The sequence below is a fragment of the Mesorhizobium sp. WSM4809 genome, from assembly GCF_055811655.1.
Map to the genome: position 1 here is coordinate 118,413 of NZ_JBVVQW010000003.1, position 54,209 is coordinate 172,621.

Annotated in this window: 61 protein-coding genes and 1 tRNA gene (1 of these 62 only partly in view); 29 read left to right on the forward strand and 33 right to left on the reverse strand. The window is 61.4% G+C overall.

Annotated features, from left to right (window positions below; genetic code table 11):
• Positions 1-124 precede the first annotated feature (124 nt).
• Positions 125-835: a DUF1236 domain-containing protein gene (locus tag AC0L24_RS08620; RefSeq protein ID WP_128288707.1), complete on the reverse strand. Its 711-nt coding sequence runs from the start codon at positions 833-835 to the stop codon at positions 125-127.
• A 195-nt stretch (positions 836-1,030) separates the two neighbouring features.
• Here AC0L24_RS08620 and AC0L24_RS08625 point away from each other — a divergent pair, with 195 nt between their 5' ends.
• Both AC0L24_RS08625 and AC0L24_RS08630 read left to right on the forward strand, forming a co-directional pair.
• Entirely contained in the window at positions 1,031-1,360 is a 330-nt protein-coding gene (locus tag AC0L24_RS08625) for a hypothetical protein (RefSeq protein WP_245486639.1), read from the forward strand.
• 207 nt (positions 1,361-1,567) lie between these two features.
• A complete protein-coding gene (locus tag AC0L24_RS08630; protein ID WP_127810350.1) occupies positions 1,568-1,804 on the forward strand; it encodes a DUF6894 family protein in 237 nt (78 codons plus the stop codon).
• Positions 1,805-1,814: 10 nt separating this feature from the next.
• Here the strand turns inward: AC0L24_RS08630 and AC0L24_RS08635 are convergent, their stop codons facing one another.
• Complete coding sequence (locus AC0L24_RS08635) at positions 1,815-2,072, reverse strand: hypothetical protein (protein ID WP_127267547.1); 258 nt, start codon at positions 2,070-2,072, stop codon at positions 1,815-1,817.
• A gap of 303 nt (positions 2,073-2,375) precedes the next feature.
• Here AC0L24_RS08635 and AC0L24_RS08640 point away from each other — a divergent pair, with 303 nt between their 5' ends.
• From AC0L24_RS08640 to AC0L24_RS08655, 4 genes are all read left to right on the forward strand, one after another.
• Positions 2,376-2,570: a DUF2934 domain-containing protein gene (locus tag AC0L24_RS08640; protein ID WP_473563648.1), complete on the forward strand. Its 195-nt coding sequence runs from the start codon at positions 2,376-2,378 to the stop codon at positions 2,568-2,570.
• An 89-nt stretch (positions 2,571-2,659) separates the two neighbouring features.
• On the forward strand, positions 2,660-2,845 hold the full coding sequence (locus tag AC0L24_RS08645) for a hypothetical protein (protein ID WP_127398196.1): 186 nt from the start codon (positions 2,660-2,662) through the stop codon (positions 2,843-2,845).
• A complete protein-coding gene (locus AC0L24_RS08650; protein ID WP_473563649.1) occupies positions 2,842-3,726 on the forward strand; it encodes an alpha/beta fold hydrolase in 885 nt (294 codons plus the stop codon). Before AC0L24_RS08645 ends, AC0L24_RS08650 begins: the two co-directional genes overlap by 4 nt.
• 124 nt (positions 3,727-3,850) lie before the next feature.
• Positions 3,851-4,261, forward strand: a complete 411-nt coding sequence (locus AC0L24_RS08655) for a DUF427 domain-containing protein (protein WP_127810351.1) — start codon at positions 3,851-3,853, stop codon at positions 4,259-4,261.
• A 30-nt stretch (positions 4,262-4,291) separates the two neighbouring features.
• Here the strand turns inward: AC0L24_RS08655 and AC0L24_RS08660 are convergent, their stop codons facing one another.
• Positions 4,292-4,723, reverse strand: a complete 432-nt coding sequence (locus AC0L24_RS08660) for an HD domain-containing protein (RefSeq protein WP_127810352.1) — start codon at positions 4,721-4,723, stop codon at positions 4,292-4,294.
• Positions 4,724-4,747: 24 nt separating this feature from the next.
• Positions 4,748-5,143, reverse strand: a complete 396-nt coding sequence (locus AC0L24_RS08665; RefSeq protein WP_127380382.1) for a GFA family protein — start codon at positions 5,141-5,143, stop codon at positions 4,748-4,750.
• Between the two features lie 201 nt (positions 5,144-5,344).
• Between AC0L24_RS08665 and AC0L24_RS08670 the strand changes: the two genes are divergently transcribed.
• The gene (locus AC0L24_RS08670; protein ID WP_127811395.1) at positions 5,345-5,953 is read left to right on the forward strand and encodes a cysteine hydrolase family protein; all 609 of its coding nucleotides are present in this window, start codon (positions 5,345-5,347) and stop codon (positions 5,951-5,953) included.
• Between the two features lie 100 nt (positions 5,954-6,053).
• Positions 6,054-7,328: a DUF763 domain-containing protein gene (locus AC0L24_RS08675; RefSeq protein WP_128288703.1), complete on the forward strand. Its 1,275-nt coding sequence runs from the start codon at positions 6,054-6,056 to the stop codon at positions 7,326-7,328.
• 113 nt (positions 7,329-7,441) lie between these two features.
• On the opposite strand, the gene AC0L24_RS08680 is transcribed toward AC0L24_RS08675, so the two are convergent.
• From AC0L24_RS08680 to AC0L24_RS08690, 3 genes are all read right to left on the reverse strand, one after another.
• Positions 7,442-7,885: a PPC domain-containing DNA-binding protein gene (locus tag AC0L24_RS08680; protein ID WP_127810353.1), complete on the reverse strand. Its 444-nt coding sequence runs from the start codon at positions 7,883-7,885 to the stop codon at positions 7,442-7,444.
• A gap of 36 nt (positions 7,886-7,921) precedes the next feature.
• A complete protein-coding gene (locus AC0L24_RS08685; RefSeq protein WP_127329054.1) occupies positions 7,922-8,239 on the reverse strand; it encodes a plasmid stabilization protein in 318 nt (105 codons plus the stop codon).
• Between the two features lie 170 nt (positions 8,240-8,409).
• Positions 8,410-8,580 (reverse strand): hypothetical protein, encoded by a 171-nt coding sequence (locus AC0L24_RS08690; RefSeq protein ID WP_127810354.1) that lies wholly within the window; start codon positions 8,578-8,580, stop codon positions 8,410-8,412.
• A gap of 165 nt (positions 8,581-8,745) precedes the next feature.
• On the opposite strand from AC0L24_RS08690, the gene AC0L24_RS08695 reads away from it, so the two are divergent.
• The 3 genes from AC0L24_RS08695 to AC0L24_RS08705 are packed head-to-tail and all read left to right on the forward strand — an operon-like array spanning position 8,746 to position 12,670.
• Positions 8,746-9,363, forward strand: a complete 618-nt coding sequence (locus AC0L24_RS08695; protein ID WP_127810355.1) for a (2Fe-2S)-binding protein — start codon at positions 8,746-8,748, stop codon at positions 9,361-9,363.
• A 1-nt stretch (position 9,364) separates the two neighbouring features.
• Positions 9,365-10,387: an FAD binding domain-containing protein gene (locus AC0L24_RS08700; protein ID WP_473563650.1), complete on the forward strand. Its 1,023-nt coding sequence runs from the start codon at positions 9,365-9,367 to the stop codon at positions 10,385-10,387.
• Between the two features lie 3 nt (positions 10,388-10,390).
• On the forward strand, positions 10,391-12,670 hold the full coding sequence (locus AC0L24_RS08705) for a xanthine dehydrogenase family protein molybdopterin-binding subunit (protein ID WP_473563651.1): 2,280 nt from the start codon (positions 10,391-10,393) through the stop codon (positions 12,668-12,670).
• A gap of 131 nt (positions 12,671-12,801) precedes the next feature.
• Here the strand turns inward: AC0L24_RS08705 and AC0L24_RS08710 are convergent, their stop codons facing one another.
• Positions 12,802-14,511: an HAD family hydrolase gene (locus AC0L24_RS08710; protein WP_128288702.1), complete on the reverse strand. Its 1,710-nt coding sequence runs from the start codon at positions 14,509-14,511 to the stop codon at positions 12,802-12,804.
• A gap of 228 nt (positions 14,512-14,739) precedes the next feature.
• Between AC0L24_RS08710 and AC0L24_RS08715 the strand changes: the two genes are divergently transcribed.
• Entirely contained in the window at positions 14,740-15,246 is a 507-nt protein-coding gene (locus tag AC0L24_RS08715) for a YciE/YciF ferroxidase family protein (protein ID WP_128288701.1), read from the forward strand.
• A 60-nt stretch (positions 15,247-15,306) separates the two neighbouring features.
• Here the strand turns inward: AC0L24_RS08715 and AC0L24_RS08720 are convergent, their stop codons facing one another.
• The 4 genes from AC0L24_RS08720 to AC0L24_RS08735 all read right to left on the reverse strand — a co-directional run bounded on the left by AC0L24_RS08720 (position 15,307) and on the right by AC0L24_RS08735 (position 17,458).
• On the reverse strand, positions 15,307-15,456 hold the full coding sequence (locus AC0L24_RS08720) for a hypothetical protein (protein WP_127397577.1): 150 nt from the start codon (positions 15,454-15,456) through the stop codon (positions 15,307-15,309).
• A gap of 40 nt (positions 15,457-15,496) precedes the next feature.
• Positions 15,497-16,468 (reverse strand): SDR family oxidoreductase, encoded by a 972-nt coding sequence (locus AC0L24_RS08725; protein WP_127810360.1) that lies wholly within the window; start codon positions 16,466-16,468, stop codon positions 15,497-15,499.
• Complete coding sequence (locus tag AC0L24_RS08730) at positions 16,440-16,640, reverse strand: hypothetical protein (RefSeq protein WP_127268843.1); 201 nt, start codon at positions 16,638-16,640, stop codon at positions 16,440-16,442. The genes AC0L24_RS08725 and AC0L24_RS08730 overlap by 29 nt, the downstream gene beginning before the upstream one ends.
• 131 nt (positions 16,641-16,771) lie before the next feature.
• Positions 16,772-17,458, reverse strand: coding sequence for a TetR/AcrR family transcriptional regulator (locus tag AC0L24_RS08735; protein ID WP_127810361.1), 687 nt, complete (start codon positions 17,456-17,458; stop codon positions 16,772-16,774).
• A 188-nt stretch (positions 17,459-17,646) separates the two neighbouring features.
• Here AC0L24_RS08735 and AC0L24_RS08740 point away from each other — a divergent pair, with 188 nt between their 5' ends.
• Positions 17,647-18,135 carry a RidA family protein gene (locus tag AC0L24_RS08740; protein WP_189367287.1) on the forward strand — a complete coding sequence of 163 codons (489 nt, stop codon included), beginning with the start codon at positions 17,647-17,649 and terminating at the stop codon, positions 18,133-18,135.
• A gap of 114 nt (positions 18,136-18,249) precedes the next feature.
• On the opposite strand, the gene AC0L24_RS08745 is transcribed toward AC0L24_RS08740, so the two are convergent.
• Entirely contained in the window at positions 18,250-18,936 is a 687-nt protein-coding gene (locus tag AC0L24_RS08745) for a TrmH family RNA methyltransferase (RefSeq protein ID WP_127320803.1), read from the reverse strand.
• A 195-nt stretch (positions 18,937-19,131) separates the two neighbouring features.
• On the opposite strand from AC0L24_RS08745, the gene AC0L24_RS08750 reads away from it, so the two are divergent.
• Positions 19,132-19,896, forward strand: a complete 765-nt coding sequence (locus AC0L24_RS08750; protein WP_473563652.1) for a GNAT family N-acetyltransferase — start codon at positions 19,132-19,134, stop codon at positions 19,894-19,896.
• Between the two features lie 67 nt (positions 19,897-19,963).
• On the opposite strand, the gene AC0L24_RS08755 is transcribed toward AC0L24_RS08750, so the two are convergent.
• Positions 19,964-20,176, reverse strand: a complete 213-nt coding sequence (locus AC0L24_RS08755; protein ID WP_174800325.1) for a Rossmann-fold NAD(P)-binding domain-containing protein — start codon at positions 20,174-20,176, stop codon at positions 19,964-19,966.
• A 388-nt stretch (positions 20,177-20,564) separates the two neighbouring features.
• Here AC0L24_RS08755 and AC0L24_RS08760 point away from each other — a divergent pair, with 388 nt between their 5' ends.
• A complete protein-coding gene (locus tag AC0L24_RS08760; RefSeq protein ID WP_292695776.1) occupies positions 20,565-21,500 on the forward strand; it encodes a LysR family transcriptional regulator in 936 nt (311 codons plus the stop codon).
• An 80-nt stretch (positions 21,501-21,580) separates the two neighbouring features.
• Here AC0L24_RS08760 and AC0L24_RS08765 read toward each other — a convergent pair whose 3' ends face one another.
• The 7 genes from AC0L24_RS08765 to AC0L24_RS08795 form a co-directional block, all read right to left on the reverse strand.
• The gene (locus AC0L24_RS08765; RefSeq protein ID WP_127328993.1) at positions 21,581-22,399 is read right to left on the reverse strand and encodes an MBL fold metallo-hydrolase; all 819 of its coding nucleotides are present in this window, start codon (positions 22,397-22,399) and stop codon (positions 21,581-21,583) included.
• Positions 22,400-22,402: 3 nt separating this feature from the next.
• On the reverse strand, positions 22,403-23,197 hold the full coding sequence (locus AC0L24_RS08770) for a TatD family hydrolase (RefSeq protein ID WP_127397803.1): 795 nt from the start codon (positions 23,195-23,197) through the stop codon (positions 22,403-22,405).
• Complete coding sequence (gene metG, locus AC0L24_RS08775) at positions 23,197-24,747, reverse strand: methionine--tRNA ligase (RefSeq protein WP_127397802.1); 1,551 nt, start codon at positions 24,745-24,747, stop codon at positions 23,197-23,199. The genes AC0L24_RS08770 and metG overlap by 1 nt, the downstream gene beginning before the upstream one ends.
• Positions 24,748-24,888: 141 nt before the next feature.
• Positions 24,889-25,944, reverse strand: a complete 1,056-nt coding sequence (locus AC0L24_RS08780; RefSeq protein WP_127810364.1) for a DNA polymerase III subunit delta' — start codon at positions 25,942-25,944, stop codon at positions 24,889-24,891.
• Complete coding sequence (gene tmk / locus AC0L24_RS08785; protein WP_164873845.1) at positions 25,941-26,615, reverse strand: dTMP kinase; 675 nt, start codon at positions 26,613-26,615, stop codon at positions 25,941-25,943. Before tmk ends, AC0L24_RS08780 begins: the two co-directional genes overlap by 4 nt.
• Before the next feature lie 139 nt (positions 26,616-26,754).
• Positions 26,755-27,918 (reverse strand): D-alanyl-D-alanine carboxypeptidase family protein, encoded by a 1,164-nt coding sequence (locus AC0L24_RS08790; RefSeq protein WP_174800326.1) that lies wholly within the window; start codon positions 27,916-27,918, stop codon positions 26,755-26,757.
• Positions 27,919-28,021: 103 nt separating this feature from the next.
• Positions 28,022-29,254, reverse strand: coding sequence for a septal ring lytic transglycosylase RlpA family protein (locus tag AC0L24_RS08795; protein WP_127399039.1), 1,233 nt, complete (start codon positions 29,252-29,254; stop codon positions 28,022-28,024).
• Positions 29,255-29,630: 376 nt separating this feature from the next.
• Here AC0L24_RS08795 and AC0L24_RS08800 point away from each other — a divergent pair, with 376 nt between their 5' ends.
• On the forward strand, positions 29,631-29,966 hold the full coding sequence (locus AC0L24_RS08800; RefSeq protein WP_127409082.1) for a hypothetical protein: 336 nt from the start codon (positions 29,631-29,633) through the stop codon (positions 29,964-29,966).
• 465 nt (positions 29,967-30,431) lie between these two features.
• Positions 30,432-30,521: transfer RNA gene (locus AC0L24_RS08805), tRNA-Ser, on the forward strand.
• Between the two features lie 417 nt (positions 30,522-30,938).
• Here AC0L24_RS08805 and AC0L24_RS08810 read toward each other — a convergent pair.
• Positions 30,939-31,592, reverse strand: coding sequence for a hydrolase (locus AC0L24_RS08810; protein ID WP_127395985.1), 654 nt, complete (start codon positions 31,590-31,592; stop codon positions 30,939-30,941).
• A gap of 150 nt (positions 31,593-31,742) precedes the next feature.
• Here AC0L24_RS08810 and AC0L24_RS08815 point away from each other — a divergent pair, with 150 nt between their 5' ends.
• The 7 genes from AC0L24_RS08815 (at position 31,743) to AC0L24_RS08845 (ending at position 38,351) form a co-directional block, all read left to right on the forward strand.
• Positions 31,743-32,636 (forward strand): LysR family transcriptional regulator, encoded by an 894-nt coding sequence (locus AC0L24_RS08815; protein ID WP_127810368.1) that lies wholly within the window; start codon positions 31,743-31,745, stop codon positions 32,634-32,636.
• Positions 32,637-32,817: 181 nt separating this feature from the next.
• Entirely contained in the window at positions 32,818-33,615 is a 798-nt protein-coding gene (locus AC0L24_RS08820; protein WP_127380380.1) for a sterol desaturase family protein, read from the forward strand.
• Between the two features lie 97 nt (positions 33,616-33,712).
• Positions 33,713-34,411 carry a DUF2161 domain-containing phosphodiesterase gene (locus AC0L24_RS08825; protein ID WP_127810369.1) on the forward strand — a complete coding sequence of 233 codons (699 nt, stop codon included), beginning with the start codon at positions 33,713-33,715 and terminating at the stop codon, positions 34,409-34,411.
• A gap of 56 nt (positions 34,412-34,467) precedes the next feature.
• Positions 34,468-34,875 carry a DUF930 domain-containing protein gene (locus AC0L24_RS08830; RefSeq protein WP_164873846.1) on the forward strand — a complete coding sequence of 136 codons (408 nt, stop codon included), beginning with the start codon at positions 34,468-34,470 and terminating at the stop codon, positions 34,873-34,875.
• 158 nt (positions 34,876-35,033) lie between these two features.
• Positions 35,034-35,696: a TerC family protein gene (locus AC0L24_RS08835; protein ID WP_127271063.1), complete on the forward strand. Its 663-nt coding sequence runs from the start codon at positions 35,034-35,036 to the stop codon at positions 35,694-35,696.
• A 136-nt stretch (positions 35,697-35,832) separates the two neighbouring features.
• Positions 35,833-37,146 carry a 30S ribosomal protein S12 methylthiotransferase RimO gene (gene rimO, locus AC0L24_RS08840; RefSeq protein WP_127380321.1) on the forward strand — a complete coding sequence of 438 codons (1,314 nt, stop codon included), beginning with the start codon at positions 35,833-35,835 and terminating at the stop codon, positions 37,144-37,146.
• 98 nt (positions 37,147-37,244) lie between these two features.
• Entirely contained in the window at positions 37,245-38,351 is a 1,107-nt protein-coding gene (locus AC0L24_RS08845; RefSeq protein WP_127810371.1) for an acyltransferase family protein, read from the forward strand.
• A 45-nt stretch (positions 38,352-38,396) separates the two neighbouring features.
• Here the strand turns inward: AC0L24_RS08845 and AC0L24_RS08850 are convergent, their stop codons facing one another.
• The 8 genes from AC0L24_RS08850 to AC0L24_RS08885 all read right to left on the reverse strand — a co-directional run bounded on the left by AC0L24_RS08850 (position 38,397) and on the right by AC0L24_RS08885 (position 46,676).
• The gene (locus AC0L24_RS08850) at positions 38,397-39,464 is read right to left on the reverse strand and encodes a BMP family ABC transporter substrate-binding protein (RefSeq protein ID WP_127323146.1); all 1,068 of its coding nucleotides are present in this window, start codon (positions 39,462-39,464) and stop codon (positions 38,397-38,399) included.
• 50 nt (positions 39,465-39,514) lie between these two features.
• The gene (locus tag AC0L24_RS08855; protein ID WP_127268999.1) at positions 39,515-40,435 is read right to left on the reverse strand and encodes an ABC transporter permease; all 921 of its coding nucleotides are present in this window, start codon (positions 40,433-40,435) and stop codon (positions 39,515-39,517) included.
• Positions 40,435-41,565 (reverse strand): ABC transporter permease, encoded by a 1,131-nt coding sequence (locus AC0L24_RS08860; protein WP_127269000.1) that lies wholly within the window; start codon positions 41,563-41,565, stop codon positions 40,435-40,437. The genes AC0L24_RS08855 and AC0L24_RS08860 overlap by 1 nt, the downstream gene beginning before the upstream one ends.
• Entirely contained in the window at positions 41,562-43,139 is a 1,578-nt protein-coding gene (locus tag AC0L24_RS08865; protein WP_164873847.1) for an ABC transporter ATP-binding protein, read from the reverse strand. Before AC0L24_RS08865 ends, AC0L24_RS08860 begins: the two co-directional genes overlap by 4 nt.
• A gap of 133 nt (positions 43,140-43,272) precedes the next feature.
• On the reverse strand, positions 43,273-44,250 hold the full coding sequence (locus AC0L24_RS08870; protein WP_127810373.1) for a quinone oxidoreductase family protein: 978 nt from the start codon (positions 44,248-44,250) through the stop codon (positions 43,273-43,275).
• A gap of 43 nt (positions 44,251-44,293) precedes the next feature.
• A complete protein-coding gene (pcsA, locus tag AC0L24_RS08875) occupies positions 44,294-45,112 on the reverse strand; it encodes a phosphatidylcholine synthase (RefSeq protein WP_023811884.1) in 819 nt (272 codons plus the stop codon).
• Positions 45,109-45,723 carry a DUF1326 domain-containing protein gene (locus tag AC0L24_RS08880; RefSeq protein WP_127810374.1) on the reverse strand — a complete coding sequence of 205 codons (615 nt, stop codon included), beginning with the start codon at positions 45,721-45,723 and terminating at the stop codon, positions 45,109-45,111. Before AC0L24_RS08880 ends, pcsA begins: the two co-directional genes overlap by 4 nt.
• 14 nt (positions 45,724-45,737) lie before the next feature.
• On the reverse strand, positions 45,738-46,676 hold the full coding sequence (locus AC0L24_RS08885; protein ID WP_127810375.1) for a DUF2182 domain-containing protein: 939 nt from the start codon (positions 46,674-46,676) through the stop codon (positions 45,738-45,740).
• Positions 46,677-46,747: 71 nt separating this feature from the next.
• Here AC0L24_RS08885 and AC0L24_RS08890 point away from each other — a divergent pair, with 71 nt between their 5' ends.
• A complete protein-coding gene (locus AC0L24_RS08890) occupies positions 46,748-47,959 on the forward strand; it encodes a UbiH/UbiF family hydroxylase (RefSeq protein WP_127810376.1) in 1,212 nt (403 codons plus the stop codon).
• On the opposite strand, the gene AC0L24_RS08895 is transcribed toward AC0L24_RS08890, so the two are convergent.
• Complete coding sequence (locus AC0L24_RS08895; RefSeq protein ID WP_127810377.1) at positions 47,936-48,898, reverse strand: AEC family transporter; 963 nt, start codon at positions 48,896-48,898, stop codon at positions 47,936-47,938. The two genes, AC0L24_RS08890 and AC0L24_RS08895, sit on opposite strands and share 24 nt — an antisense overlap.
• A 125-nt stretch (positions 48,899-49,023) precedes the next feature.
• Here AC0L24_RS08895 and hspQ point away from each other — a divergent pair, with 125 nt between their 5' ends.
• Positions 49,024-49,347 carry a heat shock protein HspQ gene (gene hspQ, locus AC0L24_RS08900; protein ID WP_164762658.1) on the forward strand — a complete coding sequence of 108 codons (324 nt, stop codon included), beginning with the start codon at positions 49,024-49,026 and terminating at the stop codon, positions 49,345-49,347.
• Between the two features lie 71 nt (positions 49,348-49,418).
• On the opposite strand, the gene AC0L24_RS08905 is transcribed toward hspQ, so the two are convergent.
• Positions 49,419-50,048 (reverse strand): invasion associated locus B family protein, encoded by a 630-nt coding sequence (locus tag AC0L24_RS08905; protein WP_127270670.1) that lies wholly within the window; start codon positions 50,046-50,048, stop codon positions 49,419-49,421.
• A 232-nt stretch (positions 50,049-50,280) separates the two neighbouring features.
• Here AC0L24_RS08905 and AC0L24_RS08910 point away from each other — a divergent pair, with 232 nt between their 5' ends.
• Together AC0L24_RS08910 and AC0L24_RS08915 are read left to right on the forward strand one after the other, a co-directional pair.
• Complete coding sequence (locus AC0L24_RS08910; RefSeq protein WP_127810378.1) at positions 50,281-52,101, forward strand: extracellular solute-binding protein; 1,821 nt, start codon at positions 50,281-50,283, stop codon at positions 52,099-52,101.
• A gap of 17 nt (positions 52,102-52,118) precedes the next feature.
• On the forward strand, positions 52,119-52,799 hold the full coding sequence (locus AC0L24_RS08915) for a DsbA family oxidoreductase (RefSeq protein ID WP_127810379.1): 681 nt from the start codon (positions 52,119-52,121) through the stop codon (positions 52,797-52,799).
• A gap of 37 nt (positions 52,800-52,836) precedes the next feature.
• Here AC0L24_RS08915 and AC0L24_RS08920 read toward each other — a convergent pair whose 3' ends face one another.
• Positions 52,837-53,274, reverse strand: coding sequence for a hypothetical protein (locus AC0L24_RS08920; RefSeq protein ID WP_292133237.1), 438 nt, complete (start codon positions 53,272-53,274; stop codon positions 52,837-52,839).
• A 602-nt stretch (positions 53,275-53,876) separates the two neighbouring features.
• Here AC0L24_RS08920 and AC0L24_RS08925 point away from each other — a divergent pair.
• Positions 53,877-54,209, forward strand: the 5' end (the start) of a protein-coding gene (locus tag AC0L24_RS08925; RefSeq protein WP_164873848.1) for an ABC transporter ATP-binding protein/permease. The gene runs 1,572 nt beyond the window's last position; only the first 333 of its 1,905 coding nucleotides appear in the window; its start codon is at positions 53,877-53,879; the stop codon falls past the right edge of the window.

Consider the following 54,209-nt stretch of genomic DNA (forward strand, 5'->3'; position numbering starts at 1 on the left):
GGGGGGGGGGGGGGGGGGGGGGCCCCCCGGGGGCGGGGCGGGGCTTGTGGGGTGTGTCTTTTAAAACATCGCACCCCTGCTTGGGGGCCCCGCCGGGTGGGGGGCGCACCACTGCTCGGACATATCAGGTCAAAATCAGGACGATCTTGAACGTATCCGGATCAACGATCACGATCCGGCCGTCCGCAAGCACGAAATACTCGTAGCTTTCGTAAGCGGGAACGATCTTGACGATACGAGCCGGCAAACGATGCAGCCTGACCTTTTGCCGCGGAACTTCGACGCCGACGGTGATGTCAAAATCGACGTTGGACACAGGCTCGACCTTCGTCTCCCGGATGATCTGGGTGACTTCGGTTTTCTGCTCCACCGTCACGTTGTTGATGGAACCGGTCGACGTCGTATCCTGCGTCGAGGCCTTGCCCTGGGCCTGCTCGTCGGTTTGCGTCTTGGCCTTGTCCTGAGCCTGCTGGTCGGTGGTGGTGCCGGCCTTGCCTTGAGCCTGCTCGTCGGTTTGCATCTTGGCCTTGTCCTGAGCCTGCTGGTCGGTGGTGGTGCCGGCCTTGCCCTGAGCCTGCTCGTCGGTCTTCAGCTTGGTCTTGTCCTGGGCCTGCTGATTGGTTGTGCCGGCCTTGCCCTGAGCCTGCTCGTCGGTCTTCAGCTTGGTCTTGTCCTGAGCCTGCTCGCCCATCTTGGAACCATTCTGGCAGCCAGCTTGCCCGGAAGCGCAATTGGCGTCTGCGCCAGACTGGCTTTCGGGCTGTTGTGTCTGAGCCATCGCCGTTCCACAGCCGAGCCCGATCGCCAGCATGCTGGTAATGAGAACATGTTTCATGGGGAAATCTCCCTGGGTAAGGTTCGTCCCTTCAGTGCGTAGAACCAGCACCCAAAAAAAATGTTCCGAGATAGTTGAGTGAGGGCTAAAAAACGACCTCGCTTGAGATCATACGATCGCGGGCGAAAGCCGCCGCTAAAACGACCTTTTCAACTCTGCCGATTGCCCTAGCTCTCTCCTGAGAGGAGACCGGATATGGCAATTTATAGTCTGAGAGTGGTCAGCTTCATTTTCGTTGTATTGGCTTTCGTTCCGGCCGCCGCGCATTTCTTCACGATGTTCAACAAAATGAAGCTCGACGGGCCGAACTATCTGGCTGCGCAACGCGCCTATGATGGATGGAGCCTGTTCGCCATCGTAGTGCTGGGAGCATTGCTCTCTACGGCCGCCCTGGCGATCCTGCTCTACCGAGCGAGTGCATCTTTCGGCTTGGTTGTTGTCGCCTTTCTCAGCATCGGCGCCACACAATTGGACGCTGACCTATCCAATCAATCAGGCGACCCGGAACTGGACTGTCCTGCCTGAAAACTGGGAGCTGCTGCGGCGCCAATGGGAGTATTCGCATGCCATCGCCGCCGGCCTCAACGCCTTGGCGTTGTGCTTTTCCTATCGGCGCTTCGCGCTGCGGTGCGTTGAACGACCACGTCTTCACCAGCACGGCCGCCGAGCGGGCAGGAACCACCAATAAAGCGAAAACATTGACCCGCCAGATGTTTCCAGCGTGGCCCGAAAATGAAGCGGTACTATTTCGATCTTCAAAACGGTGACGGCGCGATACCCGATGATAACGGGCAGCTGTTCGAATCCCGGGAACAAGCCAGAGCGGAAGCAATTCGTATTTTCCAGGATGTTGCCCAAGACGAAATGCCCGACTGCGATTTCGTCAAGGTAACCGTCAAAGTACGCGATGAGATCGGTGCGCAGATGTTTGAGGCATCGCTTGTCCTGACCTCCGGATGGAGCGTGTGATGCCGCGGTGCTAGCGGCTATACCGCACCGGGATTTGCACGACATTCTCCGATCCAGGCAGATCGAAGGCCATGGCCAGCTGACGTACGGAGGCCATCTCCACGATCAGTTCCTCGATCGAAAGATCCGGCAGGCCGGTCTTCACCCTCTGCCTCACCCTGGCCGCAAGTTCATGGACCCGCACCGGGACGAAAAGCGGGCTGTCGTCCAGCAGCTTGCTGATTTCGATGACCACATCGGCGTCGATGTCTTTCGGCAATTCCCGCATGGGCGTCACCTCCAATCGAAGCAACAGCCCGCCATATCGGTGCGGCGGGCGATCAGGCATTGAGCGCCGGGCAGTGGGATCGGAGAGGGACGTGCTCGGCGCTGGCCGATAGCCAGATTCATAAAGCTGCGGGCATCGGTGTGTCACGAAAAAATATCAGTACGAAAATTACCAAGCGGTTTCGTCCCACGCAATCCACAAGCGCCTTCCCCGAAATCGCGGCTCCGGCAGCGGCTGTTCCCGACAGAGGAGGAACAAAAAATATGGCCCGGAATTGAGACTGACGAATTGGAGGATCTGGTCATGGACAGCAGGGAAGAAAAGATCAAACGGCGAGCCCATGAAATCTGGGAACAAGAGGACCGGCCGGCTGGCCGCGAGCAGGAGCACTGGGACCAGGCCGTGCAGGAGATCGAGGCTGAGGGTTCGGAGACTGAACGTGGCCCGGTTTTGCCTGATCCGACAGTTGCAGCCGATTCCAATAGCTTGAAGCGTTGATCGTCAGATGCCGTGGCGTCTTGAGAGGACGATCAGGCAACCAAATTGGTGGAACCTCGTTTGCCGGACAGCAACCAGAGGAGGTTTCGATGAAGAGGTTCTTTTCACTCCTGGTCCTGGCCGCTGGCCTTACGCTCGGCGCCTGCGACAACAATATCGAGCCGATGAAAGCCAACACCGGCCCCATCAACAAGAACCCACAAGTTGACCAGGCCGCCAGGCCAGAGTCCGCGACTGGTGATGATAAGCCAGCTATTGCGCCTCAGAGCCAATGAACTCCGTCTCACATTGCGACACACCTCTGCTGCGCGTCGCCTATCTCGATGGTGGACCGCAGGACGGCGCCCCGGTTATCCTGCTGCATGGCTGGCCCGACGACGCGACGACATACGCTCGGATTTCACCGGTCCTTCATGAAGCTGGCTTCCGGACGTTTTCGCCTTGGTTGCGAGGCTTCGGGCCGACATCGTTCCTGTCAAAAGAAATCATGCGCTCGGGCGAGATTGCCGCGATGGCGCAGGATGTGCTGGATTTTGCCGATGCGCTTGGCCTCAGCCGCTTTGCGGTCGTCGGACACGATTGGGGTGCCCGGATATCCTATCTGCTCGCGTCGGTTTTCCCGGACCGCATCAAGTGCTGTGCTGCGCTGTCGCTCGGCTGGCAACCAGGCAAACCAGCAACGCCGGCGCCCGGACAAGCGAAAGCATTTTGGTATCAATGGTTCATGGCAACGGCACGGGGCGCCGAGTTCGTACGAAACAACGGCAAGGAATTCGCCAGATACCAGTGGGACAGCTGGGGTCCATCAGGCTGGTTCGACGACGCTATTTTCGATGGTGTCGCGAGTTCGTTCGAAAATCCTGACTGGGCGGATGTGACGTTGCATTCCTATCGGGTCCGATGGGAAGAGGCCGAGCCCGATCCCCGCTATGCCGAACTCGCCCGCCGGCAAGCAGCGGTCAAGATCATCACGGTGCCGATCCTGACGCTTCATGGTGGCGCGGACCGCGTTGTGTTTGCCCAGTCCTCAGAGGGGCTCGAAGAGCATTTCACCGCGTTCTACAGGCGGGTGGTGCTGGATGGCATCGGACACTTCCCGACGCGTGAGGCTTCTGATCAGGTTTCGCGATTGTTGGACAGCCATGGCAAACGCTGAAGTGGGGTCGTCATCCGACCTCATAGTAGAGGCGGGAACCTGACGCATCGCCGCGCATTTCGTCTCCATGCAAGACGAACCGAAATGCGGTCTCGCAATCAATCGGCAGCCAGGGAGAATTTGAATGCAAGCTTCAGACGCAATGTCAGCACACCATACTGGCCAGCTGGCCATAGAACCGTTTGTCGGCACGGTGACGGTACGATTTTCCGACGCCATAGTCGCTGCTACGGAACGGGCGAAAGTGCTGCAGGAAGAAGGACATGAGCCCGTGTTCTACATCCCTTTCGAAGACATCTATTTCGACCTTTTCGAAAAGACGAACACCACCAGCCGCTCCCCTTCGAAAGGCACCGCGAGCTACTGGCGCGTCCATGCGGTGGGCAGCTCGGCTGACGATTTCATGTGGGCATACGAGACGCCTGAAACCGCGGCGCGGCCCATTGCACGTCATGGTGCATTCGATCCGGAAAAGGCGCGCATCGATGCTGAGCCCGCGGAGGACAGACGGCACACGCCCCACGTCCCGGAGTAGATTGCCCGTTCGCAGCGGGGCGATCTGAATTCAAGGCTGGTGCTGACGGCGCGGAGACTCGTCATCAAGGATGCGTAGTGCCTCCTCATATTTTACAGTCGATGCCCCAACCTGTCGGGCCTGCCAGATATTGTCCGCCAGATCCGCGCGCTTCACCGGCAGCGCCAATGGATTCGATGCCGCTCGTCGCACGAACGCGAAGTAGTCCTCGCCATCCCTGCGCGACATGGCGTCGACGGCCGAAGCGATCGTCGGGCCAAAACCGGCCTCGTCCAACCTGGTCCGGTTCCAGCCTTCGCCCTTTTCCACGACGTCATGGAGATAGGCGACGACCTTCTCGTCCCTGGTTTCGACCGCGTCGACGACCCGGCGGCAGTGCTCGATATACGGTCGCCCGGTCTTGTCGCGCTGTGCTGCGTGTACCTCTTCGGCAATCTTGGCCGCCCGGTAAAAGATGCTCATCTGGCTTGCCCTTCAGACATGGTTTTACCATCGCTCCTCGGTATCGTGGTGCGGCAGGTCTATTCCGCAGCAAACCCAGCCAAGTCGCTGCCTCGATCCATAATTGTAGCGCGGCTCCAGGCGAGCCGGATCGTCGAACGTTCCGACATGTAGCGCGATCTCTCCGGGCGATGCGTCATAGGCAAGGCTGAGCGGCGATCCGCAGGCGGAGCAGAAGCCCCTCCGGGCAATCGGTGAAGATCTGCGATAGGTCGGCGTCGCATTGGTCCAGGTCACGCTTTGGGAAGGCACCCAGGCCAGAACCGCGAACGCACTGCCGGTCGTTCGCCGGCACATATCACAATGGCAATAATGCACTCTCGGTTCGCTTCCAACGCGGAAGCGGATCGTGCCGCAGAGACATCCTCCGCTCAGTTCCATTTTGGCGCCCCGGCTGACTTGCGGCTCCAACGTCCATCGCGCGGTCTCATGCGAGCACCTCCATTCATCTCAGCGGAAACGCCAGCCATTTGCGTCGGTTCCTGTGGCTATCTCAGGAACCAGTGCTTGCGCGCGGCGTTGCGTGTCTTTGCCGACAATGGGAGGAAACAGGGAAATGCATCGTCGGTCGGAGAAGCGCTGATGTCGATGCCGGGGCTGGCATACGGACCTCTCGGCGATCGATGCATGCATGTCTGCGTGGATATGCAGCGGCTGTTTGCCGAGCCGTCTCAATGGGCAACGCCCTGGATCACCCGGGTTCTCCCGCAGATCGAGAGACTGGTCGAAAGACGCGCGCCACAGACGGTCTTTACACGCTTCATGCCAGCCGAAAAGCCGGGGCAGGGCGTCGGCACATGGAAGCGCTATTATGAGCGCTGGGCTTCCCTGACGATCGAGACGATCGGGCCCGAAATGACCGAACTGTTGCCGTCTTTAGCCGGCTGCTGCCCGCCAGCAACGATCATCGACAAGCACATCTATTCGCCCTGGTTCGAAGGGCGCCTCAGAGCCCTTCTGGTGGAGCGCGGCATCGATACGCTGGTCATTACCGGTGGCGAAACAGATGTTTGTGTTCTCGCCACCGTGCTCGGGGCCATCGATTTCGGCTATCGCGTGGTTCTCGTCACGGACGCGCTGTGCAGTTCTTCCGACGCAACCCATGATGCACTGCTGACGGTTTATCACCAACGTTTCGCGCAGCAGGTCGAGACGGTTGAGATGGAAACGGTTCTCTCGAACTGGACTTGACGTCCGCTAACCCGGCCCGAGTGGAAGTGTCCATGCTTCCTTGCGCGGTTGGGCTGCCTATCTGTTAAGAGAATGACGGACACCAGAACAGGTAGCAGACGTGACGCAACGATCGGGAAGTGCTGATCTTCCACTCCATGGCGGGCGCGTGCCAAAATGGCTCGGCGACCGCATGACGCGTCTTGGCGCCGTGATGTGCGAGGCGATTATTCATCACTATGGTCGAGACGAGCTGCTGCGGCGGCTGGCGCATCCATTCTGGTTCCAGTCCTTTGGTGCTGTCATGGGCATGGATTGGCACTCGTCGGGGATCACGACCAGCGTCGTGGGCGCTTTGAAGCGTGGCCTTACGCCGCTTTCCGGCGAGCTCGGCATTCATGTCTGCGGTGGTCGCGGCGTGCATTCGCGCAAAACCCCGCATGAGCTGGAGGCCATCGGCCAACGCGTCGGCTTCGACGGAGCGGGCCTGGCCACCGTCAGCCGGCTTGTCGCCAAGGTCGACAGCGCCGCTGTCCAGGACGGTTTCGATCTCTATCTGCATGGTTTCATCGTCACCGATGACGGTCGCTGGGTCGTGGTGCAGCAAGGCATGAACGGTGACAGCAAGGTGGCGCGCCGCTACCATTGGCTCTCCGAGGGCCTCAAGAGTTTTGTCGAGCAGCCGCATGCCGCCATCGAGGGCGTCCATCAAGGTGAGATCGTCAACCTGACCGACAGGCGCGCCGACGCGTCGCGCCAAGGGCAACTGAACCTTTTGCAAGACCTCGGACCCGATCGCATCCTGGGCGAGCTTGCAGCATTGGAGCGTTGCGCGGAGCCGACGCGCCGGCAAGAACCGGAGCAGCCGCTGCTGCCGCATTTGGTCATGCCGGCCCACCATGATGTTCGCGAAAGCGATGTCGTCATGCATCGTCTTCACGGCAATATCGCAGCCGCCGCGGACCGCGGTCCCACCGATTTCGCCGAGCTCCTTCTGGTCCCCGGCGTCGGCGCGCGTACGGTGCGCGCGCTGGCCCTCGTTGCCGAGGTGGTGCATGGCGCGCCTTGCCGGTTTTCCGATCCCGGCCGCTTCTCGCTGGCGCATGGCGGCAAGGACAGGCATCCATTTCCGGTACCGCTGAAGGTCTATGACGAGACGATCGGGGTTCTGAAGTCGGCCGTGCAGAAGGCAAAGCTCGGTCGCGATGAAGAAATCGGTGCCTTGAGGCGGCTCGACGATCAGTCGCGGCAAGTCGAACGATACGTGACCGGCCCCAGCCTGAAGGAAATTGTCGCGGGAGAATTCGACCAGTCGCATCAGCTCGGCGGGCGCAGCGTGTTTGGCTGGGAAGCGCCGCCGGACACTGCATCAGCTGAGCGGAGCAAGAAAACGTGAGAACGAGCCAGCAGTTCACCGTTTCATGGAAACGGCGACCCACTCTAACTCTTTGTTTCCCAGACGGAAAACCGTATCACACTTTTCCTGGAATTGCTCTAGAGGGCTGTAGATCAATCGTCCAGATCGATCAGCGCGACACCGAGCTCCGGACGCTTGCTGCGACGCAGATGACCGGGTGCTTCCACCAGGGTGATTTCGAGCGTTGGCCGAACGATGCCGTCAAGCAGATGTCCACCCCGAGTGGTGCCGTCGCTCAATCCAAGCACCGCATGGACGTGCAGGCTGGGCTTATCGTCGTCGCCCAGTGCGACATCGCCGATCGCGCTTAGAACCTCGCACTGTTCGTCGACAGGGATCTTGCGGTAGGTCTTCGAGGCCGGATCAAACCAGCCCACCGTGGCTTTCTCGAAAGCCCCTATGGCGGTCAAGGACGCGCTGCCGATCTTCTGGTCGACCGCGAAGGCGGTCAGTGCCGCGAACGCTTCTTCGCCTGGGTCGAGCACCACGACGAATGTCCGTTGTCCGCCGATCTCATTGACGAGCTGCGATTTCATCCCTGTGCTCCCGCCGCATTCAGTGCCGGCCTCATATCAATGTGCGCGGTGTTCCGCATTGCGCTTGCGGGTCGCCGCAGCTTTCCTTGCCGATTCCGATCGGCTTGCGGCAGACCGTGATGCCGATGCCTTGCCGCCGCTTTTGCCGCCTTTGTGCGCTGCAGGATGGCCCGTGTGTTTGCCGCGGCCGGAACCGCCTTCCTTCTTGCCGCCGCCATCGTCCTTGTTGACGGTAGCCCATGCGCGCCGCTCTGCCTCTTTGTCGGAAACCCCGCGCTTCTCATAGCCTTCGGCAATGTGGTCGGCTTTGCGCTCCTGCTTGTCAGTGTATTTCGATTTCTCGCCTCGTGGCATGGCCTGTTCCTCCTGTTGAATAAGGGCTGAACGTCGACTCGACGCGCTGGTTCCAACAGAAGTCGCGTAGCCAATGGCGCATCGCGATGCATGGCCAAACACCGCCGCGCCGCCCAAGCTAGCGCCTTTCGGGCCGGGGAGAGTGCAGCAGCAAGGCGAGGGGGATTGGTTCAGCCGATTGCCAACCTGACGACGAGGGCCAGGATCACGACGCCGACCAAGCCGGCTATGAAGACGACCCGACGCGTGCGCGTTCGCAGGATGATCTCGCCTTGTTTCGCCTGCTCCGCAGAGAATACGGGTCCATTGTCACCGTCCTTGCCATGCCGACCATCGCTCATGATCGCCTCCTTCCGGCTGTTGGCACACAACCAGCGCTTGACCGGGGAGGTTCCGATTGCGTCGATCCCGCCGACAGAAAAAAGGATCACAGGCTCGTGAGGAGGGAACTTTGCCCTCCGCGAGTGGTTTGGGCCGCTTGAGACCCAGCCAGCCCGGAGCCAGCCATGTCCGATGCCAAGATTTCCAGTGGCCTGAGCAGACGCATGTTCATGACGGCCTCTGTTTCGGCGGCGGCGGTGATGCCGCTTGTAAATTCCCCAACGAGAGCTGCCCAGCCCGCGCCCGCAAAACCGGCCGAACCGCGCGATTTGTCGGCGGTTTCGATGCGTATCAACAAGCAAACCTACAACCTCGCGCTCGACAACCGAACCAGCCTGCTTGACGCGCTGCGCGACCATGTCGGCCTGACCGGCACCAAGAAAGGTTGCGATCACGGTCAGTGTGGTGCCTGCACGGTGCTGATCGACGGAAAGCGGGTACTGTCCTGCTTGAGCTTTGCCGTCATGAACCAGGGCCGAGAGATCACAACGGTGGAAGGCCTGGCTTCGGCGGAAGGGGAATTGCATCCGGTCCAGCAGGCCTTCGTCGACCACGATGCCTTTCAATGCGGCTATTGCACACCGGGTCAGATCATGTCCGCCATCGGTTGCATCAACGAAGGCCATGCTGGGTCGGAAGACGATATTCGCGAATATATGAGCGGCAATCTATGTCGCTGCGCGGCCTATCCCAACATCGTTGCGGCGATCGTCCAGGCACGCGACGAGACCAGGAGGGCTTAGGATGCGCGCATTCGTATATGAAAGACCAACCAGCGTCTCCGCGGCAATCGCCATGGCGTCCCGTCCCGATACTGTGCATGTTCCGCCAACCGGTGCCGACACGCAGTTCATCGCCGGCGGCACCAATCTAGCCGACTACATGAAGCTCGGTGTCGCGCGGCCGGAGCGACTGCTCGACCTCAACACTCTTGCCGAGCCGGCCTTGCGGCAGATCAGGATAGACGATGATAAGATCCGGTTTGGTGCGCTGGTCCGTATGGGTGAAGCAGCAGACAACAATGATGTCAGGCGCCGTTGCCCGGTCCTCGCCGACAGCCTGAAATTCGCTGCCAGCGGTCAGCTTCGCAACATGGCGAGCCTGGGCGGCAATGTGCTGCAACGTACGCGCTGCGAGTATTTTCGAGAGATATCTTGGCCGTGCAACAAGCGCGAACCGGGCTCCGGCTGCGCTGCGATGGAAGGGTCCAATCGCCAGCATGCCGTGCTGGGTACGAGCGCTGCCTGCATTGCCACGTATCATGGTGATTTCGCGCAGGCGCTGGTTGCGCTGGACGCCACCGTCGATGTCGAAGGTTCGCGGGGAAGGCGCACGCTCACTTTTGCCAAGCTGCATAGACGGCCGGGCGAGACGCCCGACATCGAGACGGATCTGGCCGCCGACGAGCTCATTACCGCCATCGAAGTGCCGCTCGCACGATGGGCCAGCCGGTCGCGCTATCTGAAGATACGCGATCGCGAATCCTACGCGTTTGCGCTGGCGTCCGCGGCTGTCGCGCTCGACATGGATGGCGAGACGGTAAGGAGTGCGCGCATTGCGCTCGGCGGAGTGGCGACGGTGCCGTGGCGTGCGCGCGAAGCAGAGGACGCGCTACAGGGCAAAGTGCTTGACGAAGCCACGGCGCAGGAGGCCGCAGAGGCTGCTTTCGCCGATGCCACACCGCGCGAGCATAACGCATTCAAGATACCGCTCGGCAAGCGCACGCTGGTGCGGGCGCTGCTCGAAACCCGGGATATGAAGGGCTGAGCCATGAACCAAGCTGCACCCGCTCCAAGGGAAAACCAGGGCGATCCCGTTGTTCGCATTGACGCCCTGCTAAAAGTTACCGGACAGGCCGGCTATCCCGCCGACATCGTCACGGCCAACGTCGCCCACGGTGCCCTTGCCACCAGCAGCATTGCCCGGGGCAAGGTTTCCGAACTTCACACGAAAGACGCCAGGGCCGTACCCGGTGTGCTGGACATCGTCACCTATGGCGATCTGGACAAGACCGACATGCCGAAATTCGGCAACACCGGCGCAAGTTCGATTGGGCCTTTGCACGACAAGACGGTTTTTCACGATGGTCAGATCATCGCTCTGGTGGTCGCCGAAACCTTCGAGGCGGCGGAGGAGGCAGCGATGTTGATCCGCGCCGACTACGAGGACGAACGGCCCAGCGCCAGCTTTGATTCCAAGGGCGTGAAGATGGAACCGGCTGCCGGCAAAAGCCCGATGTTCAAGGAGGATGCGAAGGCCGGTGACTTCGACGCCGCTTGGGCGGATGCGACGGTGAAGATCGACGAAAAATATTCGACGCCGACCCAACATCATAATCCGATCGAGCTGTTTTCGACCACGGCCATATGGCAGGGCGACCAGTTGACGATCCACGAGCCCAGCCAGAATGTTACGGGCTGGAAGGTGGAACTGGCACGCCAACTGAAGCTCGATCCGGCCAATGTGCGGATCGTCAGTCCCTATATCGGCGGCGCCTTCGGCTCCAAGGGGCCGATGACGGCACGCACTGCGATCGTTGCCGTCGCGGCGCGGCGCATCGGCCGGCCGGTTCGCTGCGTCGTCAATCGCATGCAAGCCTTCGGTACGCAGACCTATCGAGCCGAAACGCGGCATCGGATCCGCATGGGCGCCGGCAAGGACGGCCGCATCACGGCGTTCGGACATGAGGCCTGGGAGGTGACGTCACGCCCTGACCCTTATGTCGTCGGCGGCACGTCCGCCACCGCGCGCATGTACAATTACGGCTCCGTTCTGACGCATGTTTCGCTGGTTCATGCCGACCGCAACACGCCTGGCTACATGCGATCGCCGCCGGAGACGCCTTATGTCTACGCGCTGGAAAACGCCATGGACGAAATGGCCGTGGCCCTCGGCATGGATCCTGTCGAGTTTCGTCGCATCAATGAACCGGAGAAGGAGCCGATCGGAGGTAAGCCATTTTCCAGCCGCTCACTCATCAAGTGCTATGACCAGGCGTCGGAGGGCTTTGGCTGGTCGAAACGCGATCCCACGGTCGGCTCGATGCGCGACGGCGATTGGCTGGTCGGGATGGGCTGTGCGACGGCAATCTATCCGACAGCCGTCGCGCCTTGCGCGGCCCGGGTTCGTCTCACCGCCGATGGCGAGGTTCGGGTCCAGTGCGGCTCGCATGAAATCGGCACCGGCGTTCGCACCATCGCCGGCCAGATGGCGGCCGAAAGGCTGGGGGTTGGCATGGACAAGATCAGCGTCGAGATGGGCGACAGTGCCTTGCCGCCGGCTCCCGTGTCAGGCGGATCGATCTCGACCGCCAGCGTCTGCTCCGCAGTCATGAAAGCCTGCGACGCGATACGCGAAAAACTGTTTGCCGCCGCTGCGGGCAAGGGGGCTCCGCTGGCAGGTTCGGGCAATGCGAAGCTGGATTTGAAGGACGAAGAGGTCGTCACCGAGACCGGCAAGTCCGCCAAGCTGGCCGATGTCTTCAAGGTCATGCAGGTCGGCGCCATCGAAGAATATGCCGAGTTTGCGCCGAAGGGTTCTTCGCCCGAAGCCCTCAGCAAACTCTATGCCGGACAATCGGAGTTTCATGGTGGAGAGAACGACGAAGATTCGGTCAAATATGCCTTTGGCGCCGAGTTCGTCGAAGTGCGCATCAACAGCTATACACGCGAAATCCGGGTGCCGCGCATTGTCGGAGCCTTCGCTGCCGGGCGCATCATGAACACGCGCACCGCGCGCAGCCAGTTGATGGGTGGCATGATCTGGGGCATCGGCCAGGCGTTGCACGAGGCCACGGAAATCGATCAGCGACACGCGCGCTACGTCAATCGCGACCTGCAGGACTATCTCGTGCCGGTCAACGCCGACATCAAACAGGTCGACGTTATCCTGGTCCCCGAAATCGACCACCAGGTCAATCCTGCCGGCGTCAAGGGCTTGGGCGAACTCGGCAATGTCGGAACGGCTGCTGCCGTGGGGAGTGCCGTCTATCATGCCACCGGCAAGCGCATTCGCGATCTGCCGATCAGAATAGATGATTTGATAGGCTGAGGGTCAAGAGCTCTGAGAGGAGGGGCTTCACAAGCCGACATCGTCATCGAAATTGTCGCGGTGGGGCGGCGTTGTCCGACTGAAAAAGTTTTCGCATGCAGCGATAGCTTAATCGCCTTGGCTCTCGAGTGTCACTCCGGGGCTGTGGCCGGAGCCGTGTAACGGCGGCGTACAGCGTCAAGCACCCGCTTGCGGCTATCCTGCGCCGACAGGGTCTTGTCCTCTTCCGCCTCGGCGGTTTCGCGCGCCAGGTCCTTGTCCCTGATCTGATGTCGGAACCATTTGGAATAGTCGCCGGTGCGCAAATGAAACTCCCAGGTCTTGTCGTCTATCCCCTCGGCGATCTGAGCGAAGATCATCAGATTGTGAGCCCTGAGGTTCATCGCATTGTCAGGGCCATGGAAATAGAAGCTGCCGGCTTCGTCGAGCTGGCCTTCGGCATATTTCCGGCTGTGCCGCTTGAGTGACTGACGTGGTTCGACCACCTTGACCGTCTTGACTTTCTTGCCCGACTGCGGCCGCCAGAACAGCACGCGCGCGCCTTTGGGCGTTGGAATGTCCTTTGGCGGCTCAATGCCAGTTTCCTTGCAGAAGACCTTCACCACGTCCTTCGCCTTGGGGCCAAGGGCAATGATGGCTGTGACAAGGCGCAAGGCGTCTGTCGAGATCGCCTCGGGGTGAACGGTGATCAGGATTGTGCCCGGCAATTCCAATGACAGGACCGCCCGCGTATCGTCGCGCCGCTTGGGCAGAAGATGGTGCGCTTCATCGATGACGAGCCAGTGCGGTCTCGCGGTGCGCCGGCGGAAACTGCTCAGGCCAGGCAGCAGGTCGGCAAAGAAATCCGGCCTCTCGTCGACGCGCAGGGCCAATCCATTGACGACAATGTTGCTGTCGGCCTTGGCGATCAGATCCAGCACCTGCGCCTTTGTCGGCGCGCTTGAGCCGTCTCCCAGGCGGACGGCGCCTTCGAGCCCGTCATAGTCGCCTTCGGGATCGAAGACGCAGAACTGAAAACCACTTTCGACGAAGCGTTCCGTCAGCGCGGTTGCCAAGGTGGATTTACCAATGCCGGAACTCCCGGCAATGAGGATCGTGTCGCTCGGCGACAGGTAGACATCATCGCCGCCAGACGATCCAAGAACGATGCCGTCATGGCGCTTCGGCACTATCGCGTGATCACGCTTTATCAGTTTTGCGATCAATTGCTCCACGCCTTTGCCGCGGGCGCCACGCATGACCAGATTGGCTGTATCCTTGACCGCCGGAATTGCATTATCGACGGCGGCGCTGCAGCCACAGGCCTGCAGGAACGCGTGGTCGTTCTCGGCATCGCCGACGCCGACGACGTTGTGCGGCGAAAGTCGAAGGTCCTGAAGGGCCGCAGCGAGCCCGGTGGCTTTGTTGATGCCGCTCGGCAGGATCATCACCGCGCCCTTGTTGAAGATGATTTCCAGTTCGAGACCCATCTTCTTGATGATATCGAGCACGGTCGCCTGATGGGGTTCCCAGGTCGCGACGATCGATCGCCCGACCGAAAGCGGCTTGACGCCCTGCCGCTTCAATCTGGCGACGAATTTGGGCTCGGGCGATGGGGCGATCACCCGTTCTTCCTCGCTTGCCGGCGTGTAGATCATCGCGCCATTCTCAGCGACGACCTTGTCGAAGAGGCTAAGCTCGGGAAAGACGCGCTTGAGATCGGGCAGTTCACGCCCGGTGACGAGAACCAGCTTGCGGCCGCTTTTCTTGAACCGCTCAAGCGCGGCGAGCGTCTTCTTGGCGACGATCCCATCATGAGCCAGCGTGCCGTCATAGTCTGCCGCCAATGCAATGAAATACATTCCGCCGACCCTTCTCGTTCCGGTTACCCGGCTAGAACGTGCGATCGAGACAAAGGCTCCCCACCGACCGGATCGCAGGTCTGGAGAAGGGCGGTTCGCCCTCGGAAATCAGGAACTCCTTCAGTGCCGGTACGTTGACCAGACAAGCCGGGAACCGTCCCGGTCTTTGCTGGCGGCGCGCAAACCGCGTCGCCGAAATCCACACCAAGCGCAATGAAAGGTAAGGCCATGGGCTTCTTTTCGAAGGACATCAAGACACTCGACGATCTCTTCGTGCACACGCTGCGCGACATCTACTACGCCGAAAAGCAGATCGAGAAGGCGCTGCCGAAGATGATCGACAAGGCAACCGACCCGCAATTGAAAGCCGGATTTGAAAAACACCTCGATCAGACGAGAGGCCATATCGAGCGCGTCGAACAGGTGTTTGAGTTGCATGGCGTCAAGGCCAAGGAGGTCAACTGTCCGGCAATTGACGGCATTCTCGAGGAGGCCGACGATGTGAGCGGTGACGTCGATGACAAGGAGGTTCTCGATGCGGCGCTGATTGCTTCGGCGCAGGCCGTCGAACACTATGAGATGACACGCTACGGCACGCTCATCGCCTGGGCCAAGCAACTCGGCCGCACGGACTGCGCCAATGTGCTGACCAAGAACCTCAGGGAAGAACAGGCGACCGATCGCAAGCTCACCGAAATGGCGGAAAGCAAGATCAACCTGCAGGCAGCCGAATAAGGCTGCAATCCGGCCGGCTGATAACTCGGCCGGCCGGATTGCCGGCAGGTTTCCACTCCGTCAGCGAGACGGGTCGACGCCCAGGGCCGCTGATTGCTTGCGCAGCGCCTCATCGTCATCCTGCGGCACATGCCGAGCAGATCCTGCTGTTTCCGTGTAGATGCGGTACGCTACGCAAGCGAGCGCCACCATGAAAAGCAGACGGCCCATCCATCCTACTCCTTGGTTACGGATTTCGTTTCGGCCATCCTCAGTAACCTCCGACGACCGGCAAGATCTCGCCGGTGATGTAGCTCGAGCAGTGCGGCGAAGCGAGGAACACATAGGCCGGCGCGAGTTCTTCCGGTTGCGCGGGTCGTTTCATTGGCGTGTCCGCGCCGAATTTCGAGACGTCGTCGGCTTCCTTGTCCGACGGATTGAGCGGCGTCCACACCGGACCCGGTGCGACCGCATTCACCCTTATGCCCTTGCCGATGAGATTGCCCGACAAGGCCCGCGTGAAGGCATGTATGCCGCCCTTGGTCATCGAATAGTCGACCAGTTGTTTTGAACCGTCGATACCGGTTACCGAACCGGTGTTGATGATCGCCGAACCGGGCTTCATGTGCGGCACCGCTTCCTGCGCCATATGAAAATAGCCGTAAAGATTGGTCTTCAGCGTCGTGTCGAAATGTTCTTCGGTCAGCTCGCCGAAATCGCTGGAATGGATCTGGAACGCGGCGTTGTTGACCAGCACGTCGATGCGGCCGAATTTTTCAACGGTCTCCATGACCGCCTTGTGGCAGTGGCTGCGTTCGCTGACATCGGCCTTGACCAGGATGCAGCGTCGTCCCTCCTTTTCCACCGCTGATTTGGTCTCTTCAGCATCCTTGTCCTCGGCCAGATAGACGATCGCGACGTCGGCGCCCTCGCGGGCGAACAACACCGCCACCGAGCGGCCGATGCCGGAATCGCCGCCCGTGATGAGTGCTACCTTTTGGTCGAGTTTTTTCGATCCGAGATAGTACGGCGCATCATACAAAGGCTCCGGCTCTAGTGCCCATTCGTGCCCCGGTTTGGGCTGATGTTGCTCGGGGAAGGGGGGCTCGGGATATTCACGGGCGCCAGCCTGCATGGCGCCTTGCTGCTTCCCATCGCCTTTCGATTTGTCCTTGGCATCGACGCCACGTTGGATATGGCGCTGCTTTGCCACTTCACCGGCTATTTCCGACTTCATCTGCATGATCGTCTCCTTGGCTTGGAGAGGAAACAACGCATGTCAGGCAAAAAGGTTTGCGCAAAAGATCGAGAGATTCCGGCCAGCGTTTGGCAATGCGTAACAACGACATCGCCAGTTGCACCAATTCAGCTGCAATGCAGCCGCGCCAGCCACCGCCGCCGATGGGGTCGAGCACCCGGGCTTGCCCGTTGCCTGTGCCGCCTTGGCAGCGAGCCAAATGTGATGATGTGGATTGGGAGCTATTGCGTCAAACTGGCGTGCGCAAAGCAGCGCCATCCGGTCTGCTCCGGGCGTAGCCGCCGGAATCTATCTTGGCGAGAGGCCATCGAGCAGGAAGTCCAGGCCTTTTCGGAAAGTGCCGTCCCAATCGTTGTCCAACAGCAGACGAGAGCGTTCGATTGTCGGATAGTGTTCGCTGAGACGTGTAAGACGCTGCTGCGCGGCTGCTCTGTCTTCTTCCGAGAGGTCGAAGCTTGCCCGGGTGAGGGTGGCGCCCATCACATAGTTCCAGAGCGACCAAATCGCAGCGTTGAGATCCGCGTCCGCAACACCGGCTCTGGACAAGGTCTTGCTCAGCATTTCCAGGCGACTGAGGATGTTCGGGCCAAGCGCCCGTCGCGGCAACAGCGATGCCGACCAAGGATGGCGCAACATTCTGGCGCGCCAGTTTTCGAGCATATGAACGACGTCTCCGCGCCAGTCCGGAGACTCACCTGTTTTAGGCGATGCGCGATATTGGAGCACCGAATCGAGTGCCAGATCAAAGACATCCTCCTTGTTGTCGACGTGCCAGTACAGGCTCATCACACCCGAGCCAAGGCGATCCGCCAGCCGACGCATTGTCAATCCGTCTATGCCCTGGGCGTCCAGCAGTTCCACCGCGATCGCCACGATACGCTCTCGAGACAGCGGCGGCTCGCTGCTCGCTTCCTGCATGGGTGGAAGCTTCGTCCGTTGCGATCGTTTGCTGGCACTGCGGGGTTTGGCTGCCATCTGTCTTCCTTGCTGGCCGAACGTCGATTTTGGCAGGCACCGTCAGGAATGTCGACGCTGAGCGCTTGACTAGTACGACGTACCATACGATGACTCGTACATCGCACGATTCATCGTATGAGCGATCTGGTTAAAGTCCATGCCGGCCGCGAGTGCGTTATTCGCAGTCAGCAGAGCCAGGAGAAATCATGTCACGCGCAATCAAGCATCTGCTTACCGGAGGGCTAATCATCATGACCATGGCAGTTTCCGCTGCGGCTACAGCGACTGGGAACGACCTCAAGCTGACCATCGTCAATCCACAGACGCTCTACGACCCGTCGCCGAATGGCTACAGCACCGCCGTGATCGCACCGCGCGGAGCTCGGATTGCCTACATCTCCGGGCAGGGCGGCCAAGACAGCACAGGAGCCTTGTCACCCGATTTCGCTGTCCAGGTTAAGCAGGCCTACGCAAATTTGCATGCGGCGCTCGAGGGCATCGGCGCCAGGCCGGATCAGGTGGCGAAGCTCACGGTCTTCGTGGTCGACCACGACATGTCCAAGCTCGATGTGTTGACCAGGAACGTCAAGGACATGTTCGGCGAGGCGCTGCCGGCGCAGACACTGGTTCCCGTTCCCAAGCTTGCAATCGACCCCATGCTTTTCGAGGTGGAAGCCGTGGTCATGCTGGAGTAGGGGCGAGATCGCCCCACAAACTGAAACGGGTCGAGCGCGCCGCCGACAGCCGCACATCCGGAGCCATTATACGGAAGTAGAGCCGGCCAACGGTCGGTTGAGCTTCGCGTCAGCTCAGGTCTGTCCTTCGGTTTCGCTCGAAGCAAAGCCGCCAATTTCGCGACGCATTACAGTAGGTAGTGGCTCAGCGCGTTTTCCCTTCCGGCTACCGCGGCGGTATTTGCTCTGATACTCGCGTCGCTGTTTCGCGATTTCGTAGAGTACGATACCCGAACTGGTTCCGAGGTTTAGGCTCTCGATCATCCCGAACATTGGAATTGCTACGCACATCTCGCTGCGCTCGACCGCGAGGGTGCTGATGCCCCGTTTCTCATTGCCGAACCAGACAGCGAGTTTGGTGTGCTGGGTATAATCGCCCTCGTGCAGGAAAACGCTGGTCTTTCCCTTTATATGCGGCGACGTGACGACGGACACAAAGCCATGTTTTTCCAGATGGCTGAGGCAGGCGTCAGTGCTGTCGAATCGTTTCACAAACGTCCATTTGACGGCTGATACAGACGTTTCCGAAAGCGATTTCCGTTGGCGCATTTGCTGCCAGTCATCAGGAAGTGCTTTGCGTGGATCGACGATATAGACTCTTTCAACGCCGAGGGCATTTGCGTTTCGAATTACCGTTCCGATGTTCCTGATATCATTCGGATCTTCGACAACGGCTACCAAGTTCTTGCAGCGAAACGATTTGACCGCAGCCGCACGCTTGCGAACCGATACTCTGGGTTTCTGAGCCTCAAGGGTTTCCATGAGAGAGGTTCTTACCAGAGGCGCATCTGAATCCAAGGCCCGTGGCGACTCTATCGCCGCCACATCAGGAAGTCGCATAAGATAGATTATGGAACTAACACATGGGCCAGGAACTGTAAATTGCCGCTGATTCTCATAGGCTTGAGCGTTCGTGGCGTCTTGCCTTGGGCGAATAGCCAACGCTAGGCTGTCTAGATGAAGATGGCAAACAGCGAGATCGAAGCGGCGATTGAAGTGTTCGTGCAAGGCTTCAGCGCCGACAGAAGCCGCACCTTTCCTTACGTGGCCAGCCGTGTTGGGCCGTTGTGGCTGATGCGCGACGCCGAGCGCAAGAATCCTCGCGACTACCGCGGCGAAGAATGGGTCGTCCATGACGTCGCCGCTCAAGAGGCCGATGCCATCGTGCGGCAGCATGCACGGCCGGGCTTTGCCATTTCCGTTGTGATCGCCCACGAGGATCCGGACGGGCCGACACACGAACCGCACTACAAAGCTCTCGGCTACCGGCTGCTTCGGACCGAAGGCTTTTTTGTCCACCGATTGCGCCGGATTCCCAGCCCGCCGGCGGTTGCTTCGATCGAACGCGTGCAGACAGCCGAACGGGCGGCGCAGTTGGGAAAGATCATCCGCAGGCAGCCGATCCCAGACGATTTGCTCGGCGACAGCGCGCCATTCCGTCAGTATGTGGCAGTCGATGGCGCCGATATCGTTGGGCGCGTACGCAGCCTTGATGCCCTGGGAGCCACATGGTGTTCGAGCATGTATGTCGAGCCGTCGCACCGGCGTCGCGGCATTGGCCAGGCTTTGATGTCGAGAATGTTGCACGACGATCGGGCGCGTGGGTCGAGGTACTCGGCGCTGGCTGCAACCCACGCCGGGGCGCTGCTTTATCCCCGGATGGGCTACGAGCGGATCGGAACGCTGCTGATATTTGCGTCAAGGAGCCGGAAGACCGTATGAGGGTTTATTCGCATCATGCTGATTTATAGTGGATTTCAGCTTGATCGGTGGTCAGAGCCCCTCTCTTTTACAACAGCTGGCCGGTCGTGTTGTTGCTGACGCTGCCCTGTCCAGACGACATCACGCCAATCAACCCAAACGCCTCGACAAGATCATCGAGGCTCTCGATCACGCGTAATGGGCTCAGCGCGTTCGTGAGCATGACCCGGATGAATTCGTCCGTCGTAACCTGCCCGACCGTATCCGTTTCGTTGTTCGTCGTTCCTGCGTTAACGAACACATCCTGCCGGTCAGGCGCTGGCGCAGGCCCGCAATCTGGTCGGGCTCGCAGATGTCCAGGGTCTCTATCTCGACCCGGCCAGCATGCTCGTCTGCCAGATCGTGCAGCAAGGTCCGGGTTCCGCCGCCGCGAACTGTGCCGACGACATTCCATCCCTTTTTCAGGAACTCGGCCGGCATGGCATGGCCGAGGCCCCGCGATGCGCCAATGAGGAGGATTGTGCGAGCTGGGTCGCTCGGAATGTGTTTGGGCATGAGAGTTGGTAGCTTTCGATGTTGGTCCGACAGCCGATATAAGCGGCCGTGCGCAGGGCGCCAGACGCATCAAAGTCAAAGTATGGTTGCATCAAACGCTATGTCTGGCGACGCGGCTGGGATAGGCTCAGGTCATGACCAATGTTGATGTGGACCTGAACCTTCTCGTCGCACTGGATGTGCTGCTCGCCGAGGGCAGCGTGACAGGGGCAGCCCGTCGCCTCGGCTTGAGCGCATCGGCCATGAGCCGGACGCTCACGCGACTTCGGGCAGCAACAGGCGACCCGCTGCTCGTTCGCGCCGGGCGAGGCCTGGTGCCGACACCGCGCGCTGCCGAACTGCGCGAGCGCGTCCATGAGCTTGCGCGGGACGTGCAAGCAGTGCTCCGGCCGCAGATCACGCATATGGACGTCGCGTCGCTCGAACTGGCATTTACCGTCCGAGTGAGCGAGGCATTTCTGGAATTTCTGTCTGGCCCCGTCGTGGCCGCGGTCACTCGGGCAGCCCCACGGATCTGCCTTCGCTTTGTCCCCAAACCTGACAAGGACGCGCGGCCGCTAAGGGAGGGGCTCATTGATCTGGAGATCGGCCTGCTTGGAACGTCCGCGCCGGAGATACGCACCCAGTTCCTGTTCCATGACAAGCTTGTTGGCGTTGCCCGAATTGGACATCCTCTTCTCGAGCGCGCGGCGGTGACCGCAGAAAGATATGCCGCCTGCGACCATGTCTTGGCGTCCAAGGATGGGGAGAGAATCGAGCCCGTCGATGCCGCCCTGGAGAAGCTGGGGCTTAAACGGGCGATAAGGGTCGTCGTGCCTGGATATCCGGATGCAATGCGGATCGCACGCCAATCGGATCTGGTCGCGCTGGTGCCGCATTCATGCCTGGGCAACAGCTTGACGGGCGATCTCGCTGTCACGTCGGGTCTTGCGACCTTCGAAGTCCCGGTCCCCACGCCGGAGTTCAAGATATCGGCGATGTGGCATCCGCGAATGGACGCCGACCCGGCCCATCGCTGGCTTCGCGATACTGTGATGGCCGTGTGCCGGGCAGCGTATCCGAGACGGTGAGGTCACGTCGTCATGCATACCGGCATCGGCAGCGCTTTGGGTACGCGAGCCCTGGAGCCGGTCATGAAGTTCTGTTTCTTTCACGCTGATTCGTAAGGGATTTCAATCATCATCCCATCATAGGCTGGTTCGACATTGGCTGGTGTCTCGGCCACCACCGTTGCGTAGTCGAGCGGCACGTGCATATGCGTCAGCACCGCATGTATCGGCGCCAGCCGCTCGATCCAATCAAGCGCTTCGCCAAGGGACAAATGACTAGGATGCGTCCGGTATTGCAGCGCGTCGATGATCAGCACGTCGAGGGCGCGCAGCCGTTCGGCGGTGGGCTCCGGAAAGTCGCTGATGTCGGGGCAATAGGCGAGGCCGCCGATGCGGAAACCGAGCGATACGATGTCGCCGTGGATCTGCGGCAGCGGCTCGAGGGTGAGGGTACCCCCCTCTCCTTCGATGACCACCGGCTTGGTGTGGTCGATGAGATGCGGCCTGACAATCGGCGGATAGGAACTGCCTTGCGGCGTCTCGAAACAGTATCCGAACGCTTCCCGCAAGCGAAGCATCGTCGCCCTGTCGGCATGGACGTCGATGAGCTGGCGCTGATCGAGAACGAAACCGCGCAGATCGTCGATGCCATGGATATGGTCGGCATGCGGGTGGGTATAGACGACCGAATCGATACGTTTAACGCCGGCCAGCAGCATCTGCTGCCGAAAATCCGGCCCCGTGTCGATGACCACAGTCGTGCGGCCGCCATTCGACGCGATCCGCTCGACGAGTGCGGCGGCACGCGTGCGCCGGTTCTTCGGGTTGTCGGGGTCGCAATTGCCCCAGTCGCCGGTGATGCGCGGCGTACCTGGCGACGAGCCGCAGCCGAGAATGGTGAGGCGCAGCCGGTCGGTCATCGTTCAGGCGCTTTGCTCTACAGGCCGCGACATCTTGCCGAACAGCCGGAAGAAATTATCCGTCGTCAGATCGGCGATTTCAGCTTCGCTGACGCCGATGGTTTCGGCCAGCACCTTGGCGGTATGGGCGACATAGGCCGGCTCGTTGCGTTTGCCGCGAAACGGCACGGGCGCCAGGTAGGGCGCGTCGGTTTCGACCAGCAGCCGGTCATGCGGCACATCGGCGGCAATGGCGCGCAACTCAGCCGAATTCTTGAAGGTGAGGATACCCGAGAACGACACGTAGCCGCCGAGAGCGACGCCAATTTCGGCAAGCCGACGCCCGGAAGAAAAGCAGTGCAGGATGAAGGGGAAGGTGCCCTTCCCCGTTTCGGCCTCAAGAATATCAGCCATATCTGCATCGGCATCGCGCGAATGGATGACCAGCGGCAGCCCCGTTTCGCGTGCGGCGGCGATGTGATTGCGAAAGCCTTGCGCCTGTGCATCGCGTGGCGCTTTGTCATAAAAATAGTCGAGACCGGCCTCGCCGATCGCCACCACTTTCGGGTGGGCGGCCAGCCGCACGAGATCGGCAGATGTTACGTCGAGCTCTTCCGCGGCATTGTGCGGATGGGTGCCGACCGAACAGTATACTTCGTCAAAAGTCTCTGCGATTTCATGGATTTGCTGAAATCTCTTCACGCGAGTTGAGATCGTCACCATGCGGCCTATACCGGCCGCCTTGGCGCGAGCGACAATGGAAGCCCGCTCCTCGGCGAAATCTGGAAAATCCAGATGGCAGTGGCTGTCGACGAGCATCAGACGTTCGCGTCCGGCTGTTCGACGTAACGTGGAAAAACCCCTTCCGGCACGGGTAACGCGGTGCCCGGCACCAGCGCATGGTCCGCGTGGACATGCACGAAGTCGCGGCTGTCCGCCGGCACCGCCAGCAGATCGAGCAGTTTCGCGGCTGATCCCGGAGTAAAGGGCTGACACAGCACCGCCACGCGGCGCACGACCTCGGCGGTCGTCCACAGCACGGTTTCCATGCGCTCCGGATTGGTCTTCTTCAACGCCCATGGCGCCTCTCCGGCAAAGTAGCGATCGGCTTCCGCCACCACGCCGAAGATCGACGCCAGCGCCAGATGGATGCCCTGCTCGGCCATCGCCTTGCGCGCGGTGTCGAGAGCGGCGACGGCCTGGTCCAGGATCGCGCTGTCGGCATCCGTCAGGTCGCTGCGCTGTGGCACCACGCCGCCGCAGTTCTTGGCGATCATCGACAGCGAGCGCTGCGCCAGGTTGCCGAGACCATTGGCAAGGTCGGCATTGGTGCGGTTGACGATCGCGTCATGGCTGTAGCTGCCGTCGTTGCCGAAGGGCACCTCGCGCAGGAAGAAGTAGCGCACCTGGTCGAGACCGTAGTGCTCGACCATCGCGAATGGATCCACGACGTTGCCAACCGATTTCGACATCTTCTCGCCGCGGTTGAACAGGAAGCCATGCGCGAAAACGCGCTTTGGCAACTCGATGCCCGCCGACATCAGAAAGGCCGGCCAATAGACCGCGTGGAAGCGGACAATGTCCTTGCCGATGATGTGCGTAGCCGGCCAATAGCGCCATTGCTCGGCCTTTGTGTCGGGATAGCCGGCGGCGGTGATGTAGTTGGTCAAGGCATCGACCCAGACATACATCACATGCTTGTCGTCGCCCGGCACCGGCACGCCCCATTTGAAGGTCGTGCGCGAGATCGACAGATCCTTCAGCCCGGACTTGACGAAGCTGAGCACCTCGTTGCGGCGCTCGGTCGGACCGACAAAGTCGGGCTGGCTCTCATAAAGCGCCAGCAATTTGTCCTGATAGGCGGAAAGCCTGAAGAAGTAGCTTTCTTCCTCGTTCCATTCGACGGGCGATCCAAGCGGTTCGCGACGCACGCCGTCGTCGCCGACGATCGTCTCACCTTCGTCGAAATAGGCTTCCTGGCGAACCGAGTACCAGCCGCTATAGCGGTCGAGATAGATGTCGCCATTGGCGGCCATCGCCTTCCAGATTGCCTGGCAGGATTCGTAGTGGCGCGGTTCCGTCGTGCGGATGTAGTCGTCGTTCGAGCCACCCATCGCCTCGGTCATGGCGCGGAAAATCGCCGAATTGCGGTCGGCCAGCGCCAGCGGCGTTATGCCCTCCTTCTCGGCCGTTTGCTGCATCTTCAGACCGTGTTCGTCGGTACCGGTCAGGAAGAATACGTCCTTGCCATCCAGGCGCTGGAAGCGCGCCAGGGCATCGGTTGCAATGACCGTATAGGCGTGGCCGATATGCGGCTTGCCGTTCGGATAAAAGATCGGGGTGGTGATGTAGAATTTGTCGCGTGACATGAATGAACCGTCATGAATGTCTGAATGGAAAGGCGTGGCGGTGGATATCGTATCGAGGCAGCATTTGCCATCCCGATGCCAATGCATGCCGCCCAAAAGTGGCCCCGGTTTTGGGGACAACGGCATGCATCGGGAAAACCGTCACATTCGCATTGCAGAATTCAGGCGGTCGATCATGATCAGGGCGTGCTGCTTCTTGTCGAGATTGTAGGTATCGGTCTCAGATATAGCGTCCAGCGCCTCATGCCAAGTGTCCGACAATTTTTTGGCCCGTGCGAGATCGCCCGCCAGTGCTGCCTGACTTGCCGCGTCCGACAACAGGTCCAGCGCCCGGCGGTTGAAGATATCGAACTGGATCGCCTGATCGCGGCCGGCCACGGCTTCGGCGAGGCGAAACGCGCCGCCGACATCGCTCTTTCTGCCGGTGACCAGAGCGTCGAGCGTGGAGGCGATCTCCAGCCCGCCATACTGCGTCAACAGGATCGCGTTGCGGGCGCTGCCCCCTGCCCGCCCGACCAGTGCCGCGCGAGCCGCCGGATCGCCAGGCGGCGCCGGCTCGGTCGTTTCCAGCACCGTCATCAGGTCGTCGGCGTCGAGCGGGTTCAATCGCACCACCTGACAGCGCGACCGGATTGTCGGCAGCAGGCTGCCCGGCGCGTGGACAATCAGGATGAACAGCGTCCGTGCCGGCGGCTCTTCAAGATTTTTCAGCAACGCATTGGCCGCATTGGTGTTCATGTCGTCGGCGGGGTCGACGATGACGACCCGATAGCTGCCGTCGTGCGAGGTCAGCGACAGGAAGCGGCTGACCTTGCGTATCTCATCCACGGTGACGACTGTCTTGAAACTCTTGGTCTTGTCGTTCAGCGGCCGGGTCAGATGCAGCACGGAAGGATGCGCCCCGGTGGCGATCTGGCGAAACAGCGACGAAGCCGGATCGGGAGCGGCAAGGCTTTCCGGCGCCTGCGCAAAATCGGGGTGCTTCAACAGATGATGCGCAAGATGGAAGGCCAGTGTCGCCTTGCCGATGCCGATCGGTCCGGAGAAGATCAGCGCATGAGGCAGCTTGCCCGCCCGATAGGCAGCGGTGAGCACGCCCGCAGCCTGGCTGTGCCCAACCAGAAGGGGCGTTTCGGCGGGCTCCGGCACGCCGTCCAGCGTGTCGTGCTGCTCGGGTGCGATGCGCTCGAAGATCATGCCGGCGTTGCCTGCCTGTCGCGTGCCGGCGTTCTCGCCGCCAGTGCCGCGAACACCGCCGCGGTGACGACGTTCTCGACCGCGTCGGGCTCGGCGGCTGCGTCGACGACGATGCAGCGCTCCGGCTCGGCCTTGGCGATCGCCAGAAACGCCTCGCGGCGGGCCTGATGGATCGCCAGCGTCTCCTTTTCGAAGCGGTCGGCGACTGCCTCGGTGCCGCGCCGCAGCGTTGCGCGCCTCAGGCCTTCCGCCGGATCGATGTCGAAGATCAGCGTCATGTCCGGCATCATGCCGTTGATGGCGACCTGCTCCAGCGCATCCATGAACGCCGGATCGATGCCGCCGGTGACGCCCTGGTAGACGCGCGAGGAATCGAGGAAGCGGTCGCAAAGCACGATGTAGCCACGCTCGACCGCCGGCCGGATGAGCTGCTCGACATGATCGGACCGCGCGGCGGCGAAAAGCAGCGCTTCCATCTTCGGTCCGAACGGTTCGGCCGCGCCCGAAAGCAGCACATGCCTGACGGCTTCGGCGCCCGGCGAGCCGCCAGGTTCGCGGGTAAGCAGCACATCGTATTTCTTGGCGCGCATCTTCCTGGCCAGCCGCTCGATCTGCGTCGACTTGCCTGCCCCCTCGCCGCCTTCGAAGGTGATGAAAAAACCGCGTGCCAACCGAGAGGCCTTCTTGTCCATGGCTGAATGGGATTGTAGCGCTCTAGATAGTCCGCGTTCGGCCAAACGTCCATGCCGTCATTTTTTGCTTTCATGCATGTCGTTCGCCAAAACCATGGCCAGATTTGAGCGACGTACCTTAGCGCAGCCAGCCGACCGCCAGTTCCTTGACTGCATCGAGAGCGCGCTGCGGCAGCGTGCCGACGCCGATCGATTCGGCTGCGAAAAGCGGCGTCTCCTGGCTCAGCGTATCGCCGATCCAGACGCGCAGCGCACCCACCGGCTGCCCCTCCTCCACCGGTGCTGCAATCGGGCCGTCATAGACGATCCTGGCCGTCAGCTTGTCGCGGTTGGTGATCGGCAGGAAGATGTCGATCGGACCCTTGGCCTTCAGCATCACCCCGGGCTTGGCGCCGCCAAAAACCTGGGCTTCTCCAACCACCTCGTCCCTGGCGAAGATTTCGGTCTTCTCGAACGAGCGGACACCCCAGTCGAGCAGCTTTCGCGCCTCTTCGGCACGCTCCTTGTCCGAGGCCAACCCGCTCATCGCCGCGATCACCCGTGTGCCGTTGTGACTGACTGTACCGACGATGCCGAAGCCGGCTGCCTCGCTCGCACCGACCGCCAGGCCGTCGGCGCCGATGTCCATCGCCAGCAGCGGATTGCGGTTCCTCTGCGAAATCTTGTTCCAGGTAAAATCCTTCTGGCCGTAATAGCGGTAGAAATCCGGATAATCGCGCCACAGGTGCAGGGCGAGCTGCGCCAGCTCGCGCACGGTCGTCTGTTGGCCATCTGCCGGCAGGCCGGTCGAATTGACGAAAGTCGACGTCTTGAGGCCGATCTGGCGGGCCCGTTCGGTCATCTGCGCGGCAAAATTGTCCTCGGATCCCGACATGCCTTCGGCGATGATGATGCAGCCGTCATTGGCCGCCTGCACGGTCACGCCCTGAATCAGGTCTTCGAGCCGGATCGACGACTTGAGCTTGGCGAACATCGTGGATGTTCCGGAAGGCGCGCCGCCCTTGCGCCAGGCGTTTTCGCTGACAACGAACGTATCGTCGAGCTTCAGGCGACCAGACTTGATGGCGTTGAAAACCACTTCCATGGTCATCAGCTTGGCCATCGAGGCCGGCGGTATCGGCTTGTCGGCATCCTTGGAAAACAGCACCGTCCCGGTCTCGGCGTCGATCATGAAGGCCTGTGCGGCCTTGGTCTCGAACAGCTGTGCACCGGCCGGAGCCTGGAAAAACAGCAGCAGGCCAAAAACCAGAAGCCCGGCGAGCGGGAGCAAGCGAAATTGCATGATGTTCGACCCGTTGGCCGGCACCGCCGGCAAGCCCGCAAAAAGTATCGGGCTTTTTGCACGGCGGATCAACCGCGTAGCGGAAATCCAGCCTGGCTTGTGCTCAGTTGCGCACAGCCAGCGCATCGGGAGCGCCATGCGACCAGGCAGCCTGCAACATCTCGTCCAGATTGCGGTGGCCATCGGGATAGAGATTGACCGAATACCAATCCTCGCCGTCGAGTTCCGAACGCTGGATCTCGATCTTGCCGAAGGCGGCAAGCTGAGCGGCAATACGCTTGGCTTCTCCGGCGTCCTCGAACGAACCGGCAGCGACATAGTCGGTGGACGGACCGGCCGGTGGCGGCTGCCGCTTCCACGATTGAAGCACGTCGGCCGGCGACATGCCGTCGCCACCCAGCGCAGCGAAGGCACTTGAGGCGCGTTCGACCCGTTCGTCGGCGTAGGACAGCGAGGCCACGGCAAACGGCGATTGCGGCGGCAGATTGATCTGCGGGCGTTCCGGCACGATGGGCCCGAAATCGGGAAGCGCCAGATCGCCATACGCCGACGGCTGCGCCGACATGGCCGGCTGGACAGAACCGGAATCGGTCAACTGGCCCGGAAACGGCACGGCCGCGCTGCCCGCAGGCAGGCTGGGCGACGGCCCGTTCATGGCGACCATGACGCCGGTCGGCAGTCCGTCCGACGGGTCGGGCACTCTGTTGCCGGGATGGTAGGAAGCCATCAGATATTGGTCGTCATCGCCGTCAAGCGGCGCGCGGCCGACATATTCGACCTTCACCTGAGCGGTGCCGGTGTTGGCATAGTCAAGCATCTGGGCAGCGCGCTCCGACACATCGATGATGCGGCCTTCGTGATATGGGCCGCGATCGTTGACGCGAACGATGACCGAACTGCCGGTCTTGAGGTTGGTGACGCGGGCATAGCTTGGCAGCGGCATGGTCGGGTGCGCTGCGGTCAGGTGGGTCATGTCGTAGACTTCGCCATTGGCGGTAAGCCGGCCATGGAAGGCGTCGCCATACCAGGAGGCCAGGCCGACCTTGGCGTAGCGCTTGTCTTCCTTCGGGTAATACCACTTGCCGCGGACCTGATAAGGTTTGCCGAGCTGATCCCTGCCGCCGCCACGTTGGATGCGCCCATTCTGGGAGATCACGCGCGGGCTTGCCTTCACGCCATATTCGGATTCGGCGAAATATTCCTTGGAGCGGGTCTTCTTGTAGACCATCGCTTTCGGCTCGGGCTGCGACGCACAAGCCGCCAGCAAGGCGGCCGACATGGCGAACAACGCGACTGCAGCAGCGCGACGAAGACGCGGTTGCGTCACAGCCTGCATTTTCCTGATGTCCCCTTCAGTCTTGCCTAGACGTCGTATCCAACCGTCGAAGAAGCCGAAACACTCACCCGACCAATACCAGCGACGCCTTCGAACCCCGATCCTTTGTGCGCAGGAATTGCTTATCACGGTATTAACCGATTGTGGCCGCAACCGGGCAAGATTGTGGCGTCTCCACCGCGAGAGCCCTCTGAAAAGTAACGATTTTCGCGCTTCCCGCGAGAGATGTGATGCCCTCTGCCACAGAGAGCCTGGCTTCGCTCCTGCCGGCGATACCTGCCCGTTGACAGGCTTTGTCGGGCAGCGGACCGACAGTCCGGAACAAAGAAATGCGCCGCTAGTTTCATCCGCAGGGCACTCGAACAGAAGGATGAGCATGATGAAAATGGCTTCATTGACAATCGCGATCGCAATGTCACTTTCTGCCGGGTCTGCGATCGCCGCATGCCCGGACAAGTCGGCTTCCAATGCCGGGACGGATGCCGAGCAGACCGCCGGCATTTCGAAAGATGGAACTCACGCGCCCTTAGAGGCCCCGAAAGCCACGGACAGCGCGGGCAAGCCAGCCGCCAAGGATGGCGCCACAATGCCATTGGCGGGCGCTGAAGGCGGCGGCGACAAGAATCTCGCAACCTCGCAGCAGGACATTGAGGCGCAGCAGCATGGTGATAAGGCCGCGGCGGCAAAGGCCGATGAAAGCTGCAAAGACTGAGGACCGCTCAGGCCGGAGCCAAATTGCAGCTTCGGCCTTCTTCACCAGCAGCTGTTCCCTTGGCGAACTAAACTTTTGGGGAAATACCGCAGCCGTCCCAAGAGGTTGGCCCTGTGAGGATTAACCCGCTCGCCCGGCTGCTTGGTGGTTCCGGTCGATAGCCGGATCGCGCCCTTGCCTGGGCCCCTGCATGCAAGCACTGCAGCGCCTCACATCTCGGGCAACGCCCGCGGCGGGCTTCTTCTTCATGCACCATTGGACCGCGCTAGTCCCGGCGCTCGATCCCGACACGCTCAGAGTCTGCCCAGGACAGCACGAAGCGACGCAGCGGTGGTTGACGCAGCCCACAATGCCGCTCTACAGGAATGAAGCGCGAACCAGCCGGGAACGCCTTCGGTGCCAATCCGGTGCCAACAGGCCAAACGAGTTGGCCCCGCGCTGCCCAAGTGGTTGATAAACCACGTTGGAGGAATGGCCGAGCGGTTTAAGGCACCGGTCTTGAAAACCGGCGTGGGTGCAAGCTCACCGTGGGTTCGAATCCCACTTCCTCCGCCAGACGTCGAATTATCCAGCCCGGAGACATGGGTAGCAGTTTGTACCTAAGACGCGATGACAACCTCGTGCTTGGTTGCAAGGTCCTCTGTTCCAAGTCGATATATCCGAACTGCGAGTCATCGTCTCGATCAGAGCGCCCGGTGCGTCAGGCTCACTTTGAAGTTCGGATGGATGACTGTCATTTCCTCTCGGGAGCGCTCCGCCGAACATCTCCATGGTCCTTTCAATGAGGCGATAGATAGTCAGGCTGCGCCGGCTGCAAGTCGCGGTCAATGGCTGGAGGAAGTGATCGTTGATGACACCGGCCGCCCCTGCATTCAGGCATGGGCGGCCGTCTTGTGGGGCGGGATGACGCGGCTCGATAAGCAGCCAGCCTGTTGGCGCTGGATCGCTCCAGCTTTCGTCACCTCCCCCAGTTCAGCCCGCGGTGCTTGGCACAGGCGTGTTGAGCAGCTGCTGTTCCCAGAGGTACGCGATGCCGCTGCCAGCGACGTGCTGCTTGAGCACTTCCGTCAGCTCCCCGACGTGCTCAGTCCGCGCCCAGTCGCGCTGCCATTCCGAGGCCAGCGCCAGCCAGGTCATCATGTTCGCACCGGCCGCGATCATGCGCTGGATGGCGACCTCGTGCGCTTCGACCGACGTGCCGCCCGAGGCGTCGGCGATGACCGTGACGTCCCAGCCTTCGCCCAACGCCTGGATAACCGGCATGGCGACGCAGATCTCGGTCCACAGGCCAGCGATGATGAGCTGCTTGCGGCCGGTCGCCTTGACCGCGTCCACGACCTTCCTGTCTTCCCAGGTATTGATGAACGTCCGGTCGATGACCTCCTGGCCGGGAAATACGTCGGTGATGTGGGGGAAGATCAGGCCGCCCCGATCGGCAACGACGCTCGTCAGGATGGTGGGAACGCCGAAGGCCTTCGCGGCCTTTGCCAAGGCCGTTGAGTTGTTGACCACTGCATGCGGATCGTGGCTGTTCAGGTTCGAGAGCTGGTAGGGCTGGTGGTCGATAAGAACGAGTACCGAATCTTCGGGACGAAGAAGCGAAGCAAGGCCGTTACGAGGGGTCATCAAGACTTCCTTTCTCTGCCGTCTGGACGGCATGGTTTTCGGGAGACATGCGCCAGCGGGCGACGTTGCCGAAACGCAATTTGCTGTTCCTTTTGGTGATGCGATAGTGCCATACTCAGGCAAGCTGTGTCGCGAAACGAGGAACGCCGATTGGACATCGAAGATCTGCAGACATTCGTCGTAGTGGCCGATGCCGGGGGCGTATCGGCCGCCGCCCGCCGACTCGGCGTCTCCAAGTCGATCGTCAGTCGGCGGCTCTTTCGGGTTGAGGCGGAGCTTGGCGTCCAGCTTCTTGCACGAACGACCCGCGGCGCCGCGCTCACGGAGGCGGGAATTACTTTCAGAGATCATGCGGCCCGAGCCAGCGCCGAGATTGATACGGCCAGGGAAGCGATCTTCCCCACCGGCGAGCTACGCGGCCGCCTGAGGGTTGCCATGCCGCTTACTTTCGGCGCGACCCATTTTGCCCCCGTGCTCGCGGAAATGGCGCGTCTGCACCCGAATCTTCACATCCATACTTCATACAGCGATCGCTTCGTCGATCTCATCGCAGAGGGTTTCGATTGCGCGATCCGGGGCGCCTACCTTCAGGACTCCAACCTGATCGCGAAGCGCGTCGGGCCTATCCATGGAAAGCTTGTCGCGAGCCCGGACTACATCAAAGCGCACGCATCACCCGAGACTCCGGACGAACTCGTCACCCATCAGGCCCTCATGCAGGGAACGGAAGCCTGGCAGTTCATGGATGGCGGCAAGATTGTTACGGTCCAGCCGCAGGGAAGATTCAAGGCCGACAGCGCCACGGCGCTTGCCGCGGCGGCGGCGGCGGGTCTCGGCATCGCCTGGCTCCCCGATTGCATTACACATGAACATGTGGCCTCCGGCGCGCTGGTCCCGATCATGACACGCTATCCGATACCTCCGGGAGCTGCGTATGTCGTACGCCCGCCGGGGCAGCATCCTACGCGGAAAGTGCGCGTGCTCACCGAGATGCTGATTGAGTATTTCAAACGCAACCCGGATCTTTGGGGTCTTGACGGCTAGGACACGAACGGTTCGAAGCCGTGTCAAACAACCGCGTTCGACGGTCCCATTGCTCCGAGCCGTTGCGTTCGGCGACATTGCTTGCACGTTCCGTGCGTTAGCGCCCTTACAGAGCCTTTAGCCTTTGGAAAGGGAGATGTGGTTCCTCTCGGAGGCGCAGACGACGCGCAGAGGCGAATCGATGGATATCTTTGGCATCAAGGCACTGTTGATCTGCGCGCTGATCTTCATTCCGTTCGAACATCTGTTTGCCGAGCGGCCGCAGAAGATCTTCCGCAAGGGGTTTGCTGTCGATCTGATTTATCTGCTGTTCAACGGCTTCATCATAAAGCTGGCCATCGTCATGATGGCGGCAGGCGCGCTCGGTGCCGCTGCGCTCCTTGTCCCGCCGGCGATAACGCAGGCCGTCAGCGGCCAGCCCGTCTGGCTGCAGGTTGCCGAAATCATCGTGATTACCGATATCGGCGTCTACTGGACACATCGGGCCTTCCACAAAATCCCCGCGCTTTGGAAGTTCCATGCCGTTCACCACGGCATTGAGGAACTCGACTGGCTCGGGGCCTTCCACAATCACCCCGTCGACGCCATCGTCACAAAGGCGATATCGCTGACGCCGATCTTTTTCCTCGGCTTCTCGGAAGCCTCGATCGCTGTCTTTTCGACCATCTACCTTGGACACACGCTGCTTGTGCATTCAAACGTGCGGATTCCGTTCGGCCCTTTGAAGTGGCTGATCGCCAGCCCGCAGTTCCATCGCTGGCACCATGCCAACCAGCGCGAAGCCTATGACAAGAACTTCGCCGGGCAGTTGCCTTTCCTCGACATGCTGTTCGGCACCTACAATCCCACCGGCGACAAGGTGCCGGAAAAGTACGGCGTCGACGATCCGATCCCTTCCACCTATTTCGGTCAGATCGGCTATCCCCTCCTGCGCCGCAGGAAGCTGCCGAACCGGGCAGTGCCGAACACCGAAGCCTGACAGCCCGACGGTGCGGTATCCACCCGATCCGCTTTCGGGCCGTGGAACGCCGAACCCCGGGAAGGCTTTTCGCTTCGAATCGGCTAAACCTTGAGGCATGAACGAAACCTCACTCTATGCGCCGGTGAAGCGGTTCCTCGAAAGCCTCGACTTCGTCGTCAAAGGCGAGATCGGCGGCTGCGATGTCGTTGCGTTGCGCGAGGGGGAGCCGCCGGTTGTCGTCATCTGCGAGTTGAAGCTGCAGTTCAATCTCGAACTGGTGCTGCAAGGTGTCGATCGCGCGGCGGCCTGCGACGAGGTGTGGCTGGCCGCGCGCATGTCGGCCCGCGGCAAGGGCCGCGAAAGCGATGCCAGGTTCCGCAATCTCTGCCGCCGTCTTGGCTTCGGCCTGCTCGGTGTGACCGCGACGGACCGGGTCGAGGTGCTTCTCAGCCCGATCGCGCCGGCGCCGCGCAAGAATGCCCGCCGGCGCTCTCGTCTGGTCGACGAGCACCAGCGCCGTCGCGGCGATCCGGTTGCCGGAGGAGGATCGCGCAATCCGATCATGACGGCCTATCGCCAAAGCGCCCTCGCCTGCGCTGCCGCCATGGTGGACGGACCCAGGCGGCCGCGAGATCTGAAGGCGGTGACGCCGATCGCGCCGAAAATCCTGCAGCACAATGTCTATGGCTGGTTCGCGCGCGTCGACCGCGGCCTTTACGATCTCACCGATGCCGGCCGTGCGTCTTTGGTCCGTTGGCCGCAGGCATCGCACGACGAATCCCGACACGCAATTTTGAACGCACCGGCCATATGATTGAAGATTCCCGCGGCGTCCGAGGCGGTTCGCTCGGTTGATTTCTCCGACAAAATATGTTGGTTGTCCCGCCCATGAAGAAGCTCTGCATGACCGCCTTGGCGTCAGTGACACTGAGTTTTCCAGCCAGCGCAATGGACAATGCATTGCGCGCCGGTCTGATGAAACTCGATCCCCAAACCCGTCTTGAACAGCGTTGCGACGCCGAAGTGCTCGACCGCATCACCCATGACGATCGCAAGTTCAAAGCCGATCGCGTCGTCGCCTACGCCTTCGCCACGCCCGAGATGGACGCCGATGCAATCAAGAGCTCGGGTGCTGCGTTTCGCAGCAAGGGGCAGTGGTACCGGCTGAAATTCAAGTGCCAGACCGCGCCGGACCATATGGAAGTTCTGCAGCTCCGTTACCGGATCGGGGACGAGATTCCAGAAGCCGACTGGGCAAAGTACAATCTCTACGATTGATTTGTGATCGGCCATGGTTTTGCCCGGCTGCCGGCGCTTGACGCAACGCTGCTTCGGTGATGCAGCCCCGCGTGATCCCTTGACGCCAGGGGACCACCAAGTTAGGGCCTCTGGATAATCGACGAACACTCGGCAAAATCAGCAAGGGCTTCCTGTCGATGGACATTTTTTTCAGCGCTGCCAGTCTGACCGCCCTGCTCCAGGTCATCGCCATCGACCTCGTGCTGGCTGGCGACAATGCGATCGTCATCGGCCTCGCCGCGGCCGGCCTGCCAGCCGAACAACGCAAGAAGGCGATTCTTCTCGGCGTGGTGGCGGCAACGGTGCTGCGCATCGGGTTTGCCGCAATTACCGTCAAGCTGCTGGCGATCGTCGGCCTGCTGCTCGCCGGCGGCATCCTGCTGCTGTGGGTCTGCTGGAAGATGTATCGCGAGTTGCGTACGTCGCATGCCGATGAATTGGAAGCGACCGAGGCACTGTCGAATTCGGACCTCAACAACGACCAGGCGGTCGCCGGCAAGACGAAGCGCAAGACCCTTGGCCAGGCTGCCTTGCAGATTGTCGTCGCCGATGTGTCGATGTCGCTCGACAACGTGCTGGCGGTGGCTGGAGCGGCGCGTGATCATTTTCCGGTACTGATCATCGGCCTGGTGCTGTCGATCGCCCTGATGGGGCTGGCCGCGACTTTCATTGCCAAGCTTCTGCATCGCCACCGCTGGATTGCCTATGTCGGCCTGCTGATCATTTTCTATGTGGCTGTGGACATGATCTATCGTGGCGCGGTGGAGGTTTGGCCGCATGTAAACGGTGCGGTCGGCTGAGGCTGGCGGACATCGGCATCTTCACTCCGTGGAAGCAAGACCGCCGTGCGTTTTGCCGCATCGCGGGCGTGCCCATACCAATGCCGCAATAAGTGTGGTACTGCGCCGGCAATCCTGAAAAGCCCGGAAACGCTCTATGTCCGCTCCACGCGTGAGTTTTGTCAGTCTTGGATGCCCGAAGGCCCTTGTGGATTCGGAGCGCATCATCACGCGCCTGCGCGCCGAAGGTTACGAAATCGCCCGCAAGCATGACGGCGCCGACCTTGTCGTCGTCAACACTTGCGGCTTTCTCGATTCCGCTCGCGACGAGTCGCTCAACGCCATCGGCTCCGCGCTTTCGGAAAACGGCCGGGTGATCGTCACCGGTTGCCTGGGCGCAGAGCCGGACGTCATTCGCGAAAAGCACCCCAATGTGCTGGCGATCACCGGGCCGCAGGCCTATGAGAGCGTGATGGCTGCCGTGCATGAGGCCGCGCCGCCTTCGCACGACCCTTATGTCGATCTTTTGCCGCCGCAGGGTGTCAAGCTGACGCCGCGCCACTACGCCTATCTGAAAATTTCCGAAGGCTGCAACAACCGCTGTACCTTTTGCATCATTCCGGCACTGCGTGGCGACCTCGTCTCGCGGCCGGCGGCCGATGTGCTGCGCGAGGCCGAGAAACTGGCCAAGGCTGGGGTCAAGGAACTTCTGGTGATCTCACAGGACACCAGCGCCTACGGCATCGACATCAAGTATCAGACGTCGATGTTCGGCGACCGTGAGGTGCGCGCAAAATTCCTCGATCTGTCCGAGGAACTGGGCAAGCTCGGCATCTGGGTGCGCATGCACTATGTCTACCCCTACCCGCATGTCGCCGACGTCATCCCGTTGATGGCAGAGGGCAAGATCCTTCCTTACCTGGATATCCCCTTCCAGCACGCTTCGCCGCAGGTATTGAAGAACATGCGCCGGCCGGCACACGGCGAAAAGACGCTCGAGCGCATTCGCGGCTGGCGTGAGGTCTGCCCGGATCTGGCCATTCGCTCCACCTTCATCGTCGGCTTTCCCGGCGAGACGGACGATGATTTCGAGATGCTGCTCGACTGGCTCGACGAGGCCAAGATCGATCGCGCCGGCTGCTTCAAATACGAGCCGGTCCGCGGCGCCCGCTCCAACGATCTCGGTCTCGAACAGGTTCCCCAGGAGATCAAGGAGGCGCGCTGGCACCGTTTCATGCAGCGCCAGCAGAAGATTTCGGCAACGCAGCTGGCCAAGAAGGTCGGCAAGCGCCTGCCGGTGCTGATCGACGAGGCGCATGGCACGTCGGCAAAGGGCCGCACCAAATACGACGCGCCCGAGATCGATGGCTCGGTGCATATCCAGTCGCGCCGCCCTTTGCGCCAGGGCGATATCGTCACCGTCAAGATCGACCGCGCCGACGCCTATGACCTTTATGGTTCGGCGGTCTGAGGGCCGTATTTACTACATCTGGCGATAGTTCAGCCTTTTAACCCGCTCAGCCGCGATCCGCTCTATGGTTTGCGGACCGGAGATGCGGGGGAATGCGGATGAACACCAGATCTGCGGAACAAAATTACATCGCGACGCTGGATTTGCTCAGGCTGGCGGCAGCACTTGCTGTCGTGTTCTTTCACTATTTCTTTCGCGGCGCGGCCGCCGAAGGCTACCTCGCGCAGGGCTATCCGCTTGCCGCACCGTTCGCCCTCTACGGCTATCTCGGCGTCAATCTGTTCTTCCTGATCAGCGGTTTCGTCATTGCCTGGTCGGCGGAAAACCGGAGCTGGGATCAGTTTGCGATCGCGCGGTTCGTTCGCCTCTATCCGGGTTTTCTGTTCTGCATGACGATCACCTTCGCAGTTCTCACCCTTGCCGGCACGCCGTTGCTTCCAGCCTCTTTCAGCCAGTATGTCGCCAACCTGTCGATGTTCGCGCCGGTCTTCGGCCAACCCTTCATGGACGGCGTCTACTGGTCGATCGTGCTTGAACTGGTGTTCTACGGATGGATCACGCTGGCCCTGTTCACCGGGCTCTTCCAGAAACGCAAGCTGGAGCTGATCTTCATCTGGCTGGCGATCTCGGCCTTGAACGAGTTCTTCATCGGCAGCGGCGGAGCCAGGCTGCTGTTCCTCACCGAGTTCGGCCCGTTCTTCGCCGCCGGCGTGCTGGTCCACCACATCCATTCGCATGGCCGTTCTGTGCCGGCCCTGCTGCTGCTCGCCGCCGCGTTCCTGATCTCCTGCGGAACGCTGTCGGTGACGCAGCGCTGGATGCTCGGCCACTACGGCATTGCCGTCTCCTCGGCCAATCTTGTCCTCGCCAACGCCGTCATGCACGCGGCCCTGATCGGCGCGGTGCTGCTGCGCCACCGTGTGAGGGCATCGGCGCTCACCCTGGCGCTGGGCGGGCTGACCTATCCGCTCTATCTGCTGCATCAGGAGATCGGCTATCTCGCCATCAATGCGGCAACGCCCATTGTCGGCAAATGGATTGCCGCCCGTGGTTGCGTCGTGCTCATGCTTTTCATTTCGTGGGCGATCTGGCGCACCTGCGAACGACCGGTACAGCGGTTGCTCAGGTTTTGGCTCGGCCGTGTGGTCGATGCCGGACGAACGCGGTTTCATCGCCCCTCTGCCGGCGCACAGCCCGCCGAATGAAGAAGGGCGCCTCGCGGCGCCCCTCCGTCTCATGTCTCGCGCTGGTTATTTCGGCAGCTTGTCGTCGACGCCCTTCACATAAAAATTCATGCCGAGCAGCGTGCCGTCGTCGGCGACTTCGCCATCCTTCAGCCATGGCGTGCCGTCCTGCTTGGCGATCGGCCCGGTGAAGGGATTCCAGCCGTCGGCGATCTTCTTTTCGGTGGCTTCGGCCATCGCCTTCACGTCGTCGGGCATGTTGGTATAAGGAGCGAGCTTGACGGCGCCGTCCTTGATGCCGAGCCAGACATTGCCCGGCTTCCAGGTGCCGTCGAGGGCTGCCTGGACCCGGCTGATGTAATAGGGACCCCAATCATCGGTGAGCGAAGTCAGCTGCGCCTTGGGCGCGAACTTGATCATGTCCGATGACTGCCCAAAGCCCTTCAGGCCCCGCTCCTCGGCCACTTGCAGGGCAGCGGTCGAATCGGTGTGCTGGACGATGATGTCGGCACCCTGGTCGAACAGCGCCTTGGCGGCGTCGGCTTCCTTGCCCGGATCGAACCAGGAATTCACCCAAACGATTTTGGCTTTGAAGTTCGGGTTGATCGACTGTGCGCCGAGCATGAAGGAGTTGATGCCCATCACCACTTCGGGAATCGGGAAGGAAACGATGTAGCCGGCAACGCCGGCCTTCGATTCCTTGGCGGCGATCTGGCCGAGCACGTAGCGGCCTTCGTAGAAACGCGCATTGTAGATGCCGAGATTGTCAGCGGTCTTGTAGCCGGTGGCGTGCTCGAACATCACCTTGGGGAATTTCTTGGCGACCTTCACTTCCGGGTCCATGAAGCCGAAGGAGGTGCCGAAGATGAGCTTGCAGCCTTCGCGCGCCAGGCGCTCGAAAGCGCGGTCGGCGTCGGGACCTTCCGAGACGTTTTCGAGATAGGCTGTTTCGACCTTGTCACCGAGCGCCTTCTCCACATCGAGACGGCCCTGGTCGTGCTGGTAGGAGTAGCCGAAGTCGCCGATCGGGCCGGTGTAGACCCAGCATGCCTTCAGCTTGTCCGCAGCTTCCGCCGTCACTGCCAGCGACATGGCGGCGGTCGTGGTCATCAGGGCAATAAGCAGTTTTTTCATTGTGTTACCTCTCTGAGTTAAGCCTTGGAGCTTCCCGTTTGTTTTTATTGTCAACGATCCGGAACGAATGGCTGCCCCAAGGAAGCCGGCGTGTTCATCATCGTCAGACGCTTGTTGCGCGAGATTAGAACGAGAACCACGATGGTTGCCAGATAGGGCAGCGAAGAAAGGAACTGTGAAGGCACCGGAATGCCAAAAGCCTGTGCATGAAGCTGGCCGATCCACACCGCGCCGAAGATGTAGGCGCCGGCCAGCACCCGCCATGGCCGCCAGGAGGCGAACACCACCAGCGCCAGCGCGATCCAGCCGCGGCCGGCGCTCATGTTCTCGACCCATTGCGGCGTGTAGACCAGCGACAGATGGCCGCCGGCAAGCCCGGCACAGGCGCCGCCGAAGATCACCGCGAGATAGCGATAGCGGATGACCTGGATGCCAAGCGCATGGGCCGAGGTGTGGCTGTCGCCGATCGAGCGCAGCGTCAGGCCGGTCCTTGTCTTGAACAGGAACCACATGACGGCCGCGGTGAGCGCGATCGAAATGTAGAAGATCGGGTCCTGACCGAACAGCAGCCTGCCGACGACAGGCATTTCCGTCAGGCCGGGAATGTAGAGGTTGGGCAGCCTTTCGCCGGGTTGGCCGACAAAGCTGGTGCCCATCATGCCGGACAGGCCAAGGCCGAGCAGCGTCAGCGACAGGCCGGTCGCCACCTGGTTGGTGGCCAGCGACAGCGTCATGACGGCAAACAGCAGCGAGAACACCGCGCCCATGGCGATTGCCGCCAAAAGGCCGATCCAGGGCGAGCCGGTGAGATAGGTCGCGCCGAATCCGCCGACAGCGCCCATGATCATCATGCCCTCGACGCCGAGATTGAGCACGCCGGAGCGTTCGACCACCAGTTCGCCGATTGCCGCGATCAACAGGGGCGTTGCCGCCGTGGCGATGGTCAGAAGGATGTTTACGGTGATGTCCATCAACGGGCTTCCTTCAACTTTGGCGCGGCTTCGAGTTTCGCGGCACCTTCCGGCTTGGTCAGCGCCAGGCCGACCAGGCGAATGCGGTAGTGGATGAGCGTGTCGCAGCCGAGCACGAAGAACAGCAGCATGCCCTGGAACACCCGCGCCACCTTGTCGGAGATGCCGAGCGCGCTCTGCACCGCTTCGCCGCCGAGATAGGTCAGCGCCAGCACCAGACCGGCGGCAACGATGCCGAGCGGGTTGAGGCGGCCAAGGAAAGCCACGATGATGGCGGTGAAGCCATAGCCGGGCGAAATGACAGGCTGCAGTTGCCCGATGGCGCCCGAGACCTCGGAGATGCCGGCGAGTCCCGCCAGAGCGCCTGACAGCAGGAAAGCAAAAAAGACCATGCGGTTGAGGCCGAAGCCGGCGAAGCGCCCTGCCCGCGGGCTTGAGCCTAGAACGCGCACCTCAAAACCTTTCAGCATGCGGCTCATCAGGATCCAGACCAGCACCGCGGCGACCAATGCGAAGACAAAACCCCAGTTTGCTCGCCCGGCATCCGGCATCAGCTCCGGCAACACGGCCGAATCGTTGAACTGGATAGTCTGCGGGAAACCATGGCCCTGCGGATCGCGCCAGGGTCCGCGCACCAGCCAGTCAAGGAAAAGCTGCGCGACATAGACCAGCATCAGGCTGGTCAGGATTTCGTTGGTGCCGAAGCGTGTCTTGAGCAGAGCCGGGATCGCGGCATAGGCCGCGCCGCCGACCATGCCGAGCAACAGCATCAGCGGCAGCACCAGCGGACCTTCGAACTGCGGAAATAGCACGGGAATCATCGAACCGGCAATGCCGCCGAGGATGAACTGGCCTTCGGCGCCGATGTTCCAGATGTTGGCCTTGTAGCAGACCGACAGGCCGACGGCGATCAGGATGAGCGGCGCTGCCTTGATCGCCAGCTCATGTAGCTGCCAGACCTGGCTGATCGGCTCGATAAAATAGATATTGAACGCGGTCAGCGGATTGACGCCGAGCAGCGCGAACATGACGGCGCCGGCAATGATGGTCAGCGCGAAGGCGATGAACGGCGACAGGGCCGAAAACAGCATGGAACGCTGCGGGCGTTTGACGAGTTCGAGGCGCATCATGCCGTCTCCAGCGAGTGTTCGGCGTGGCCTGGTTCGGCGCCGCCCATCAGCAAACCTACCTTTTCGAAGGTTGCCTCGGCGATCGGCATAGGCTTCGACAGCTCGCCATTGTGCATGACCGCGATCGCGTCCGATATCTCGAACAGCTCGTCGAGATCCTGGCTGATCACCAGCACCGCCGATCCGCTGCGCGACAACTCGATCAAGGCCTGGCGGATATGAGCGGCAGCGCCCGCATCCACGCCCCAGGTCGGCTGGTTCACCACCATGACGCTTGGCCGGCGGTCGAGTTCACGGCCGACGATGAATTTCTGCAGATTGCCGCCCGAAAGGGCCGCGGCCTCCGGATCCGGCGCACTCTTGCGTACATCCATCGCCTCGATGATGCGTTGGGACGCGGCTTGGATGGCACCGCTCTTCACCATCCCGCCGGAACCGACGAACGCCTTGCCGTCGGTGGCATGGCGCGACAGCAGCAGGTTTTCGGAAAGCTTCATGCGCGGTGCCGCACCGTGGCCGAGGCGCTCCTCCGGCACGAAGGCAGCGCCCAGCAGTCGGCGCCCGGTGATGGTGAGGCCGCCTGCGTCCTTGCCGCGAATGCGCACCGAGGATGCATCCTGCTGCGGCACTTCGCCGGAGACGGATTCGAAGAACTCGCCCTGGCCGTTGCCGGCGACGCCAGCGATGCCGATCACCTCGCCCGCCCGGACGTTCAGGCTGATGCCCTTGAGCGGGATCGAGAACGGCGTTGCCGGTTTGCGGCTGAGATTGCGGATTTCGAGCAGCGGCTGCGCCTTGTCGATGCCCTCGACCGGCGCGCGCACCACGGCCTGCACCTCGTTGCCGACCATCATGCGAGCCAGCGAAGAGGCGGTTTCCTCGCGCGGATTGCAGTGGCCGACAACCTTGCCGTGGCGCAACACGGTGGCGCGGTCGCAGATGCGTTTGACCTCTTCGAGCCGGTGCGAAATGTAGAGGATGGATTTGCCTTCCGAACGCAGGCGCTCCAGCGTCTCGAACAGCTTGTCGGCTTCCTGCGGCGTCAGCACCGAGGTCGGCTCGTCCAGAATGATGAGCTGAGGCGTTTGCAACAGGCAACGGATGATTTCGATGCGTTGGCGTTCGCCTACCGACAGGTCGCCGACCAGCGATTCAGGATCGAGCGGCAGGCCGTAGCTGAAGGAAAGCGCCCTCGCCTTCGCAGCGATGCTGTTGATCGGCGAGCCGTCGTCCAGCGACAGGGCAATGTTTTCGGCCGCGGTCAGCGCCTCGAACAGCGAGAAGTGCTGGAATACCATACCGATGCCGAGTTTTTTCGCGACGCCGGGACTGGAAATCCTGACGGCCTGCCCGTTCCAGAAGATCTCGCCGGCATTGGGCTCCAGCGAACCGAACAGCATCTTGACCAGCGTCGACTTGCCGGCGCCGTTTTCGCCAAGCAGGGCGTGGATCTCACCCCTGGCGATGTCGAGATCGATATGATCGCACGCCGTCAGCGTGCCGAATATCTTGGTGAGGCCACGAACCCCAAGCAGGTTCGTGCCGTCGTGATTTGCACTCACAGTGCCTCCCATCTGGTTAGCCAGACATGTTCTGTGTTCCCGCAGGCATGGTAGGCGCGGCCGGCTCTCATCGGAAAGCGGCACGCGTCTTGAAAGAGCTTCAAGAATTTCAGCGGAAATTCAAGGGATAGCAAGGCAGAACGAACTAAGGGATGAGAATGGTCGTCCCTGTGGTCCTGCGGCCCTCGAGGTCGGAATGCGCCTTGCCGGCGTCCTTGAGCGCGTAGCGCTGGTTGATCTTGATCTCGACCGCGCCGCTGAGCACGACCTCGAACAGGGCGGCGGCAGAAGCGTCGAGGTCCTCGCGTCTTGCGTTGTAGACGAACAGTGTCGGCCTCGTTGCGAACAGTGAGCCCTTCTGTGCCAGCAATGACATGCTGAATGGCGGTATGGGTCCCGAGGACTGGCCAAAGCTGACGAACATGCCAAGCGGCCGCAGGCAGTCGAGCGAAGCCGGAAATGTGTCGTTGCCGACCGAATCGTAGACGACGTCGCATTTTTTGCCACCGGTGATGGCGGCGACGCCGGCAACGAAATCCTGTTCCTTGTAGTTGATGACATGGTCGAAACCATGCGCCCTGGCGAGCTCGATCTTGTCGGACGAGCTGGCGGTGCCGATGACGGTGGCGCCGAGGTGTTTTGCCCATTGGCCGAGGATCAGCCCGACGCCGCCTGCCGCGGCATGGAACAGGATCGTGTCGCCGGCCTTCACCTTGAACGTCCGGCGCAGCAGATATTCCGCGGTCATGCCCTTCAGCATCATCGCTGCGGCCTGTTCGTCGCTGATGCCATCCGGCACCTTGACGACGCGGCTGGCATCGATGACGCGCTGTTGCGCGTAAGCGCCCGTCGTCACGGCATAGGCGATGCGATCGCCCGGATTCAGCCAGTCGACGCCCTGGCCGACCTCCAGCACCACGCCGGCGGCTTCGCTGCCTGGCACGAGCGGGAAGCCGCCAGGCGGCGGGTAGAGGCCAGAGCGATGGTAGACATCGATGAAATTGAGGCCGATCGCGGTGTGCCGGACCAGGATCTGCCCGGATCCCGGCTGGCCGGGGTCAGCGTCCTCATAGGTCAGAACTTCCGGGCCGCCATTGGCGTGAATGCGGATCGCTTTCGACATTGCTAGGCTTCCTGTGGGCTAGGCTTCCTGTGGGAGCGGCTGATCAAGCCTTTTTGGCACCGAGATTGGGAAAGAACTGCATGATGCCACCGATGCAGGCAAGGTAAAGCCCGGTGATGGTAATGCCGATCTTGGTGAAGGTGCTGACCTGTTCGCCCAGCACGCCGATCTGATCGTAGAAGGCAGCGAGTGCCGCCTGGGCCAGGGCGAGCGCGCCGAAAGCGCACCATAAGAGGGTCATCCCAAGGTTGATGCGCCGCAGCCGCACCACCCGCACCGGGTGGATGAAGTTGATCGGCACGAAAGTCAGGACGCCGGCCACCACCACCACAGCGAACGAAACCCATTGCCCGGGCTCGATGACGAACAGGGTGAACACCACCATGTTCCAGACCACGGGGAATCCCTTGAAGAAATTCTCCTTCGTCTTCATGCCGGTGTCGGCATAGTAGATGGCGCTGGACACGACGATGATCGCCGCCGACAGGAAAGACAGGCCCTCGCCCATGAAGCCGCGCTGATAGAGCGCGAAGGCCGGGATCAGCACGTAGGTCACGTAGTCGATGATGTTGTCGAGCAGTTCGCCCGACCATGTCGGCAGGATCTCCTTGACCTCGAGCTTTCTGGCGATCGGTCCATCGATGCCGTCGACGAACAATGCCAGCCCGAGCCACCAGAACATTGCGGTCCAGCGCTCTTCGCTCGCCGCCACAAGCGAGAGGAAGGCCAGGAACGAGCCTGATGCGGTCAAGAGATGGACGGAGAACGCCCGCGCCTGTGGCCAGGTGACCTTCTTCTTCGGCCTGGGAATCCGGTCCGTGATCTTTTTGGCGGCTTTTCGGGCCGTTGTGTTCTTGCTCACGGGCCCCGCCAATCCAGCTTGCAGATTTCGGCCGAACGGCCGGCGAAATTCCAGTTGCGGCCGAAAGCCCGCATCTTGCTCTTGTCAGACCTTGCCACGATAATCTCGGGCGCGATCCAGTATTCCGAATTGCTGATCACCGTATCCTTGCCGCGATCCTTGCCGGGGATGGGTGTCACCGCCCCGTCGATGATCTTCGGTATCTGGAAGATACGCGTCTTGTCACGCGTCTCATAGGTGATTGGCACCTGCTCGACGCCAAGGAATTTGCCGACGAGGATGGAGAGCAGCGATGTGGTTCCGCCTGCCTTGCCCGTGAAGATCTTGGTCAGCGCCTTGACCGCGTAGACCGAGGCTCGGCTGTCGATGAACAGGCCGGCGGTCCAGTTGCCGCGGCTCATGTAGCCGGGGATTTCCATGATCAGCCCGAGATTGAGGCCGGACAGATCGACCTCACCGAAATGGCCTGCATCGATACGAAACCCCGCCCAGGTCTGGCAATAGCCTTCGGTCGGCGGATGATTGCCAAGCGATAGCACGCAGGGGCAAAAAACCGTGCAATTGCAGGAGAGTACGAGCTCTCCCTTCATCGCCCAGCTCTGGTCTGCCATCGATTTTCCCCCACTCATAGCGAGACTACTAGCAGCGCGGCTGCCCAGACAAGCAGTATCGCACCGGCCAGCCGGGTTGGAACCCTGCTGGCTGTTTGTTTTTCGATCAGGGTGAACAGCCCGATCAACGCCATCCAGAAAATGTTCATGACGCCAACGGCGAACATCACCAGCATCAAGGCCCAGCAGCAGCCGAGACACCACAGACCTTGCGCGACACCGAGCCGAAAGATGTTAAGGGGCCTTGCGCTCCAGTTCGAAAACAGGACCGAGAACGGGTTCTTGCATTTCTTCAGGCAAGCTTCCTTGAGGCCGCTGAACTGGTAGAGGCCGGCAATCACGAGAGCGAGCGCACCGGCAAGGCCGGCGACCGGATCGAGCATCCCGGCTGATAAGGCGAATGCATGGGCGGCCAAGGTCAGCGCCGCGAACATCATTGAAGCGGCGAGCCAGACGCTTAGGTAACCGGCGACCAGCACCAGCGGGTGAACGACCGGTTCGCCCTTGATGCGAGCCGTGTCAGTGATTTCGCAATAGGTGCGGATCATCGGCGCCGCCGAAGGCAGCATCATCGCGACCGCCATCAGGAGCCACATGAAAACGAGCGCGCCGGCCTGCAAGCCGAGATCTGCGTCCAAGGGCACCGGTGAGAGGCACAGCACAAAGAACCGTTCCAGGAAATCGGGCAGCGGCAGTTGCGGCAGGCTGCGCAGGATCGTGTCGCCAGGGGCGCCGACGCCCGCAATCCCTGTTTCAGCCCCGCGGATTGCCATCGCCGCAAGAGACAGCCAGGCAAGCAGGATGCAAGCGGCGACAACGACGTTTACCGTGACGCGAGGATTGCGCGCGATGCCGGCCATGGCGCGGCCGGCGCGGTCGAGATGGCTGAAGTCGTCCTGCTGGCCGGTCATGACATCCGAATGGGCCGAATCGCCGCGTTGATCAAGCGGCATGATCTGACCTATATGCTCATCGAACGGCAGGTCGGGTGGACCGGCCTCGCATTGCAAGCCGGAAGCCGATCTTGGAGCATCAGCAAACTGCGCGGATACTGGTTGCCGGCACGGGGCCGGCAGGGCTGATCGCGGCGCTCGGTTTTGCCGCCGAAGGTTTCCCGGTGACGCTGGTCGGGCCGGAGCCCACTGCCCCCGACGGCCGCACGACGGCCCTGATGAACCCTGCCTTGAAAGTGCTCGACCGGCTTGGCGTGCTCGAAACCGTCAAATCCAAGGCGGCGCCCCTGAAAGTGATGCGCATCGTCGACGCCACCAGCCGGCTGATCCGCAGCCCGGTCGTCACCTTCCGTGCCAGCGAAATCGACGAGGACCAATTCGGGCTGAACCTTCCCAACAGCGTCCTCAACCCGGCACTCGCCAGCGCCGTTGCCGCGCATGCCGGCATCGACCGGCTGATGTCGATAGTGGCGAACTGGCGTCTCGATGCCGAGCACGCCCGTGCCGTCCTGGCCGACGGCAGCACGGTCGACGCATCGCTTGCGGTCGCCGCCGATGGGCGGTTGTCACCGGCGCGCCAGGCGGCCGGCATCTCGACCTCGGCCCGGTCCTACCCGCAGGCAGCTCTCGTCCTCAATTTCGGCCATAGCGGCGACCACGCCTTCACCTCGACCGAATTCCACACCGAGACCGGTCCGTTCACGCAGGTCCCATTGCCCGGCAATCGCTCCAGCCTGGTCTGGGTGGTCAAGCCCGAGACCGCGACCGACCTCGCCGCACTGGACGATACGACGCTTTCTCAGCGGGTTGAACAGCAGATGCAGTCGATGCTGGGCCGGGTGACGGTCGAGCCGGGCCGGCAGATCTATCCGCTTTCGGCGGTGACGCCACTGCGTTTCGCCCGAGATCGGGTGGCGCTGGTCGGCGAAGCCGCCCATGTGTTTCCGCCGATTGGTGCGCAAGGCCTCAATCTCGGCATCAGGGACGTCGATGATCTGGTTGGAATCGCTTGTGAAAATCGAGCCGACCCGGGTGCAGCCAAGGCGCTTGCGGCTTACGATTTCAAGCGCCGCCCCGATATTCTGGCGCGTAGCGGCGCGGTCAACCTGCTCAACATGTCGCTGCTTTCCGACATGCTGCCGGCCCAGATGGCCCGCGTGGCCGGGCTCGGCGTGCTCGGTGGCTTCGCGCCGCTTCGGGCTTTTTTCATGCGCGAGGGGCTTCGTCCCGGCAGCGGTTTTGCCGCGCTTGCCGGCGGGTTAGGGAAACAGGTCCGGCGCTAGGATATCGTGCCGGATCAGGTAGAGCAGCCCGGTGACGGTCACGACCGACAGGCAGGTTGTGATCAGCACACTGGCCGACGCGCGCTGTACCCAGACGCCATACTGCTGGGCGATGACGAAGACGTTGGTGGCGGTCGGCAACGCCGCCAGAAGCACCGCCGAGAAGACCCATGTCTCAGAGAAATTGCCGATCCAGCTCAGCACGACATAGCAGAGCAACGGGTGCAGGATCAGTTTCAGCGCCGCAATCGGAACCATCTCGTGCGGGACGCGATTGAGCGGCCTGAGCGCCAGCGTGACGCCCATGGCGAACAGCGCGCAAGGTGCGGCCGCCCGGGAAAGATATTCCAGAAATCGCTCCACCGGCACGGGCGGTCGAAAGCCGATATAGGCGGCGCCGACGCCCAGGGCGGTTGCGATGATGAACGGGTGCAGCACGATCTTGCGCACGACACCGAGCGCAAGCCGGAGAGGCGTGGTCTTGTCGTCGCCCGACAGCGCCATCATCATGGGCGCGATGGCGAAATGCATGATGTTCTCGAAACAGAAGATCAAGGCGACCGGCACAGCCGCCTCCTCGCCGAAGGCCAGCAATGCCAGCCCCGGTCCCATGTAGCCGATATTGCCATAGGCGGCCGCGAGCGCCTTGATGGTCGATTGCGCTATCTCGCCGCGCGAGGTCAGGATCGACCCCATGAACATCAAGGAAAATATCATGAAGGTCGAGACGACCGAACCGAAGATGAAGCGCCATTCCGTCAGGTCTTCGAACGGCGTCTTGGCAAGCAGTTGGAAGAAAAGTGCCGGCAGCGCGACATAGACGATGAACGTGTTCATCCAGCCGAGCGCCTCCAGCGGCTGCCTGGTGATGCGCGCCACCAGAAACCCGACAAAAATCAAGCCGAAGAACGGAAGAACAAGACCGATGACGTCAGACATTTTTATGCTGGTCCGAAACCCTGGCGCCGGGCTAGCCCGTTGCTTAATAGGGCGTCAAGCGCCTCGGGATTGAATTGATGCGCGGTCTGCGCCAAATAAGCCCAAGGAATTCAGTGGTGAGTACGATGAAAACAGCCAAATTCGCAATCGGACAGGTGGTTCGCCACCGGCTGTTTCCATTCAGGGGCATCATTTTCGATGTCGATCCGCAATTCGCCAACACCGACGAATGGTACGAAGCCATCCCCGCCGACGTGCGGCCGCACAAGGATCAGCCTTTCTATCATCTGCTCGCCGAAAATTCGGAGACCGAGTACATCGCCTACGTCTCCGAGCAGAATTTGCTTGAGGATCAGTCGGGGGAGCCGGTCCGGCATCCGCAGATCAAGGAGATGTTCGACAAGAAGCCGGACGGGCGCTACCAGCCGAAACGGCAGTCGAGGCATTAACCCGCGGAGAGATGGGCGCAAAAAAAGCGGGGCATGACCCCGCTTTTTTGTGGCTCGGCGATATCGGCCGATCAGTTGGCGGTCTTCGCCTTGTCCTGCTCTTCCTTGAGCTTCTTGGCGAAATCCTGGTTGTTCTTGGCGACGAAGTCCTGAAGCTTCTTCTGCCGGTCCTCGATGTCCGACTGCTGCAGCGCCGGTCCGTCATAGGCGCCGCTGAAGCCCTGCAGGGCGACCTTGATCGGATTGGGCTGGTTCTGGAAATTGACGGAGGTCAGAGTGATCGCCTGGCCCTTCTTGAACGCGGCGACGAGCTGATCGGTCAGCGGCACTTCCGCCACGCAACGATCCGGGAAGCAGATCACATAGTCGAGCTTCTGCGCCTTGCCGGTGTCGATCTGCAGGCCGATGCCGGGAGGCACCAGACGGCCGGTCGGGACCGTCACTTGGAACACCTTGCGGTTCACCTTGCCCTTCAGCTCGATCAGGCTGACGCCGGTGACCAGCTGGCCGTTGCCGGCGGTGGTGATGTTCTGGACATTGCAGATGTCGACGTCTTCCTGCTTGGTGCAGGCCTTGAACCAGCCTTGCGGAATCTGCTGTTGCTGCTGTGCGGAAGCAGCGGGAAGTCCTGCGCCGAGAAAGCCGACCACGCCAGCGGCCATGACCGACAGGCGGTACGCGTTGCTGTTCAGGCTCGTCATGTCGTGCACTTCCTCTCAAATGATCCCGGGACCGGCTTCTTCGTGCCGTGTGGTCCAGCTACCTGTTGCCGAAATGAGGCAACAGAATGACTTCGGAGGGCGTGTTACACTGCAAGCGAGGCCGAATCCAGCCCGGCGTCAGCAATTGTTGAACGCGCGGTTGGCCGGCGCGCAGCCGCCTCATGCTAGGGTGCACACCGAATCATCAAGCCGACCCAGTAAGGAGACGGTCATGGGCCGCGTTGTTGTTTGGCTGATCACCGGGATATCGTTTCTCGCCCTTTCGCATCAGCCGGCCGCATCGGAGCCGAAGCACGCTATCGCCATGCAGGGCGAGCCGGCGCTACCGCCCGGCTATACGCATTTCGATTACGTCAATCCCGACGCGCCGAAGGGTGGCTCGATCACCTATTGCGTCGTCGGCAGCTTCGACAATCTGAACCCTTTCATCCTCAAGAGCCTGCGCACGACGGCGCGCGGCATGATGGATACGATCTTCGGCAATCTGGTCTTCGAGCCGTTGATGCAGCGCAATGCCGACGAGGCTTTCACGCTCTACGGTTTGTTGGCCGACAGCGCCGACATGGACCCGGAGCGCAAGAGCATCGAATTCCATCTCAATCCGAAGGCCAAATGGTCGGACGGTCAGCCGGTGACGCCGGAGGACGTGCTGTTCAGCTATGACGTCTACACCGAGAAAGGCCGCCCGCCTTACAGCGATCGCATGGCCAGGGTCGCCAAGCTCGAAAAGACCGGCGATCACAGCGTGCGCTTCACCTTCAACGACAAGGCCGATCGCGAATTCCCGCTGATCATCGCGCTGACCCCGATCATCCCGAAGCACGCCTTCGACAAGGAGACTTTCGACAGGACGACGCTCAAGCCGGTGATCGGCAGCGGCCCTTATAGGATCGCGCAGGTGCAGCCCGGCCAGCGCATCGTGTTCAAGCGCAACCCGGACTACTGGGGCAAGGACGTCCCGGCCAAGCGCGGTTTCGACAATTACGACCAGATCACCATCGAGTATTTCCTCAACGCCAACGCCAAGCTCGAAGCGTTCAAGAAAGGCCTTTGCGCCATCGACGACGACAGTGATCCGGTGAAGCGCGAGCGCGATCTCGATTTTCCGGCCTTCCACAAGGGCGACGTCGTCGCCGAAACCTTCGACACCGGCATTCCGCCCGTGGTGACCGGTTTCCTGTTCAACACGCGGTTGCCGAAATTCGCCAACCCTGTCGTGCGGCGCGCGCTCGGCATGCTCTACGACTTTGAATGGGCCAACAAGAACCTGTTCGGCGGCAAATACACGCGCACGATGAGTTACTGGCAGAATTCCGAGCTTTCCGCGATCGGCCATCCGGCCGACGACAGGGAGAAAGCGCTTCTGGCGCCCTACCCCGGCCGCGTCCCGGCCGATGTCATGGACGGTACATGGCGGCCGCCGGTGACCGACGGATCGGGCCAGGACCGCCGCGTGCTGAAGGCAGCCTTCGATCTTTTGAAAAGTGTCGGCTACCACGTGCAGAATGGAACGATGCTCGATCCCGAAGGCAAACCCTTCAGCTTCGAAATCCTGACCGCATCGCAGGACGAGGAGCGCCTTGCCGGCATCTACCAGCGCACGCTGGAGAAGATCGGTATCGATCTCACCATTCGCAGCCTCGACGGCGACCAGATCCAGTCGCGCAAGCAGCGCTTCGATTTCGAGGTCCTGATCGGATCGAGCGGCTTCAACAATTCGTTGTCGCCCGGCATCGAGCAGAGCGGGCGCTGGAGTTCCGCCGCGGCCAGGACGGAAGGCTCGTTCAATCTCGCAGGCGTCGCCGATCCGGCTGTGGACGCGGCGATCGAGGCGATGCTGCGCGCCCGCTCCAAGGAGGATTATGTTGCCGCCGTTCGCGTTCTCGACCGGCTGCTGATCTCCGGCAACTACATGGTGCCGATGCAGCACAACACGCAGCAATGGATTGCCTACTGGAACTACCTGGAACATCCGCAAAAGACGCCCATATTCGGGTATCAACTGCCAACATGGTGGCGCAAACCCAACTGAGGGATCAGGAGATCGAGATGAGCGAATTGAACGCCATCACCGTCGATGTGGTGTCCGATGTCGTCTGCCCCTGGTGCTTCATCGGCCAGAAGCGGCTCGACAGGGCGATTGCCGCCGTCGGCGATGTCGACGTGCATGTCCGCTGGCGGCCGTTCCAGCTCGATCCGACCATTCCGCCTGAAGGCAAGGACCGCCGCGAATACATGCTGGCAAAATTCGGCAGTGATGAGCGCATCCGCGAGATTCACACCCGCATCGAGCCGCTGGGCGAAGCGGAAGACATTTCCTTTGTCTTCGACGCCATCAAGGTGGCGCCGAACACGCTCGATGCGCACCGGCTGATCCGCTGGGCAGGTGCCGCCGGCGAAGCCATTCAGAACAGGCTTGTGCGCCGGCTGTTCCAGCTGAATTTCGAGGAAGGCGCCAACATTGGCGATCATGCCGTGCTGGTCGAGGCGGCGCGAGAGGCCGGCATGGATGCGTCCGTGGTCGCCACGCTTTTGCCGACCGAGGCCGATGTCGAGGCGGTGCGCACCGAGATCGCCACCGCGTCGCGCATGGGCATTTCTGGCGTGCCGTGCTTCCTGCTCGAGGACAAGTACGCGGTCATGGGCGCACAGGATGCCGACACGCTGGCCGATGCCATTCGCCAGGTGGCCGCCGCCAAGGCGCGCGGCGAACTGGACAAGGCCGGCTGAGCCGACCGCCCTCTCCTCTCCGCGACAGCAGCAAACGTTACTTCACCGTCGCCTTGGCCTTGCTGATGAAAAATCCATGGCCGTTCGTGGCCGTGCAGGTCAGTCCCTTGGTTGACGACTGGCACGAGAACGGCCCGGCGCTCCAGCTGTTGCCGTAGCCAAGCTTGTCGACATCGCTGCAGCAGCCCTGCTCGCCTGGGTTTTTGATCAGAGTGGCTGGCCCCTTCGGACCCAGGATAATCGTGACGTAGCTCGGCTCGACGCGCGAGCAACTCAGCTCCGGGCCGCCATCCTTTGGCTCATAGGTGCCGGTGCCGCCTTTGGGCGTGTAGATGCAGCCGATGTTGCCGGACGGCGTGTTGAACTCGATCTGGCCTTCGGCGCTGGCCGGGATGCTCTGCGCGCCGGCATGCGCCAAAGGTACGAGGGGCAGCCAGGCGAAGAGGGACAGGATTGCGGCCGCGCGTGCAAGCATTGGGAGCTTCCTTGTTGGAGAACCGAATATGCATGAATGTCGACGATGCCGGGCAAGGTTCAATCCCAGGTGGATGAATTGTCAAACGCAGTCCCTCAGCTGACCGGACAAGACGGAACGCGCCGCTCGATCGATTCTCCCGTCACTTCCTGCCCCTGGCAAGGACGACCACGGCATTCCTGGCGAGTCACGAACCGCAAATTTTCGAGCTCTCTGGGCCGTCCGCAGTGAGAAAACCGATCGCTCGACACGACTTCGAGTTCACGAAACCGTGTGAAAGCCTTCCCCAGGGGAAGCTCCATCGACGGCATTTTATTGAAGATCAAGTATCTGAAATCAATATCGATATTCTGATTATTGCCGACCGTTGTCGCTAAATTTCAGCGTGTAATCTGTTGCCTCACGGCAACGGCTGCCGGGGCAATCCGGTCGGGCCGGTTTTAAATTAATGGAAAATGATCAATTGGTGTTACCATCCGTAACAAAAGAAAAAAGGTTTGGGCGGGATCGTGATTCGGGTCGGTAGACCATCGCAAGAGTCAGTACCGGAAAAAACACCTCGCGATGCCGCAGGGCGATCGCTTCTGACGCCGGTGTCGTCGATGCGCAGCTTCTGGGGCCTGATGCGGGCCTACTGGGTTTCCGACCGCTGGAAGGAAGCCTGGACGCTGACGCTGGTGATCGCGGTGCTCACGGCGCTGTCCAGCAAGGCCGGTGTCTGGTTCGCCGAAGCCTCCGGCGAACTGGTCAATTCGATCGCCTTCTTCCATGACGCCGCCAACACCACGCCGCTTCGCTCGCTGCTGATCAATGCCGGCGTCCTCGTGCTGCTGGTGGTACTCAAGGACGCTGGCTTTACCGGCGTCCGCAATCTTGTCTCGGCGACATTGCACCGCAAATGGCGCGGTTGGTTGGACAGCCGCTTCAATGAAGCG

Excerpts from the sequence above, each read along its gene's own strand:
- AC0L24_RS08920 (WP_292133237.1), bottom strand. The coding sequence starts at position 53,274 with ATGCTTGCACGCGCGGCCGCAATCCTGTCCCTCTTCGCCTGGCTGCCC.
- AC0L24_RS08715 (WP_128288701.1), top strand. The coding sequence starts at position 14,740 with ATGGGCTTCTTTTCGAAGGACATCAAGACACTCGACGATCTCTTCGTG.
- AC0L24_RS08640 (WP_473563648.1), top strand. The coding sequence starts at position 2,376 with ATGGACAGCAGGGAAGAAAAGATCAAACGGCGAGCCCATGAAATCTGG.
- AC0L24_RS08740 (WP_189367287.1), top strand. The coding sequence starts at position 17,647 with ATGTCACGCGCAATCAAGCATCTGCTTACCGGAGGGCTAATCATCATG.
- AC0L24_RS08845 (WP_127810371.1), top strand. The coding sequence starts at position 37,245 with ATGAACACCAGATCTGCGGAACAAAATTACATCGCGACGCTGGATTTG.
- AC0L24_RS08745 (WP_127320803.1), bottom strand. The coding sequence starts at position 18,936 with ATGGAAACCCTTGAGGCTCAGAAACCCAGAGTATCGGTTCGCAAGCGT.
- AC0L24_RS08795 (WP_127399039.1), bottom strand. The coding sequence starts at position 29,254 with ATGCAGGCTGTGACGCAACCGCGTCTTCGTCGCGCTGCTGCAGTCGCG.
- AC0L24_RS08655 (WP_127810351.1), top strand. The coding sequence starts at position 3,851 with ATGCAAGCTTCAGACGCAATGTCAGCACACCATACTGGCCAGCTGGCC.
- AC0L24_RS08770 (WP_127397803.1), bottom strand. The coding sequence starts at position 23,197 with ATGCTCGTCGACAGCCACTGCCATCTGGATTTTCCAGATTTCGCCGAG.
- AC0L24_RS08690 (WP_127810354.1), bottom strand. The coding sequence starts at position 8,580 with ATGAGCGATGGTCGGCATGGCAAGGACGGTGACAATGGACCCGTATTC.
- hspQ (WP_164762658.1), top strand. The coding sequence starts at position 49,024 with ATGAAAACAGCCAAATTCGCAATCGGACAGGTGGTTCGCCACCGGCTG.
- AC0L24_RS08725 (WP_127810360.1), bottom strand. The coding sequence starts at position 16,468 with ATGCAGATGAAGTCGGAAATAGCCGGTGAAGTGGCAAAGCAGCGCCAT.
- AC0L24_RS08765 (WP_127328993.1), bottom strand. The coding sequence starts at position 22,399 with ATGACCGACCGGCTGCGCCTCACCATTCTCGGCTGCGGCTCGTCGCCA.
- AC0L24_RS08660 (WP_127810352.1), bottom strand. The coding sequence starts at position 4,723 with ATGAGCATCTTTTACCGGGCGGCCAAGATTGCCGAAGAGGTACACGCA.
- AC0L24_RS08680 (WP_127810353.1), bottom strand. The coding sequence starts at position 7,885 with ATGAAATCGCAGCTCGTCAATGAGATCGGCGGACAACGGACATTCGTC.
- AC0L24_RS08720 (WP_127397577.1), bottom strand. The coding sequence starts at position 15,456 with ATGGGCCGTCTGCTTTTCATGGTGGCGCTCGCTTGCGTAGCGTACCGC.
- AC0L24_RS08700 (WP_473563650.1), top strand. The coding sequence starts at position 9,365 with ATGCGCGCATTCGTATATGAAAGACCAACCAGCGTCTCCGCGGCAATC.
- AC0L24_RS08800 (WP_127409082.1), top strand. The coding sequence starts at position 29,631 with ATGATGAAAATGGCTTCATTGACAATCGCGATCGCAATGTCACTTTCT.
- metG (WP_127397802.1), bottom strand. The coding sequence starts at position 24,747 with ATGTCACGCGACAAATTCTACATCACCACCCCGATCTTTTATCCGAAC.
- AC0L24_RS08825 (WP_127810369.1), top strand. The coding sequence starts at position 33,713 with ATGAACGAAACCTCACTCTATGCGCCGGTGAAGCGGTTCCTCGAAAGC.
- AC0L24_RS08620 (WP_128288707.1), bottom strand. The coding sequence starts at position 835 with ATGAAACATGTTCTCATTACCAGCATGCTGGCGATCGGGCTCGGCTGT.
- AC0L24_RS08630 (WP_127810350.1), top strand. The coding sequence starts at position 1,568 with ATGAAGCGGTACTATTTCGATCTTCAAAACGGTGACGGCGCGATACCC.
- AC0L24_RS08625 (WP_245486639.1), top strand. The coding sequence starts at position 1,031 with ATGGCAATTTATAGTCTGAGAGTGGTCAGCTTCATTTTCGTTGTATTG.
- AC0L24_RS08835 (WP_127271063.1), top strand. The coding sequence starts at position 35,034 with ATGGACATTTTTTTCAGCGCTGCCAGTCTGACCGCCCTGCTCCAGGTC.
- AC0L24_RS08830 (WP_164873846.1), top strand. The coding sequence starts at position 34,468 with ATGTTGGTTGTCCCGCCCATGAAGAAGCTCTGCATGACCGCCTTGGCG.
- AC0L24_RS08850 (WP_127323146.1), bottom strand. The coding sequence starts at position 39,464 with ATGAAAAAACTGCTTATTGCCCTGATGACCACGACCGCCGCCATGTCG.
- AC0L24_RS08645 (WP_127398196.1), top strand. The coding sequence starts at position 2,660 with ATGAAGAGGTTCTTTTCACTCCTGGTCCTGGCCGCTGGCCTTACGCTC.
- AC0L24_RS08905 (WP_127270670.1), bottom strand. The coding sequence starts at position 50,048 with ATGACGAGCCTGAACAGCAACGCGTACCGCCTGTCGGTCATGGCCGCT.
- AC0L24_RS08790 (WP_174800326.1), bottom strand. The coding sequence starts at position 27,918 with ATGCAATTTCGCTTGCTCCCGCTCGCCGGGCTTCTGGTTTTTGGCCTG.
- AC0L24_RS08635 (WP_127267547.1), bottom strand. The coding sequence starts at position 2,072 with ATGCGGGAATTGCCGAAAGACATCGACGCCGATGTGGTCATCGAAATC.
- AC0L24_RS08870 (WP_127810373.1), bottom strand. The coding sequence starts at position 44,250 with ATGTCGAAAGCGATCCGCATTCACGCCAATGGCGGCCCGGAAGTTCTG.
- AC0L24_RS08910 (WP_127810378.1), top strand. The coding sequence starts at position 50,281 with ATGGGCCGCGTTGTTGTTTGGCTGATCACCGGGATATCGTTTCTCGCC.
- AC0L24_RS08650 (WP_473563649.1), top strand. The coding sequence starts at position 2,842 with ATGAACTCCGTCTCACATTGCGACACACCTCTGCTGCGCGTCGCCTAT.
- AC0L24_RS08780 (WP_127810364.1), bottom strand. The coding sequence starts at position 25,944 with ATGATCTTCGAGCGCATCGCACCCGAGCAGCACGACACGCTGGACGGC.
- AC0L24_RS08895 (WP_127810377.1), bottom strand. The coding sequence starts at position 48,898 with ATGTCTGACGTCATCGGTCTTGTTCTTCCGTTCTTCGGCTTGATTTTT.
- AC0L24_RS08880 (WP_127810374.1), bottom strand. The coding sequence starts at position 45,723 with ATGGCAGACCAGAGCTGGGCGATGAAGGGAGAGCTCGTACTCTCCTGC.
- AC0L24_RS08710 (WP_128288702.1), bottom strand. The coding sequence starts at position 14,511 with ATGTATTTCATTGCATTGGCGGCAGACTATGACGGCACGCTGGCTCAT.
- AC0L24_RS08865 (WP_164873847.1), bottom strand. The coding sequence starts at position 43,139 with ATGGGAGGCACTGTGAGTGCAAATCACGACGGCACGAACCTGCTTGGG.
- AC0L24_RS08860 (WP_127269000.1), bottom strand. The coding sequence starts at position 41,565 with ATGATGCGCCTCGAACTCGTCAAACGCCCGCAGCGTTCCATGCTGTTT.
- AC0L24_RS08885 (WP_127810375.1), bottom strand. The coding sequence starts at position 46,676 with ATGCCGCTTGATCAACGCGGCGATTCGGCCCATTCGGATGTCATGACC.
- AC0L24_RS08915 (WP_127810379.1), top strand. The coding sequence starts at position 52,119 with ATGAGCGAATTGAACGCCATCACCGTCGATGTGGTGTCCGATGTCGTC.
- AC0L24_RS08855 (WP_127268999.1), bottom strand. The coding sequence starts at position 40,435 with ATGGACATCACCGTAAACATCCTTCTGACCATCGCCACGGCGGCAACG.
- AC0L24_RS08735 (WP_127810361.1), bottom strand. The coding sequence starts at position 17,458 with ATGGCAGCCAAACCCCGCAGTGCCAGCAAACGATCGCAACGGACGAAG.
- AC0L24_RS08820 (WP_127380380.1), top strand. The coding sequence starts at position 32,818 with ATGGATATCTTTGGCATCAAGGCACTGTTGATCTGCGCGCTGATCTTC.
- rimO (WP_127380321.1), top strand. The coding sequence starts at position 35,833 with ATGTCCGCTCCACGCGTGAGTTTTGTCAGTCTTGGATGCCCGAAGGCC.
- AC0L24_RS08670 (WP_127811395.1), top strand. The coding sequence starts at position 5,345 with ATGTCGATGCCGGGGCTGGCATACGGACCTCTCGGCGATCGATGCATG.
- AC0L24_RS08750 (WP_473563652.1), top strand. The coding sequence starts at position 19,132 with ATGAAGATGGCAAACAGCGAGATCGAAGCGGCGATTGAAGTGTTCGTG.
- AC0L24_RS08685 (WP_127329054.1), bottom strand. The coding sequence starts at position 8,239 with ATGCCACGAGGCGAGAAATCGAAATACACTGACAAGCAGGAGCGCAAA.
- AC0L24_RS08705 (WP_473563651.1), top strand. The coding sequence starts at position 10,391 with ATGAACCAAGCTGCACCCGCTCCAAGGGAAAACCAGGGCGATCCCGTT.
- AC0L24_RS08810 (WP_127395985.1), bottom strand. The coding sequence starts at position 31,592 with ATGACCCCTCGTAACGGCCTTGCTTCGCTTCTTCGTCCCGAAGATTCG.
- AC0L24_RS08665 (WP_127380382.1), bottom strand. The coding sequence starts at position 5,143 with ATGGAACTGAGCGGAGGATGTCTCTGCGGCACGATCCGCTTCCGCGTT.
- AC0L24_RS08695 (WP_127810355.1), top strand. The coding sequence starts at position 8,746 with ATGTCCGATGCCAAGATTTCCAGTGGCCTGAGCAGACGCATGTTCATG.
- AC0L24_RS08760 (WP_292695776.1), top strand. The coding sequence starts at position 20,565 with ATGACCAATGTTGATGTGGACCTGAACCTTCTCGTCGCACTGGATGTG.